The 42,864-nt window shown below is 29.8% G+C and carries 43 protein-coding genes, 1 rRNA gene and 1 other RNA gene; 37 read left to right on the top strand and 8 right to left on the bottom strand.

Features of this window, described 5'->3' with window-relative positions; genetic code table 11:
• Positions 1-128: 128 nt before the first annotated feature.
• Genes ACWOBP_RS07175 through ACWOBP_RS07165 form a run of 3 tightly spaced genes read right to left on the bottom strand, consistent with a single transcriptional unit; the run spans position 129 to position 1,176 of the window.
• Complete coding sequence (locus ACWOBP_RS07175) at positions 129-746, bottom strand: hypothetical protein (RefSeq protein WP_455338104.1); 618 nt, start codon at positions 744-746, stop codon at positions 129-131.
• Between the two features lie 21 nt (positions 747-767).
• Positions 768-971 carry a hypothetical protein gene (locus ACWOBP_RS07170; RefSeq protein ID WP_455338103.1) on the bottom strand — a complete coding sequence of 68 codons (204 nt, stop codon included), beginning with the start codon at positions 969-971 and terminating at the stop codon, positions 768-770.
• 1 nt (position 972) lies between these two features.
• Positions 973-1,176: a hypothetical protein gene (locus tag ACWOBP_RS07165; RefSeq protein WP_455338102.1), complete on the bottom strand. Its 204-nt coding sequence runs from the start codon at positions 1,174-1,176 to the stop codon at positions 973-975.
• Positions 1,177-1,367: 191 nt separating this feature from the next.
• Between ACWOBP_RS07165 and ACWOBP_RS07160 the strand changes: the two genes are divergently transcribed.
• The 4 genes from ACWOBP_RS07160 to mtrB all read left to right on the top strand — a co-directional run bounded on the left by ACWOBP_RS07160 (position 1,368) and on the right by mtrB (position 3,682).
• Positions 1,368-2,378 (top strand): NAD(P)H-dependent glycerol-3-phosphate dehydrogenase, encoded by a 1,011-nt coding sequence (locus ACWOBP_RS07160; RefSeq protein ID WP_455338101.1) that lies wholly within the window; start codon positions 1,368-1,370, stop codon positions 2,376-2,378.
• A 179-nt stretch (positions 2,379-2,557) separates the two neighbouring features.
• Entirely contained in the window at positions 2,558-2,830 is a 273-nt protein-coding gene (locus tag ACWOBP_RS07155) for an HU family DNA-binding protein (protein ID WP_003144688.1), read from the top strand.
• Between the two features lie 69 nt (positions 2,831-2,899).
• Positions 2,900-3,460 carry a GTP cyclohydrolase I FolE gene (gene folE, locus ACWOBP_RS07150; RefSeq protein ID WP_003146888.1) on the top strand — a complete coding sequence of 187 codons (561 nt, stop codon included), beginning with the start codon at positions 2,900-2,902 and terminating at the stop codon, positions 3,458-3,460.
• 18 nt (positions 3,461-3,478) lie between these two features.
• On the top strand, positions 3,479-3,682 hold the full coding sequence (gene mtrB / locus ACWOBP_RS07145) for a trp RNA-binding attenuation protein MtrB (protein WP_003146887.1): 204 nt from the start codon (positions 3,479-3,481) through the stop codon (positions 3,680-3,682).
• A gap of 172 nt (positions 3,683-3,854) precedes the next feature.
• On the opposite strand, the gene ACWOBP_RS07140 is transcribed toward mtrB, so the two are convergent.
• Positions 3,855-5,216 carry an NAD(P)/FAD-dependent oxidoreductase gene (locus ACWOBP_RS07140; RefSeq protein ID WP_455338100.1) on the bottom strand — a complete coding sequence of 454 codons (1,362 nt, stop codon included), beginning with the start codon at positions 5,214-5,216 and terminating at the stop codon, positions 3,855-3,857.
• Between the two features lie 340 nt (positions 5,217-5,556).
• Here ACWOBP_RS07140 and ACWOBP_RS07135 point away from each other — a divergent pair, with 340 nt between their 5' ends.
• From ACWOBP_RS07135 to trxA, 3 genes are all read left to right on the top strand, one after another.
• A complete protein-coding gene (locus ACWOBP_RS07135; protein ID WP_455338099.1) occupies positions 5,557-5,832 on the top strand; it encodes a co-chaperone GroES in 276 nt (91 codons plus the stop codon).
• A 50-nt stretch (positions 5,833-5,882) separates the two neighbouring features.
• Positions 5,883-7,487, top strand: a complete 1,605-nt coding sequence (groL, locus tag ACWOBP_RS07130; protein WP_455338098.1) for a chaperonin GroEL — start codon at positions 5,883-5,885, stop codon at positions 7,485-7,487.
• 83 nt (positions 7,488-7,570) lie between these two features.
• Positions 7,571-7,876, top strand: a complete 306-nt coding sequence (gene trxA / locus ACWOBP_RS07125) for a thioredoxin (protein WP_455338097.1) — start codon at positions 7,571-7,573, stop codon at positions 7,874-7,876.
• Positions 7,877-7,972: 96 nt separating this feature from the next.
• Here the strand turns inward: trxA and glnA are convergent, their stop codons facing one another.
• Together glnA and ACWOBP_RS07115 are read right to left on the bottom strand one after the other, a co-directional pair.
• A complete protein-coding gene (gene glnA / locus ACWOBP_RS07120) occupies positions 7,973-9,310 on the bottom strand; it encodes a type I glutamate--ammonia ligase (protein WP_455338096.1) in 1,338 nt (445 codons plus the stop codon).
• A gap of 45 nt (positions 9,311-9,355) precedes the next feature.
• Complete coding sequence (locus ACWOBP_RS07115; RefSeq protein WP_455338095.1) at positions 9,356-9,739, bottom strand: MerR family transcriptional regulator; 384 nt, start codon at positions 9,737-9,739, stop codon at positions 9,356-9,358.
• Positions 9,740-9,974: 235 nt separating this feature from the next.
• Here ACWOBP_RS07115 and ACWOBP_RS07110 point away from each other — a divergent pair, with 235 nt between their 5' ends.
• The 20 genes from ACWOBP_RS07110 (at position 9,975) to ACWOBP_RS07015 (ending at position 28,944) form a co-directional block, all read left to right on the top strand.
• Positions 9,975-10,157, top strand: a complete 183-nt coding sequence (locus tag ACWOBP_RS07110) for a hypothetical protein (RefSeq protein WP_455338094.1) — start codon at positions 9,975-9,977, stop codon at positions 10,155-10,157.
• Between the two features lie 37 nt (positions 10,158-10,194).
• Positions 10,195-11,826 carry a putative polysaccharide biosynthesis protein gene (locus tag ACWOBP_RS07105; RefSeq protein WP_455338093.1) on the top strand — a complete coding sequence of 544 codons (1,632 nt, stop codon included), beginning with the start codon at positions 10,195-10,197 and terminating at the stop codon, positions 11,824-11,826.
• Positions 11,826-12,533, top strand: a complete 708-nt coding sequence (locus ACWOBP_RS07100) for a pseudouridine synthase (protein WP_455338092.1) — start codon at positions 11,826-11,828, stop codon at positions 12,531-12,533. Before ACWOBP_RS07105 ends, ACWOBP_RS07100 begins: the two co-directional genes overlap by 1 nt.
• A 14-nt stretch (positions 12,534-12,547) precedes the next feature.
• Complete coding sequence (gene pepV, locus ACWOBP_RS07095) at positions 12,548-13,945, top strand: dipeptidase PepV (protein ID WP_455338091.1); 1,398 nt, start codon at positions 12,548-12,550, stop codon at positions 13,943-13,945.
• A 229-nt stretch (positions 13,946-14,174) separates the two neighbouring features.
• Positions 14,175-14,951: a phosphotransferase family protein gene (locus tag ACWOBP_RS07090; protein WP_455338090.1), complete on the top strand. Its 777-nt coding sequence runs from the start codon at positions 14,175-14,177 to the stop codon at positions 14,949-14,951.
• A gap of 138 nt (positions 14,952-15,089) precedes the next feature.
• Complete coding sequence (locus ACWOBP_RS07085; RefSeq protein ID WP_455338089.1) at positions 15,090-15,857, top strand: TIGR01457 family HAD-type hydrolase; 768 nt, start codon at positions 15,090-15,092, stop codon at positions 15,855-15,857.
• An 11-nt stretch (positions 15,858-15,868) separates the two neighbouring features.
• Positions 15,869-16,630, top strand: a complete 762-nt coding sequence (gene map, locus ACWOBP_RS07080) for a type I methionyl aminopeptidase (protein ID WP_455338088.1) — start codon at positions 15,869-15,871, stop codon at positions 16,628-16,630.
• 77 nt (positions 16,631-16,707) lie between these two features.
• The gene (gene topA / locus ACWOBP_RS07075) at positions 16,708-18,759 is read left to right on the top strand and encodes a type I DNA topoisomerase (RefSeq protein WP_455338087.1); all 2,052 of its coding nucleotides are present in this window, start codon (positions 16,708-16,710) and stop codon (positions 18,757-18,759) included.
• Positions 18,760-19,047: 288 nt separating this feature from the next.
• Positions 19,048-20,382, top strand: a complete 1,335-nt coding sequence (gene brnQ, locus ACWOBP_RS07070; RefSeq protein WP_455338086.1) for a branched-chain amino acid transport system II carrier protein — start codon at positions 19,048-19,050, stop codon at positions 20,380-20,382.
• Positions 20,383-20,546: 164 nt separating this feature from the next.
• The gene (locus tag ACWOBP_RS07065) at positions 20,547-21,389 is read left to right on the top strand and encodes an ABC transporter ATP-binding protein (RefSeq protein ID WP_455338085.1); all 843 of its coding nucleotides are present in this window, start codon (positions 20,547-20,549) and stop codon (positions 21,387-21,389) included.
• A complete protein-coding gene (locus tag ACWOBP_RS07060) occupies positions 21,389-22,150 on the top strand; it encodes an iron ABC transporter permease (RefSeq protein WP_455338084.1) in 762 nt (253 codons plus the stop codon). Before ACWOBP_RS07065 ends, ACWOBP_RS07060 begins: the two co-directional genes overlap by 1 nt.
• A gap of 12 nt (positions 22,151-22,162) precedes the next feature.
• On the top strand, positions 22,163-22,927 hold the full coding sequence (locus ACWOBP_RS07055) for a TerC family protein (RefSeq protein WP_455338083.1): 765 nt from the start codon (positions 22,163-22,165) through the stop codon (positions 22,925-22,927).
• A 128-nt stretch (positions 22,928-23,055) separates the two neighbouring features.
• Positions 23,056-24,714: an Rqc2 family fibronectin-binding protein gene (locus tag ACWOBP_RS07050; protein WP_455338082.1), complete on the top strand. Its 1,659-nt coding sequence runs from the start codon at positions 23,056-23,058 to the stop codon at positions 24,712-24,714.
• Positions 24,715-24,744: 30 nt separating this feature from the next.
• On the top strand, positions 24,745-25,452 hold the full coding sequence (locus tag ACWOBP_RS07045; protein WP_455338081.1) for an AzlC family ABC transporter permease: 708 nt from the start codon (positions 24,745-24,747) through the stop codon (positions 25,450-25,452).
• The gene (locus ACWOBP_RS07040) at positions 25,439-25,765 is read left to right on the top strand and encodes an AzlD domain-containing protein (protein ID WP_455338080.1); all 327 of its coding nucleotides are present in this window, start codon (positions 25,439-25,441) and stop codon (positions 25,763-25,765) included. Before ACWOBP_RS07045 ends, ACWOBP_RS07040 begins: the two co-directional genes overlap by 14 nt.
• Positions 25,766-25,920: 155 nt before the next feature.
• Positions 25,921-26,541, top strand: a complete 621-nt coding sequence (gene gmk / locus ACWOBP_RS07035) for a guanylate kinase (RefSeq protein WP_455338079.1) — start codon at positions 25,921-25,923, stop codon at positions 26,539-26,541.
• A gap of 9 nt (positions 26,542-26,550) precedes the next feature.
• Positions 26,551-26,748, top strand: coding sequence for a DNA-directed RNA polymerase subunit omega (rpoZ, locus tag ACWOBP_RS07030; RefSeq protein ID WP_004264469.1), 198 nt, complete (start codon positions 26,551-26,553; stop codon positions 26,746-26,748).
• A 54-nt stretch (positions 26,749-26,802) separates the two neighbouring features.
• Positions 26,803-27,180, top strand: an RNA gene (gene rnpB / locus ACWOBP_RS07025) — RNase P RNA component class B.
• A gap of 56 nt (positions 27,181-27,236) precedes the next feature.
• On the top strand, positions 27,237-28,364 hold the full coding sequence (locus ACWOBP_RS07020) for a THUMP domain-containing class I SAM-dependent RNA methyltransferase (protein WP_455338078.1): 1,128 nt from the start codon (positions 27,237-27,239) through the stop codon (positions 28,362-28,364).
• 76 nt (positions 28,365-28,440) lie between these two features.
• Complete coding sequence (locus ACWOBP_RS07015) at positions 28,441-28,944, top strand: RrF2 family transcriptional regulator (RefSeq protein WP_455338077.1); 504 nt, start codon at positions 28,441-28,443, stop codon at positions 28,942-28,944.
• A 39-nt stretch (positions 28,945-28,983) separates the two neighbouring features.
• On the opposite strand, the gene ACWOBP_RS07010 is transcribed toward ACWOBP_RS07015, so the two are convergent.
• Positions 28,984-29,430, bottom strand: a complete 447-nt coding sequence (locus tag ACWOBP_RS07010) for a flavodoxin (RefSeq protein WP_204644400.1) — start codon at positions 29,428-29,430, stop codon at positions 28,984-28,986.
• A gap of 286 nt (positions 29,431-29,716) precedes the next feature.
• On the opposite strand from ACWOBP_RS07010, the gene ACWOBP_RS07005 reads away from it, so the two are divergent.
• The 9 genes from ACWOBP_RS07005 (at position 29,717) to ACWOBP_RS06965 (ending at position 41,682) form a co-directional block, all read left to right on the top strand.
• Positions 29,717-31,117, top strand: a complete 1,401-nt coding sequence (locus ACWOBP_RS07005; RefSeq protein ID WP_455338076.1) for a cation:dicarboxylate symporter family transporter — start codon at positions 29,717-29,719, stop codon at positions 31,115-31,117.
• A gap of 378 nt (positions 31,118-31,495) precedes the next feature.
• Complete coding sequence (gene mnmG / locus ACWOBP_RS07000) at positions 31,496-33,379, top strand: tRNA uridine-5-carboxymethylaminomethyl(34) synthesis enzyme MnmG (RefSeq protein ID WP_448904909.1); 1,884 nt, start codon at positions 31,496-31,498, stop codon at positions 33,377-33,379.
• Entirely contained in the window at positions 33,372-34,085 is a 714-nt protein-coding gene (gene rsmG, locus ACWOBP_RS06995; protein WP_455338075.1) for a 16S rRNA (guanine(527)-N(7))-methyltransferase RsmG, read from the top strand. The genes mnmG and rsmG overlap by 8 nt, the downstream gene beginning before the upstream one ends.
• Before the next feature lie 173 nt (positions 34,086-34,258).
• The gene (locus tag ACWOBP_RS06990) at positions 34,259-35,305 is read left to right on the top strand and encodes a PTS transporter subunit IIC (protein ID WP_455338074.1); all 1,047 of its coding nucleotides are present in this window, start codon (positions 34,259-34,261) and stop codon (positions 35,303-35,305) included.
• Positions 35,306-35,428: 123 nt separating this feature from the next.
• The gene (locus ACWOBP_RS06985) at positions 35,429-36,361 is read left to right on the top strand and encodes a ketopantoate reductase family protein (protein ID WP_455338073.1); all 933 of its coding nucleotides are present in this window, start codon (positions 35,429-35,431) and stop codon (positions 36,359-36,361) included.
• Between the two features lie 130 nt (positions 36,362-36,491).
• Complete coding sequence (locus ACWOBP_RS06980; RefSeq protein WP_455338072.1) at positions 36,492-36,851, top strand: Asp23/Gls24 family envelope stress response protein; 360 nt, start codon at positions 36,492-36,494, stop codon at positions 36,849-36,851.
• 11 nt (positions 36,852-36,862) lie between these two features.
• Positions 36,863-38,512, top strand: a complete 1,650-nt coding sequence (locus tag ACWOBP_RS06975) for a DAK2 domain-containing protein (protein ID WP_455338071.1) — start codon at positions 36,863-36,865, stop codon at positions 38,510-38,512.
• 133 nt (positions 38,513-38,645) lie between these two features.
• Positions 38,646-39,179, top strand: coding sequence for a CvpA family protein (locus tag ACWOBP_RS06970; protein WP_455338070.1), 534 nt, complete (start codon positions 38,646-38,648; stop codon positions 39,177-39,179).
• 163 nt (positions 39,180-39,342) lie between these two features.
• Positions 39,343-41,682 carry an endonuclease MutS2 gene (locus ACWOBP_RS06965; RefSeq protein WP_455338069.1) on the top strand — a complete coding sequence of 780 codons (2,340 nt, stop codon included), beginning with the start codon at positions 39,343-39,345 and terminating at the stop codon, positions 41,680-41,682.
• Between the two features lie 33 nt (positions 41,683-41,715).
• On the opposite strand, the gene ACWOBP_RS06960 is transcribed toward ACWOBP_RS06965, so the two are convergent.
• Complete coding sequence (locus ACWOBP_RS06960) at positions 41,716-42,225, bottom strand: GNAT family N-acetyltransferase (RefSeq protein ID WP_455338068.1); 510 nt, start codon at positions 42,223-42,225, stop codon at positions 41,716-41,718.
• A 576-nt stretch (positions 42,226-42,801) separates the two neighbouring features.
• Between ACWOBP_RS06960 and ACWOBP_RS06955 the strand changes: the two genes are divergently transcribed.
• Positions 42,802-42,864: ribosomal RNA gene (locus tag ACWOBP_RS06955) — 16S ribosomal RNA — on the top strand; the annotation flags it as partial.

The following is a 42,864-nucleotide window of genomic DNA, read 5'->3' as shown; positions in this document are numbered from 1 at the left end:
GGTAGCGGGCGTCAAAATACAATAGGGCTTGAACGAATGTGAAAGCCAGCGCCTTGAGGTGCGTGTTAGTAACAAAGGGTTATACCCGAAGAGAAAACCACCCCTTTTCAGGGGTGGTCATTATTTTTTTATTGATTTTTAATTTCTAGATTACCGTCTTTTAAAGAGATATTATCTCCTTCTTTAACTTTTTCATATTGTTCTTTTGTGACAGTGATGTGCTTTGTATCTCCTTCTTTAGTTTTAATTTCAAGCATATATACAGGGACTTTTGAATCTTTCACATTATCTACTAGTTCTTTTTGTTTATCACTAGCTTGCACATGGTTGTGAGAAGTTGCAGAGTTAAATAATGTATACCATAAAAGGGCATTAGTTATCGTGCTACCAGAAAAGAATCCATTAGTTCTGTAGTTATCATTTATATAATCTGTATACTGTCTTTTATATCCTTGATTATTGTAACTATTGTAGTTTTTATTATAAGTGCCACCAGAATTTTTTGTGAAGTTTTTTGTAGTACTTGTAGTTGGTTTACTGCTGGCTGTAGAGCTAGTCGGTTTTGAATTAGGTTTACTACTAGATGGTTTAGAAGAACTAGGTTTCGAACTAGATCTAGAGGCACTTGGTCTTGCAGAAGAGCCTTTGGCTTCAATTAAATTGATGCTTGATGCACTTATTGTAGAAAAAATTAATGTAGAAGTTAAAAACAAGCTTGTTAATTTTTTGAATGAAATTTTTTTCATAGCGATATCCTTTCATATAAACTAATTATTTTCAGTGCTATGTTTAGCGATTACAGTTCCTTCAACATTTTCTTGCGAGTTTGCTTCACTTTTCACTGTATTTTCTATGTTAGTTTTATCATCAACTTTGTTATCATTTGTATCATTGTTAAAATAATAATATAGACCAAATCCAATTAATGTAATTGTAAGTAAGGTAAGGAATATCTTTAAAAATCTAGCCATACTAGAATCCTCCTAATACATAACCTTTCATATCTAATGCACGTTTTAGTCTGTCATATTCAGAAGCTGGCACTTCAAGTTCATCACCATTTACTTGTGTAATAGTAGCGTGTTCAGCATTTAGTTCTTTCCAAATATCAACAATATTGTTTAGGTTAATTAAGCCACGATTACCATCAATTAAAGTAATTTCAAACCAATTCATAAAATTACCTCCTTTATTTATTATGCTTAAATTATATCATAGTTTTTAAGAAAATAATAGTATTGTAACTATCCCATGTTATTGTTAAGTTTTTAGTCATTATGTTAGTAAACTTATAAGTAAAATTAATGTATATTTTTAGAAAATTTGATATAATTAAATTAATAATAATTTATAGTGAGGATAAAACAATGAAAATATCTGTGATAGGTTCAGGAAGTTGGGGGACTGCTCTGTCTCAAGCAGTTGTAGATAATGGACATGAATTACTCTTATATTCAAGAAGTGAAAAATCGAGAGATGAAATAAATGAAAATCATACTAACAGTAGGTATTTAAAAAAAGCTGTTTTACCAAAAGAAGTAGTAGCAACAAGTGATTTAAAAGAAACAGTAGAATTTGCAGATGTAATTGTTATAGCGGTTCCTACAAAAGTTATGAGAGAAATCTCGAGAGAGATAAATAAATATTTAGAACGTCCTAAATTTATTATCCATGTATCTAAAGGTTTAGAAATGGAAACTAACAAAAGAATGTCAGAGGTGATATCTGATGAAATTGATAGTGATAAATTAAAAGGAGTAGGGGTACTAAGTGGACCATCCCATGCAGAAGAATTAATATTAAGAAATCCAACTGTTGTTGCAATAGCATCAGAAAATGATGAATTAAATAGAATAGCTCAAAAAATCTTTCACAATAAATATTTTAGAATTTATGTTAATAAAGACATAATAGGTGTTGAAGTTGGAGGGGCACTAAAAAACATAATTGCATTGGGATGTGGAATGATTGATGGAATGGCCTATGGAGATAATGCCAAAGCGGCTTTATTAACACGTGGACTAATCGAGATAACAAGATTAGGAAAAAAACTAGGAGCTGATGAAATGACCTTCTTGGGACTCGGAGGAATTGGTGATTTAGTAGTGACATGTACATCTAAGCATTCAAGAAACTATAATTGTGGTTATTTAATAGGTCAAGGATACACATTGGAAGAAGCTATTAAAAAATTAGATATGGTTGCAGAAGGGGTACGAACTACAAAAGTTTGTTATTTTCTATCAAAAAAATATGGTGTTTATATGCCTATTACAGAAAATATATATAAAGTACTTTATGAAGGACTTAGCATAAAAGAATGTGTTAATAATCTAATGAATAAAATGGCAGCAGAAGAGTTAAACAAATTTGAATAAAATAGGTATAGACATTATTGTATAAATAGAAAAAATTAAATGAATTATTAAAAATATAATAAAAATGCTTAAAAAACGCTAAAAATCGGTAATAAAGCCTTGATTATTAGTATTTTATATGGTAATATTTAATATGTGAAACGGATGAACCGTTACTCAATAATGGAGGTAAAGAATTAATGAATAAATCAGAATTAATTTCAAAAGTTGCTGAGAAATCAGGACTACAAAAAAAACAAGCAACTGCAGCTATCGAAGCATTCGTAGAAACAGTTGAAGAAACTTTAGCTAAAGGTGAAAAAATCCAAATTATCGGATTTGGTAACTTTGAAGTTAGAGAAAGAGCTGCTCGTAAAGGACGCAACCCTCAAACTAACGAAGTTATTGAAATCGCTGCAAGCAAAGTTCCTGCTTTCAAAGCTGGTAAAGCTCTTAAAGACGCAGTTAAATAATAACAATTTAATTCAAAGAGAGGAGTTACTACTTAGTAGCTCTTTTTTTTATAAAAATGGAGGATAGTTTTGAAAAATAAAGAACAATCACAAGAACTTATAAAAACATTATTAGAAAATATTGGGGAAGATACTTCAAGACCTGGTTTACTTGATACACCAAAAAGATGTGTGAAAATGTATGAAGAGTTATTATCTAAAACGAATGTTGATCCAAAGGAAGAAATAAATACATTCTTCGAGTCAGATAATGATGAACCTATTTTAGTAAAGGATATCCAGTTCTACTCTTTATGTGAACACCATATGTTACCTTTTTATGGAGTTTGTCACATAGCTTATGTACCAAATAATAAGAAAATTACAGGGCTTAGTAAATTAGCTCGTCTTGTTGAGAGTGCTAGTCGTAGACTTCAAATTCAAGAAGATATGACACTTATGTTAGTGAATGCAATTGAAGAACAATTACAACCAAAAGGTGTGTATGTAATTATAGAAGCTGAACATATGTGTATGGCCATGCGTGGAATTAAGAAAATTGGTTCTAAAACAGTGACAAGTAAGAAAACTGGTATTTTCTTAGAAGATACAGAATTAGTTAAAGATATTCAATATAAAATCAAGCTATAGAATAAACAGGAGTAGATTATGAAAGAAAGTAGCTATATTATTATTAGAGCTGAAGTCGATAATGTAAAAGTAATCACGAAAAAGACGAATAATGAAGAAGCTCTTGAAATATTAAATAAGGGAGAAGTAATAATTCTAAATATTTTTGATAATATCGTAAACTTCAAAGTACAAGGAAGAGCGAGAATAGTATCAAATTTAGATCAAGTGATTTCGGAGTAATGATAACCTACATAAGCTAATATAAGTGTAATCGATGATAGGGAGATTTATATGAAGGGGCTTGATGCAAGTTATTATTATGAAGGCTATATAGTTTATAATTCTAAAGATTTATATTAAAATTAGAATAAAAAGTTCGCAGAGATTTTTCTGCGAACTTTTTATCATGTTACTAGAATAGTAATTTATCTGCTCCACCAAGTTTGTAGTCTAGAGCAGCCATAGCAAGTACGTTAATAAAGTGCCATGGACGGTCAAATTCTGGTTGGAAGAATATATCAGCAAGTGCTAATTGTTCTAATGTCCAGTCTGATGCGATAGCTATAGATAAAGCTGCGATAGCACTAGAAACGTCATGTTTAGACATGAATTGAGCTCCTAGAACTCTGTGAGTATCTTCATCATAGTAAATCTTCATGTGAACTAAATTATTTTCTTTTCTCATGAAGTCAGGGTAGATTCTTTCTTCTACATATTTAGAAGCCACTTTACCATCATATAGACCTACACCATTTTGAGATAATCCAGTACTTACGAATTTGTAATCAAAGAATGATAATGCTGAAGTACCATTTACTGCAGGCATTTTAGTTTTAGTACCCATAGCGTTTAATGCAGCTACAACACCTTGACGGCGAGCTAGAGTAGCAAGAGCTATTGGTAATTCTCCGCGAGTTGGAGCGTATGGAAGAAGAGTTGAGTCTCCTCCTGCGTATACATCTTTAGCAGATGTTTCTAAGTATTCGTTAGTAACAACAAAACCACGTTCTGTCATTTCTAATTCTTCATTTAACCAAGATGCATCTGGACGAACACCTACAGAAACGATAACAGTATCCGCTTCGTATTCACCTTTATCAGTTACTACAGCAGTAACTTTCCCATTTTCACCTTTGAATGAAAGAACTTTTTCACCACCACGAACTTTAAGGTTGTGTTTAGCGCCTTCTTCAGTAAGAATATCAGTAAGTTCTTGGTCTAAATATGTATTTAAGATTCTTGGTGCGAAGTCAACGATTGTTACATCGATACCGTGTTTTGCATAAGATTCTGCAACTTCAAGACCGATGTATCCCCCACCAACTACAACAGCTTTTTTACTGTTTTGCATACAATCGTATACAGCTTGAGTATCTTCTGGGCCACGGAAAGTGTGGATATTTTCTAATTCAATTCCTTCGAATGGAGGTTTAACTGCAACTCCACCAGGACTTAATAATAATTTATCGTAAGATTGTTTTTCTTCACCAGCTGGTGTTTTAACAACAACATATTTTTCTTTTGAATTTAATCCTACAACATCGCTGTTACAGTGGATGTTAATACCTTGAGAACGGTAAGACTCCTCTGTTGCAAAGTGTAGTTCAGATAACGCTTTAGATGTCCCATCTAAATAAGATTGGCTACCTCAACCCATGAATGAAGCCCCAGCGCCTCTTTCATATAAGTGAATTTCAGCATTAGGCTCGTTTTTTAAAATAGTTTGAACAGCTTCGTAACCGAAGTGAGATGTTCCAACAACTACGTATTTCATATATTTTCCTCCTAATTAATATTTTCTATAATTTGAATTTTTTTCCGTATAATTACTATTAAAATATTATACAAATAGCATTATAACATATATTGCTATAATATAAAAATAATATGAATTGATAAAGTGATGAAAATAGCTTTGTTATCGCTTTACTCTTGTATTATTATATACTAGATTATATTGTTTTACGTCATATATTTAGTATTAGGATTATTATATTTACTTTGATTCATAAGTAAGCAAATATTTTGATTTGACTTTTTTTGACTTTTGTTTTATTATAGATTTCAGTAGATACAAAAATATAAATAAAAAAATTTTATAAGAGGTTATTAATATGATTAAACCATTATTTGATAATGTATTATTAAAAAAAGTAGAAGAAGAGAAAGCAACAACTAGTGGAATAGTTTTAGCTTCAAAAGAAGAAACTTCAAATATTGCGATAGTAGTTGCATTAGGAGAAAGTTGTTTATTATCAAAAGATAATGATGGAGAACTTACTGCAGGAAGTAAAGTAGTATTTTCGGATAATTATAAAAAAGTTAATTTTAAAAATGAAGAATACTATTTAGTAAATGAAGAAGAAATTCTTGCGGTTATTGAAGATTAATTTTATTACTATTTGGAACAAACAAATAATAAAGAGATTTAGGAGGAAACATGGTTAAAGAATTAAAATTTTCAGAAGATGCTCGCCAATCCATGAAAGTTGGCGTGGATAAGTTGGCGAATGCTGTCAAAATTACATTAGGACCAAAAGGAAGAAATGTAGTTTTAGATAGAAAATTTGGCTCTCCATTAATTACTAATGATGGAGTATCGATTGCCAAAGAAATAGAATTAGAAGATCCTTATGAAAATATGGGAGCAAAATTAGTTGCTGAAGTAGCTAATAAAACAAATGAAATTGCAGGTGATGGAACTACGACTGCGACTATTCTTGCTCAGGCTATGATAACTGAAGGGTTAAAAAATGTTACGAGTGGAGCTAATCCTATCGGGATTAGAAAAGGTATGGAAAGAGCGGTAAAAGTTGCTGTTGAACGCCTTCGTGAAATTAGCGTAACGGTAGATTCTAAAGATAAAATAGCGCAAGTAGGTGCTATTTCTGCGGCTGACGAAGAAATTGGAAAATTCATTTCAGAAGCTATGGATAAAGTTGGGAATGATGGTGTTATCACAATCGAAGAATCACAAGCTCTTGATACTACTCTAGAGGTAGTTGAAGGAATGCAGTTCGACAGAGGATATCTATCTCCATATATGGTAAGTGATACAGAAAAAATGATTGCTGATTTAGATAATCCTTATGTTCTTGTTACTGATAAAAAAATCAGTGCTGTTCAAGAAATCTTACCAGTATTAGAAGAAGTAGTTGCAGCAGCTAAGCCTTTATTAATTATTGCGGACGATGTTGAACAAGAAGCTGTTGCGACACTTGTTGTAAATAAACTTCGTGGTACATTTAATGTTGTAGCAGTAAAAGCTCCAGGATTTGGAGAAAGAAGAAAAGCTATTTTAGAAGATATTGCTATATTAACTGGTGGAACTTTAATTACTGATGATTTAGGTTTAGAGTTAAAAGATGCTAATATAACAATGCTTGGGAAAGCTGCTAAAGTAAATGTTACTAAGGACAACACCGTTATTGTTGGTGGTAAAGGTGATAAAGAAAAGATTGAAAGCAGAGCACAACAGATTAAAGCATTATATGTGGAATCAAGTTCTGAATTCGACCGTGAGAAATTACAAGAAAGATTAGCGAAACTATCAGGTGGAGTAGCGGTAATCAAAGTTGGTGCTGCTACAGAGACTGAACTAAAAGAAAGAAAACTTAGAATTGAAGATGCATTAAATTCAACTAGAGCTGCAGTAGAAGAAGGTATTGTTCCTGGTGGAGGGACAGCACTTGTTCAAGTAATTTCTGAAGTTGAAAAATTAGAAGCAACTGGTGATGAACAAACTGGAATTAATATTATTAAAAAAGCTCTAGAAGCTCCAGTTCGACAAATCGCAGAAAATGCGGGATTAGAAAGTAGTGTTATAGTTGCTAAACTTAAAGAAGTAGAAGTAGGGTATGGATTCAATGCTGCTACTGAAGAGTGGGTTGATATGATAAAAGCTGGAATAGTAGATCCAACGAAAGTTACGCGTTCGGCATTACAAAATGCTGCAAGTGTGTCAAGTTTATTCTTATCAACAGAAGCTGTTGTAGCCGATGTTTCAAAGGATGAACCAATACAACCACAAATGCCAATGATGTAAAACTAATAGCTAAAACAAATAATTTGAATAATTGGCTATGATATTATAAAATAAATTCATAAGAATTAAAGGAGACAGAAACAATGAGAGAAATCACAGATAAAGAATTTTTTGAACTATCAAAAACTGATAGCGTAAAAGTATTTGACTTTTGGGCACCATGGTGTGGTCCATGTAAAATGTTAGCACCAGTATTAGAAGAAGTTTCAAACGAATTTACTAATATTGAATTCTATAAAGTCAATGTAGATGAAAACCAAGAAGCTGCTGGTGAATTTGGAATTATGTCAATTCCTACGCTATTAATCATGAAAAATGGTGAAGTACTAGAAGAAAAAACTGGATACCAACCAAAAGAAGCATTAGTAGAATTACTATCTAAATTCTAATAAAAAATTAAGCTACAAAATTGATTTTTCGTAGCTTTTTTAATAGAGATAAACAAGGAATAGCTTGTAATTAAGTCATTCCTTGTTTTTATTTGATTAATAATTTTTTAAATATTGATCGATTTCCCAGTCTGTAACTTGAGTTCTGAATGAATCCCATTCGATTGATTTTGCTTCTATAAAGTTATAGAAGATGTGATCTCCTAATGCTTCTTTCATAATAGGAGACGCTGCTAATTCTTTAAGTGCAGTGTATAGAGTTGATGGTAATTCATCGATACCATTTGCGATTCTTTCTTCGCGAGTCATGACATAAATATTACTTCTAACTTCAGCAGCTGGAACTAGTTTATTTTCAATTCCGTCTAAACCTGCTGCTAAGATTGTTGTCATTGCTAAGTACGGATTTGCAGCTGGGTCTACTGATCTAACTTCTACACGTGTAGACTTACCACGTGCAGCAGGAATACGAACAAGAGGTGAACGGTTTGAAGTTGACCATGCAACATAACAAGGTGCTTCATAACCAGGAACTAGACGTTTATATGAGTTTACGGTTGGATTACAAACGGCTGTGAAACTACGAGCGTGTTTAAGAACTCCTGCGATGAAGTGTGATGCTACTTCACTTAATCCATTTTCGCTGTTTTCATCATAAAAGCTGTTTTCACCGTTACTGAACATAGAAACGTTACAGTGCATTCCAGATCCATTAATACCAAAAATTGGTTTTGGCATGAATGTTGCGTGTAAACCGTGTTTTCTAGCAATAGTTTTTACAATTAATTTAAATGTTTGAATATTATCACAAGCTGAAATTACATCATCATACTTGAAGTCGATTTCGTGTTGACCTGGAGCAACTTCGTGGTGACTTGCTTCAATATCAAATCCTAGGCGTTCAAGTTCAAGAACGATGTCACGGCGTACGTTTTCTCCTAAATCAACAGGAGCAAGATCGAAATAACCACCATTATCATTTAATTCTAAACTTGGTTCACCATTTTCTTTTAGTCTAAATAAGAAAAACTCTGGTTCTGGTCCAAGGTTTAAAGTATCAAAACCTAATTTTTTCATTCTTTCAAGTGTTCTTTTTAAATTACCACGAGGATCACCAGCAAAAGGTTTTCCATCTACAGTATAAACGTCACAGATGAAACGAGCTACTTTACCGTATTCACTATCCCATGAAAAAACTAAGAATGTATTTAAATCAGGGTAAAGATACATGTCACTTTCTTCAATTCGTACAAAACCTTCAATTGATGAACCGTCAAACATCATTTTATTATCTAATACTTTTTCAATTTGACTAACAGGTACTTCTACATTTTTAATTGTTCCAGTAATGTCAGTAAACTGTAATCGAATATACTTAACGTTTTCATCTTCAATTCTTTTAATTATTTCTTCTCTAGTAATAGTTTTAGTCATGTTGTCTCCTTATTTTGTAGAAAATTATTGTAAAAAAATCTAACACTAAAATTTATTCTTTTTATTGTTATAAAATCTAGATAAATCACCACGTCCAATTGAGCGTTCTCTAGGTAAACCATTTGGTCCTGCGAATATATCGTTATGGATAATCTGTCTAATTTGGGTTGTTTCAGCAGGTACTTCTTTTTCATTAATAATCTCATCAATAGCTTTTAGATTAAATCCTTTTGTTAGTAAGTCTTTAATAGTTAACAATTTATCGATATCATTAAAAGAAAAAAGTCTTGTATTACCTTCAGTACGTTTTGGAGTGAAGAGTTTTTTTTCTTCATAGTATCTTATTTGTCTTGCAGTAAGCTGAGTAATTTTTGTTACTACACTTATGGAAAAAACTGGAAGATTTTTTTGTAATTCTTTAAACCCCATAATAGTACCTCTCTAATAAGATTTTGTGAAATAAATATTTTATATCTATATAGTATAATAACAAAAAAAATTAACAAAATAAAGTGTATGTTATAAAATCTTACATAGAAATTTTTATGTAAATATATTCTGAAATAATGCTAGTAATTTTTTTATAATTAAATATGAAAGTGTGTTTAAAATTTCACTAAATCATGATAAAATAAAACTATATAAATAAAGAAAGGATGATAGTATGGCGATAGTTTTATCTGTTATTGTTTTTGTTATTACTTTTATACTATTATTAGCTTCATATATAGTTTTAGTTGCCAATAATAAGATAAAAAGAAGACGTATGAATAAGGTATTGAAATTGATAGCTGCATATAGTTTGGTTTCTGCATTAGTATATTGCTATCAGTATTTATACCTATAGTAAATATATATATTAACAATTAAATATTAGTTTGGATGTGAAAATTTTGAAAAAAGATTCCTTGTTTAAAGGGACAGCAATACTTAGCTTAAGTTTAATTTTGACAAAAGTTCTAGGAGCGGTATATTTGATTCCTTTTTATCAAATTATAGGTGGAGAGGAACAAATGGCTTTGTTTAACTATGGATACAGTTATTATGCAACGCTTTTAGAAATTTCAGCAGCTGGTACTCCACTAGCAATTGCTAAATTAGTAGCAAAATATAATGCTCTAGGAGCATATAGTATCAGTAGAAGAATTTATAGGTTAGGGTCTTGGTTATTGGTTTTAATGGGAATAGTAGGATTCTGTATTCTATTCTTTGGCTCGGGACTTATATCGGAACAAATACTTATAAGTAATCAACAAAAATTTACTCCACAGGAAGGTGCTTTAGTATTAAAAAGTTTAAGCTTTGGGATCCCTTTAGTGCTAGTATCAGCAGGTATTAGAGGATTATTTCAGGGGCATGAGATAATGTTACCTTCCGCATTGAGTCAATTTATTGAACAAGTTGCACGTATTGCATTTATGTTAGGTGCTACTTATTTTATTATGAGAGTATTAGGTTATGGAGTAGTCGAAGGAAATGTTAGTGCTACATTTGCGGCAACAGTAGGTGCTATCTTTTCTTTAATTACACTCTTCTTTTTTTATACTAAGTATAGAAAAAAATTAGATTTTAATATCGAAGAAGATGAGGGAGAATTTAATATTTCAACAGGTAAATTGATAAAAGAATTTTTTTCTGTTTCAATTCCGTTTATTTTTATAGTTGGATTATTTCCAATCTTAAATATAATTGATCAACATAACTTTATCCACGGAATGACGAAAATAGGAAAAGCGAGTGTAGTTGATGGTAGATTTTCAGCATTACAATTGGTTAATAAAGTTGTAATGATTGCTGTAGCTATAGCACCAGCATTTTCTAGTACATTTTTACCTTCGATAACTAGATTGTATGCGAAGGGAAATAGAGCAAGTGTTAGTAGTCAAATTAATAAAGTTATTTTATCTCTTATGTTGATAGTGCTACCTGCTCTTGTTGGAATGTATGTCTTAGCAGATCCTATCTACTCGGCATTCTATAGTAGAAGTATAGAAAATGCTAATCTTTTAAGATTTTATTTACCATTAGCAGTATTATATTCAATATATAGTTTAACTAGTATAATAATGCAAGCAGTAAATAGACAGCTATTAAATTTTGTAACTATTATAGTAGGGCTCGCTATAAAGTATTTAACTATTACTCCTTTTGTAATTAAATTTGAAACGAATGGTGTAATTTTATCTTCTATTTCAACTTTTGTAGCAATGATAATTATTAACTTAATAATAATTAATACAGAGGTAAGACTTAAGATTTTTGAATTTTTTACTAGATTATTAATAATCTTAAGTAGCTGTTTTATAATGTTTATTACGATTTCTGCAATATATGAATCAATATTAACTAATTTTGTTATTGAATCGAAAATTTCTAGCGTAATACTAATTATGATTTGTGCAGCTTTTGGTATTCTTACATATTTCTTAAGTATAACAATGATGAAATTTGATAAATATTTATTTGGAAGAAAAATTAGACTTTCATCATTGAAAAATCTAAGGAGAAGGGTATAGTGAGACTAGATAGATTTATTAGTACAACTACGGTATTAAGTAGGGCAGAAGCGAAAAAAAGAATAAAAAAAGGAATATTAATTAATAATGTTTTAGTAAAAAGTCCTGATTATAAGGTTGATGAATTTAATGATCAGGTGATTATTGATGGAGTTAGGTTGGTTTATCAAAAATTTATTTATATAATGATGAATAAACCTAAAGATACAGTGTCTGCAACAGAAGATGCGATAGAGAAAACAGTTGTAGACATTTTAAATGAAGAAGATCGCATTCAGAAAGTTTTTCCGGTAGGTAGACTTGATAAGGATACTGAGGGACTTATGTTATTGACTAATGATGGTGACTTAGCTCACAGACTAATTTCTCCAAAAAAAAATGTTGAAAAGAAATACTATGTAGAGGTAAATGGAGAACTAAAAAATGAACATCTGGAAGTTGTAAAAAAAGGTGTGATTTTAGAGGATGGATATAGATGTAAACCTGCTCGTTTAGAAATATTAGATAGCAGTGAATCTAGTAGTAAAGCAAATATATATATTACAGAGGGGAAATTTCATCAAGTTAAAAGAATGATGAAATCACTTGGTGTGACAGTAACATATTTAAAGAGATTATCTATAGGTAATTTAAGTTTAGACAAAAATTTAAAATTAGGTGAATATAGATATTTAACAGATGAGGAATTAAATAAATTAAATAATTAACGGAGGGATTTATTATGAATATAGATTTTAAACAAGAGGTTTTAAATCATAAGGAGGATTTACTTAAAGATTTATTTGAGTTGTTAAGTGTACGTTCTATTTTAGGGACTGATATCACTGAAGAAACGCCATTTGGTAGTGGACCAAGAGAAGCACTAGACCTAATACTGTCTTTTGGAGAACGTGATGGTTATAAAACTAAATTAGTAGAAAATAAAGCAGGACATATAGAAGTAGGTCAAGGTGAAGAATTGTTTGGTATTCTTGGTCATGTTGATGTAGTACCAGTAGTAGAAGCTGACTGGACTAGTCATCCATTTAAACCAGAAATAAGAGATGGTAAAATATTTGCTCGTGGATCATTAGATGATAAAGGACCTACAATGGCAGCTTATTACGCTGTTAAACTTTTAGATAAACTAGGTGTAAAATGGAATAAACGAGTAAGGGTGATTGTTGGAAGTGATGAGGAAACTGGATTTAGATGTGTTGAAGCATACTTTAAACACGAAGAACAACCAGCTTCTGGATTTACGCCAGATGCAATGTTCCCATTAGTGTATGCTGAAAAAGCAAGAGCAACTTTTGATCATAAACTGAAGTTTGTTAGTGAAGATGGAGAGTATAATTATAAACTTGTTAAATTTAATGGTGGTCAAGTTTTAAATATGGTTATTGCCAGTGCAAAAGCTGAATTAGAAGGTGAAGTAGCAGATATTAAAGAAAAATTTGAACAATTCTTAGAACAAGAAAAACTTGAAGGTGAAGTTGAGGGAGAAAATACAATTAAGCTTACACTTAAAGGAAAAGCAGCACACGGATCAACACCACAATATGGTATAAATGCTGCAACAAAATTAGCAGAATTTTTAAGTACATTAGGATTAGATAATAATGGTAAAAATTTTGTAGAATATATAGTAGAAAAGCTAGCTAATGATCCATTTGGTAAAAAATTAGGAATTGATTATTCTGATAATGAAATGGGAGAAGCTACGTATAACTATGGTATTCTAGATTATGATTTAGGGAAAAAAGTTGGTGTAGTTTCAACAGATTGTCGTCATCCTAAGAAATTTGATTTAGTAGATAGATTAAAAGGAGTTAAGGAAGATAATATTAATATTGAAGTTACAAGTACTAAAGAAGCTCACTATGTACCAAAAGATGATGAATTAGTAACTACATTAATGGATGTTTATAGAAAACATACAGGGGATACTAAAAATGACGCATTTGTATTAGGTGGAGGAACATATGCACGCTGTCTTAAAAAAGGTGTTGCATTTGGATTACTTTTCCCTGGTAAAGAAGATACAATGCACCAAGCAAATGAATATTTAGAAGTAGAAGATTTATTATTAGCAACTGCAATTTATGCTGAGGGAATTTATAAACTTTGCTGTGAATAATAAATTTTATAAAAATATTTATTAGATATAATGTTTCTTTTATAATAAATAAGGTAATAAGCAATCTCAAAGATATTAATGTTGATTCATATATATATAAATTATAATATCTTTGAGATTTTTAATTTTAGTTTTAAAATAGTATCTTGAAAAAAATGGTTAAAGAATGTAAAATATATAGTGCATTATAATTTTTAAAAAGAGATTGAAGAAAGGAGCAGTATAAAATATGTCTAAAGAATATTATCAGATGGGCTGGACTTTAGATGATACATATAACGAAGATTATTTTTGTTCGAGAGATAATCAACGTTACTTTATTAAAAAAAATACTACTCCGATGATAGCAACTCTTTCTGCAGAAGGTATTGTACCTAGATTAAGATGGACTAAGCGTATTAGTAATGGAGATGTATTAATCGCACAAGATTTTGAAAATGGTAGAACGTTAAATACAGAAGATATGACGGATAAACGTATACCTGAAATTTTGAAAAAAGTTCACGGATCATCAAAATTAAAAAAAATTATGAAGGCTCAAGGCTATGCTGAAGAAACAGCAGCTAGATCACTTTGTAATTTAAAATCTATTATTGCTGATGATCTTAGAAAAAATAGTAATATTGTGGATGCATTAAATTATTTAGAGAAGTGTTTGCCAGATGATGATGTAGAATACACACCTTGTCATACAGATTTACATAAAGATAACTGGTTACTTTCAGATCAAGGTAAACTATTCTTAGTAGATTGGGAGCATTCTATTCTATGTGATCCAGCTATCGATATTTCATTTGTATTATATCGATACATACCGCAAAGTGAATGGAATGAATGGCTAAAAATTTATGGGCAAGAGCCAACAATAAAGTATAGAAATAGACTAAAATGGTATATAACTTTACAATCTGTCATAATGATAGTTTGGTATCACGAGAAGAAACAATTAACGGAAATGAACTCGTGGCTAGTTTTTTTAAATAGTATTTTTAACGATTTTATATAAGCATTAAGTAGGAAAATCCTAATTAATGCTTTTATTTTTTTTATAATCGTTGTAAAATAGAAATAGTTCACAATATATTTTTATAGAAGAAATTGATATTTGAATATATTATAATAAATGAATTAATGGAGAGATGGAATGAGTATAAAACAATATAAATTATATCTAATAGACCTAGATGGTACAATTTACAACGGAGAGAAGAAGATAAAATATGCTAAGGAATTTGTTGATTATTTAAATGAAAATAATATAGACTATTTATTTTTAACTAATAATTCAACAAGGCAACCTAAAGATGTAGCAGAACATTTAAAGAAATTTGATATTGAGACATCAGAAGAACATGTATTTACATCAAGTGATGCTACTAAAATTTATCTTGAAGGTAAAGGATATAAAAATTTATATGTAATCGGTGAAGCGGGGCTTAAGAATACTTTAAATTCATTCGCTCAAAGAGAAAATGAGGAAGATATTGATGCAGTTGTAGTTGGTCTTGATAGACAACTTACTTATGATAAACTTGCAACTGCTGCAAAAGCTGTATTGAATGGGGCGGAACTGATTGGTACCAATCCAGACACATTGTTACCAACAGCAAATGGATTCGTACCAAGTAACGGGGGACAAGTAAAGTATCTAGAGTATGCAACTTCGACACAAGCTACATTTATTGGTAAGCCTAGCAAAATTATTATGGAAAGTGCTATGAATTTATTTAGTTATAGCAAAGATGAAATTGTTATGGTAGGAGACAATTATGATACAGATATTATGTCTGGTATTAATGGTGGTATAGATACCATTCACGTTCAAACTGGTGTTACAAGCTTAGAAGATTTACAAAACAAAGAGCATAAACCAACTTATTCTATTAAAAATTTATTCGAGTTAGTTAAATAAAAGGAGAAATCATGATTATTAAAACAGAAGAACAATTACAAAAAATGAAAGAAATAGGATTCATCTGTGCTACCATTCGAGATGAAATGGTAAAAAAAGCAGTACCGGGTGTTTCTACAAAAGACTTAGATAATATAGCAAAAGAATTATTTGAAAAATATGGTGCAAAATCAGCGCCAATTACAGAGTATGATTTTCCAGGATATACATGTATTTCATTAAATTATCAAGCTGCACACGGAATTCCATCTAGTACTAAGATATTAAAAGATGGTGATTTACTTAATATAGATGTATCTGGATGCAAAGATGGATATTATGCAGATACTGGAATTTCTTTTGTTGTAGGTAAAGTAGATGATCCAATGAAAGAAAAAGTATGTGAAGTAGCTAAAGAAGCGTTTTATGAAGGAATTAAACATGCTTTAGCAGGAAGAAAAATTAACCAAATTGGTAAACATGTTCATAAAAAAATAAAAGAACATAAATTAGAAGTAATCGAAAACTTAACGGGTCACGGGATTGGAACTTCATTACACCAAGAACCACAGCATGTGTTTAATTATTTTGATCCGTGGGATAATTTAATCTTAAAAGATGGTATGTGTTTAGCAGTGGAACCTTTCGTATCTACTAAAGCAAAAACTGTAGGGAATTCAGATAGAGATGAGTGGGAATTAGTTGCAAATGATGGTTCTTATATTGCTCAATATGAACATACAATTGTTGTTAGAGAAAATGCTGAACCATTAATATTGACTAAAATTGATTAATTTTTAATGGAAAAAGTTGACAAGTTAATAAAAATGTTTTAAGATACTACTTATTATAAAATTATGGAGAGAAGAAAATGGCAGAAAATTTAGTAATAGTCGAATCTCCTTCTAAGGCAAAAACTATTGAAAAATATCTAGGGAAAAAATATAGAGTAATATCTTCAAAAGGTCATGTAAGAGACCTTCCTAAAAGTAGAATGGGAGTAGAAGTACTAGATAATGGAAATGTAGATGTTGATTATATTTCTATAAGAGGGAAGGGCGATGTAATTAAGTCTTTAAAAAAAGAAGCCAAAGGGAAAAAAGTATTCCTAGCATCCGATCCCGATAGAGAAGGAGAGGCAATAGCTTGGCATATTGCACATATTTTAGGATTAGATAATAATTCTGATAACAGAATTGTTTTTAATGAAATAACAAAAGATGCGGTAAAAGATGCAATAAAGCATCCACGTAAGATAAATACTGATTTAGTTCAGTCACAACAAGCTAGAAGAATATTAGATCGTTTAGTTGGGTATAATATTTCTCCTGTACTTTGGAAAAAAGTAAAACCAAAGCTATCTGCAGGAAGAGTGCAAAATGCAGCTCTAAAGCTAATTGTTGATAGGGAAGAAGAAATTCAAAAATTTGTTCCTCAAGAATATTGGTCTATGCCAATTGATTTTATAAAAAATAGAAAAGTCTTAACGGCTAATTTCTATTCTTATAAAGGTGAAAAACTTAAACTTGAAAGTAAAAAAGATGTAGATAATATAAGAAAAGCAATAGTAGGTGATACATTTAAAGTTACTAATGTAGCAAAAACTAATAAGAATAGAAATGCACCGAATGTTTATATCACTTCTACAATGCAACAAGATGCTTCAAGAAAGATTAACTTTAAAACACGTAAAACTATGAGTGTTGCTCAAGAATTGTATGAAGGTATTAACCTTAAAAAGTTAGGTGGAGTTACTGGTTTAATTACATACATGAGAACGGACTCTACAAGGGTTTCTGATGAAGCGGTTAAAATGGCTAGTGATTATATACTAAATAATTTTGGTAAAGAATATCTAGCATCAGCAGTTAAAGCTAGAAAATCAAGCAAGAATGTTCAAGATGCTCATGAAGGAATTAGACCTACAAATGTTAATTTTACGCCTGATAGTATTAAAGAATACTTATCAAATGATCAATACAAGTTATATAAACTGATATGGGAAAGATTCTTAGCTAGTCGAATGAGTGCTGCAGTTTATGAAACAAGTACAACAACATTTGAAAATAATAAAGTTGTCTATAGAGGAGCACATTCTAAGTTGCTGTTTAATGGATTCTTAGCTGTATTGAAGGAAAAAGAAAAAGTAAAACTTGCACCAGAATTTGAAGTTGGAGAAGATGCAAAAGTTAAAGAAATTAAAGAAGAACAGCATTTTACTCAACCGCCTGCACGATATTCTGAAGCTAAACTGATAGCTGAACTTGAAGAATTAGGAGTAGGGCGTCCTTCAACTTATGCTACAATTGTTGATACTTTACAAAAGAGATATTATGCAAAATTACAAAATAAAGTATTTACACCAACTGAATTAGGAACATTAGTTAGTAAGATAACAGAACAATATTTCCCTGATATAATAAACACTAAGTTTACAGCTAATCTTGAGAGTCAATTAGATGATATAGCAGAAGGTAAAGTAGGATGGGAAAAAACTATATATAACTTCTATAGTAATTTTAGAAAAGATGTTGAAAAAGCAGAAACGGAAATGGAAAAAGTGGAGATTAAACAAGAATTTACTGGAGAAAGCTGTCCAGAATGTTCTTCACCACTTGTATTTAAGTTAGGTAAATTCGGTAAGTTTATTGCTTGTTCTAATTTCCCTGACTGTAGATATACTAATACTATCCAAAAAAAGGTTGGAGTAACATGTCCAAAATGTAAGAAACATGAGATTTTAGAGAAGAAATCTAAAAAAGGGAAGTTATTCTACGGTTGTGAAGGATTCCCAGAATGTGATTTTGTTTCATGGGATAAACCCATAAATAGAAATTGTCCGAAATGTACAAATATCTTATATGAAGGAAAAAAAGGTGTACAATGTGCGCATTGTGACTATAAAGAAGAAATAAAAAAATAGGAAAAAACAAAAGGATTTGATAACTGTTCTCAATTATCAAATCCTTTTATTTTAAAGTATATATATATTTATTATAGAAAATTAATTGTTTAAAAATGATTGTATTATTGATATGTTAGAATTGTAAACGAAATATTTTCATCTATAACTCTCTTTAATTGTCAGAAAATTTAAAACATTTATCCAACAAAAAAGGTAATATTTTTTAATAATATATTGACAAATATTAATAAATATATTATTGTATATAACATATTTAAAAAAATAAAAAAATTTGGAGGAGATGACATGTTAAAATTTTTAAAGAAAAATCCATACGTTTCAATCGGACTTATGTTATTTGCACTATTTTTTGGAGCCGGTAATTTAATTTTCCCAGCATTCTTAGGACAAAACGCTGGAACAAACTTATCTACAGCGATGATTGGATTTATTATTATGGGAGTGGGATTACCACTATTAGGAGTTATAGTAATGGGGTATTCAGGAGCGGAAGACCTATTAGACTTATCAAGTAGAGCAGGGAAAGTATTCGGTGTCACTTTTACGACTTTACTATACTTAACAATTGGACCTTTCTTTGCGATTCCTAGAACAGGAACTACTACTTACGAATTAGGATTATCAAGTTTTGTTGCGCCAGAACACACTGTAGTTGCACAAGCAGTATTTTTAGCTTTCTTTATGGGATTAACATTATGGTTAGCTATCAGCCCTAATAAATTAGTAGATAGAATTGGGACTGTAATTACACCTGTTTTATTACTATCAATGATTGTTTTAATCATTGCATCACTAGTTAAACCTATGGGTGTAGCACAAGAACCTACAAAAACATACCAAACTACTACATTAGCATTTACAAATGGACTAATGGAAGGTTATAACACAATGGATGCATTAGCTTCATTAGTATTTGGTATTATCGTAATTAATTCTGTTAAGCTTTACGGAGCAAAAACAAAGAAAGAAGTTTTTAACAATTCAGCTAAATCAGCAATAATTGCAGCAGTATTATTAGCATTAGTATATGTATTTATTTCTAATATCGGATCTACTTCAGTATCTGTTTTAGGATTACAAAAAACTGGGGCTGGAGTATTGACTGGTGCTACAACATACTACTTTGGTAATGTTGGTAAATTATTACTATTTGTTATCGTATTTTTAGCTTGTTTAACGACGAGTGTTGGACTAGTAACAGCGTGTGCTTCATACTTTGTAAGACTTTATGACAAAGTAAGTTACAAAACATATGTTATTGCTTTAACAGTATTCTCATTTGCAGTAGGTAACTACGGATTAGCAGCAATCATCCAAGGAGCAGTTCCAGTATTAGTCTTACTTTATCCATTAACAATGGTAATTATCTTACTTGGATTTTTAAATAACTTCTTTGGTGGGAAAAAAGTTGTTTATATTTGTACTGTTTTATTCACTGGATTATTCAGTTTATATGCTACAGTAACTTCAACATTTAAACTTGCTGTTCCAGCTATTGATAATTTATTATCAAAAGTTAAATTCTTGCCAGTACCAGCAGATTTTGCTTGGTTAAACTTTGCACTTGTTGGTTTTGTACTGGGAGTTATATTAACATTTTTTGTTAAAGAAAATAAATAATAATTAAGGTGATGGGAGAAATATCTTCTATCATCTTTTATTTTTTGATTATTGTTTTGACAATAAGTTAAAGCAATGGTATTATAAGATATAATCTAATATTTTAGAAATGGAAAATAAATGTAAAGAACATTAAACTAATGTTATTTTTTATAGGAGAAATAATGGTTTTAGAATTTAAAGAATATAAAAAAAAGTTAAAAAAAGATACTATATTAGAGCTTGATTTCAAAGTTGAGACAGGAGAAATATTAACGATTATCAATAATAATCCTTCTAACTTAGAATTATTAAAAGAGTCTTTTAGACAAAGAACTAAATTTAAAGGTGAAATTTTATTTGATGGTGAAAATATTAATAAACAGAAATTATTATTTTCGAAAGATTTTGGTTTCTATAATGATTTATCACTATTAAAAAATATAAAAAATGCCTTATCTTTATTTAATATTAAAGTTTCAGATGATGAATTAGTTGGAGATATAGAGTTTTTAAACTTAGTTTCTTCTACTAAATACAAAGATTTACTTCCAAATGAAGTAATAAAATTTCATATTTTGTTTTCAATTTTGGTTGATCAAAATATTTTGATTATTGATAACACAGAGGAACATTTAACTGTAATCGATAAAGAAGAAATAAGTGAATTAATTCTTGAAAAATCAAATAATGCTAATGTTATTATTTTAGATACAATGCTTAACAGCTATAACAGTATTGCGGATAAAGTATTAGTCATTACTGATGGGATAAAGTCATATTTTGGAAATTTAGAAGATTTATTAATTTTAAAACAATTGACAGCAATCAATGTTTCTAGTCAAGAAAATCTAGATATTGCACTAGAAGGATATCAATATACGCTTTATCATGATAATGAGATAGTGGTTAGAGAAGAAGTTCTTGAAGAAGTAGTTTATGCTTTATTGAAAAATAATATGGAAGTATTTCAAATTCGTAATTTAGGAGAAAAAATTAAATTATATGAGGGAGAGGCTGATTTGTAATGTTATTAGCGGTAGAATTTGGAAAGTTATTTCGACGAAAATTCAATTATTTATTTTTAATTATTTTAGCATTAATTAATTTAGCATTAGTGTATAAGCTAGATACATTAGCTACATATTACGATATGTCAATCTTAAATATTATATTTAATATAATATTTAAGATTAATCTAGTGTTAGTAGTTTTTGTTATGGGAATAAATTATATATTTTCATATAGAGAAGATTATATTTCAAAAGTTAACGTACTTTTAGAAATAAGAAAAAAGAAAATAGTGCGTGATATATTTTCTATTTTAGCAAATTTAATTTATTTTTTAGTTTATTATGCTATAGTAATGTCATGTTTCATAGGTATTATTTTTTTACGTAAGAAAAATATCTTTGAAGAATTAAAAGCTTTAGCGCAAAATGTTAATACTACAGGTGCTTATGCTGTAATGTTAGTTTTATTACTGTTGTTTGCTAATCTTATATTTTTATTAGCATTAACACTATTTAATAATACGAACTTAGCAATATCTTTTTCGCTTTTATATTTTATTGGTGGAGAAGTGATTGCAAATATGCTAAAAACTAGATTTACTATTCCGGCAGAAAGAGTAGATAACAGTGTATTAACTATCTTTACGAAATCATTTAATCTATTAAATCAAAATATTACATTTAATCTAGGTAGTTTTTTACCACTAGTGTTAAACATGATAGGACTGATGATTGTTATAGTTATTGTTAGATTGATGAAAAAAATAATAGGATAGAAGGAGATAATAATGGATACACAGATATTAATTCAATATGTAATAGTATTATTAAGTTTAGTGCTATTGGAAGGCTTACTATCAGCTGATAATGCTATTGTACTAGCAGTTATGGTTAGACATTTGCCGCCTAAAGAACAAAAACATGCACTGATGTATGGTCTAGCAGGAGCATTGATATTTAGAATCATTGCAATATTTTTAATTACAATCTTGGCACAGTATTGGGAAATTCAAGTTCTAGGAGGATTATACTTATTATATATGGCAGGTGTCCATATTAAAGAGTTTTTTGATAAACGCAAAGAAGGAAATGGAAGTGAAGAAATAGCGGAGCCGAAGAAACAGAGTGGTTTTTGGGCAACAGTGATTAAAGTTGAGTTAACTGATATAGCTTTTGCTATCGATTCAATTTTAGCTGCTGTAGCGATTGCCATAACTCTACCACATATTTCCGAAACGTCAATTGGAGGTATCAACCTTGGTCAGTTTTCAGTAATGGTAATAGGTGGATTTATTGGTGTAATCATTATGCGTTATGCTGCTAATATATTCATCAAAGTTTTAGAAACTAAACCTGGTTTAGAAATTGCAGCTTTTCTAATTGTAGGCTGGGTCGGTATTAAGTTATTTGTTATAGCTGCTGCTCATGAAAAATTAGGGCTTATTCCACATGAATTTCCACATTCGACACTTTGGACTGTTATTTTCTGGGTAGTATTACTTGGATTATTAGTTTGGGGAATATTAGTTTCAAAAAGATTTGAAAATAAATAGTTAATTAGAAGAGATGATATGTATATATCGTCTCTTTTTAGTATTTGTATGTTTCTTATTTTCATATACACAAATTGATATCTATGATATAATTTAAAATTATATATTAAAATACAAGGAGGATAAAAATGGCATTTGATGGTTTCTTTATAAGAAAAATGGTAAAAGAATTAGAAGAGAATATTTTACAAGGACGTATAAATAAAGTAAATAATCTATCTACTGATGAATTTGTCTTTTCAGTTAGAAAAGGAAAAAATTTGAAATTGTTTTTATCTGCAAATCCAAGTGCGTCTAGAATACAGTTAACGAATAATAGTTTTGAAAATCCTTCAACACCTTCAAATTTTTGTTCAGTACTTAGAAAATATTTAACAGGTGGAATAATATTAGAAATTAATCAGATTAATAATGATCGAATAGTGATTTTTAAAATAAAAAACTTTGATGATTTAGGTTATGAAAAGTATTACTATCTAATTTCAGAATTAATGGGAAAACACTCAAATATAATATTAACTAATGAAGACAATATAATCTTAGAGTCTTTGAAGAATAGCTACAGTCTTGAGTATAAGAGATCTACTATATCTAATATGGAATATACTCTTCCTCCAACAGTTGAAAAAATTAATCCCTTTGACTTTAATCGCTATAATGATATTGAGTTTTCTGTTGATGACAAGAAATTCTTAATGAAAAGTTTCTACGGTGTTTCAGCGCTACTGAATAATTACTTTGAAAAAAATTCGGAAGAAGATTTGAAAAATTCTTTTATGAATTTTTGTAAAGAATTTGACAATTATGACAAGCCTTCCTTACTTGAAGAAAATGGTAAGAAAGATTTTTACTTTTTTGATGTAAAGGAATATAGTAAAGAATTCGAATCATTGTCACAATTACTTGATTATTATTATATGGACATTGCGAGAGAGTCTATTAATAAGAACACTGATAGAAAACTTTTTAATTTTATTAATTCTAAAATCAATAGATTAACTAAAAAAATAGATATACTGGAAGATGAACTTGAGCAGGCTAATAGTAGAGATGATTATAAGTTAAAAGGACAGTTATTGATTTCTAATATCTATATGTTTAAAAAAGAAATTCCTGAAACTGTGACGTTACAAAATTTTTATAGTGAAAATTTATCGGATATAGAAATAGAGTTAGATTCGAACCTGACAATTGAGAAAAACTCTGAGAAGTACTTTAATTTATATAAAAAAAATAAACGAACTATTGAGAATTTGATTGAACAAATAGAGATTGCAAAACAGGATTTAGGATATTTTGAAACTATTAAATTCCAAATTGAAAATGCAGATAAAACTGATATAGCAGAAATTAAAGAAGAATTGACTGCTAATGGAATATTAAAAGAAAAGATTAAGGTAAATAAGAAAAAGAATAAGAGTAACTATTTTGTAATTAATCATAATGGTACTGCCATTTATGTTGGAAAAAATAATCTTCAAAATGATGCTATTACTAATAAATTAGCAAGACGAGATTACCTATGGTTTCATGCTAAAGATATTCCTGGCAGTCATGTGGTAATCTTTGATAGTAATCCTAGTGAAGAGACAATAGAAGTTGCATCAATGTTAGCTGCTTATTATTCGAAGCTTAAAAATGAAGAGTATGTTAATGTTGATAGAACGTTAATTAAAAATGTAAAAAAAATACCTGGTGCTAAACCGGGATTAGTAACTTATACCGGACAAAAAACAGTTAGACAAAAAATTGATAAAGATCTTATAGGAGAACTTTTAATAAAATAAAACAATTAAATAGTGAAGGAAGGTGAACATATGAATGATAAATTAGACGTAAAAACAGCTATAAAAGACACCTTACCGACAGTTTTTGGGTACATAGGTATAGGGTTAGCCTTTGGAATTATTGCGAGCTCAGTGGGGATTAATCCTTTCTTTGTTGGGGCAATGTCGTTATTTATATATGCAGGAGGAGCTCAATTTGTAACTGTAAGTATGCTTTCAAGTGGCTTTCCTATACTCTCAATTGTCTTGGCAACTTTTTTAATTAATTCAAGAATGATATTAATGAGTATGGCAACATCTCCGTTTTTTAAACGATATAGTGTATTCAAGAATATTATTATTGGTACTTTTTTAACTGATGAGAGTTTTGCTTTAGGAATGAACAAACAAAACTATACTAATGGAAGGCTAACTTATGAATGGTTTAACGCCGCTAATCTAGTATCGTATATCACATGGGTTGTTTCTTCTGTTGCGGGTGCATTATTAGGTGGAATAGTTAAGGATCCTAAGGCACTAGGCTTAGATTTTGCTCTTGTAGCAATGTTTATAGGATTGTTATATTTACAAGTTATTTCAGATTTTACTATTAAGAAAAAAGTACAATTTCTAGTAATTGTTGTTGTATTCTTCTTAGTATACTTTGGAATGATTGTTATCCCGAGCAATGTATTGATTATAGTAGTTACCTTAATAGGATGTGCGATAGGAGTGGTGTTGAAAAATGTTATCTACTAACTATATTATTTTAACAATATTAGGATGTACAATTGTAACTTGGTTATCTAGGGTACTCCCATTTGTATTATTGAAGAAATTTGACTTACCTAAAGCTATAATAGAGTATCTAAGTTTTGTGCCGATTGTAATAATGTCAGCTTTATGGTTTGATAGCCTATTTATTCAAAAGATTGGGGAGTTTCCTCAGATTAATTATGAAAATCTATTTGCCTCTTTACCAACGGTAATAAGTGCAATTATTTCAAAAAGTCTCTTGGTAATAGTTGTAGTGGGAATATTATCTCTAGCAATTATTAGACTTGTATTCTAAAAATATTAGTTATCTTCTTCGAGCAAAAAATTGAGAATTTTAAGAAAATATTACCAAATTAATTTACAACTTAAATATACATGTTTATAGTTTAAATTTTTTCCGATTTATGGTATTATATAAGGATAATAAAACATAACAGAAGGATACGAAAAATGGAGAAAGGATTATTAATAGTTCTTTCAGGACCTTCAGGAGTAGGTAAAGGTACTGTTAGAAAAAGAATTTTTGAAAGTAATGATGTTGACTTCGAATATTCAATTTCAATGACATCAAGAGGTATTAGGCCCGGTGAAGTGGACGGGGTTGATTATTTCTTTAAAACAAAAGAAGAATTTGAATCTTTAATTCAACAAGGAGAGCTATTAGAGTATGCTCAATATGTCGACAATTATTACGGAACTCCCGTTAAATATGTAAGGGAGACGATGGAAAAAGGAAAAGATATATTTTTAGAGATTGAAGTACAAGGTGCAGGACAAGTAAAAAGTAAAATTCCAGATGCTTTATTTATATTTTTAGCACCACCTAGTATTGGTGACCTTAAAGAAAGACTAAAAGGTCGTGGAACTGAAAGTGATGAAGTAATAGAATCACGTATAGCTAAGGCTAAAAAAGAAATTAATATGATGCACTTATATGATTATGTCGTAGAAAATGATGAAGTAGATAAAGCTGTAGAAAGAATTAAAGCAATCATACTTAGTGAGCATTTAAAACGTGAGCGTATAGAGATGAAATATAGAAGAGCGTTATTAGAATTAGAAGAAATGTAGGAGAAAAAAATGTTATATCCAAAATTAGACGTATTAAAATCAAAAGTAAATTCAAAATATATGCTAGTATCATTAGCAAGTAAAAGAGCAAGAGAATTATTTGCAAATCCTGAAACAAGCAAACTAGACAAATACACTTCTCACAAAGAAGTTGGTAAAGCATTAGAAGAAATTGCTGAAGGTAAAATTTCTGTATTAGAAAAATAGTTTAAATTATTGTTTACAAAATAGTATTTTTAGTGTAAAGTAATATAAGTGTTTTTCTTTGAGTGATCGCGGCAGTAATGCTGAGGAAAGTCCATACTCACACAGGCTGAGATGCTTGTAGTGTTCAACGCTAAACGAAAAAATAAGTTTAGGCACCTTATGGTGACGGCAGAAAATATGACCTAAGTAGTTTTCTATATGGTTATATGTCTTGAAAGTGCCACAGTGACGGAGTTCTTATAGAAATATAAGAAGTGGAACGCGGTAAACCCCTTGAGTGAGCAATTCAAATTTTGGTAGAAGCACTTATTCCGCAGAAATGAATGTAGGAATAGGAAATATGTATATATTTAGACAGATGATCACAGCTATTTTTACGAGAGTAAACTAGTCTCGTTTGAGTAAGATAGATACAGAATATGGCTTATGATAAGAAAAACAACTAGTTCTAGGGGCTCTTAGGAGCCCCTTTTTTTAAGGAGGAAGAAATGAATTTTAATTTAGTAGCAACAACCCCGATGGGAATTGAAGCAATTGTAGCTAAAGAAGTGCAAGAATTAGGTTATGAAACAAAAGTAGAAAACGGGAGAGTATATTATTCAGGAGATAAGAGAGCGATAGTACGTTCTAATCTGTGGTTAAGATGTGCAGATAGGGTTAAAATCGTAGTTGCACAATTTCCTGCGTATACTTTCGAAGAACTTTTTGAAAAAACTAAAGAAATAGAATGGGATAAATATCTTCCAGTAGATGCCAAATTCCCTGTAGATGGACGAAGTCATAAATCTACACTATTTAGTGTTTCTGACTGTCAGTCAATTGTTAAAAAAGCTATTGTTGAAAAAATGAAGAAAAGTTATGGTATAACAGGATGGTTAACTGAGACAGGTGCTAGATATAGATTAGAGATTATTATGTTAAATGATATTGCAACTATTCTATTAGATACTTCTGGCGATGGTCTTCATAAGCGTGGATATCGAGCTAAACAGGGTACAGCACCATTAAAAGAAACATTAGCAGCAGCAATGGTAAAATTGACAAATTGGAAAGGTGAAACACCTCTATACGATTTATTCTGTGGTTCAGGAACATTATTAATAGAAGCAGCAATGGCAGCACAAAATATGGCACCTGGAATCAATAGAAGTTTTGATTTCGAAAAATGGCCTTGGATGCCTAAAAGCCTTGTAGATGAAGAAAGAAATAAGGCTGAGGATTTAATAGACTATGATAAAGAATTGGAGTTATATGGATCAGATATCGATCCGAAAATGATAGCAACAGCGGAGAATAATGCTGAAGAAATAGGATTAGCAGGAGTTATTAAGTTTAAACAGATGTCAGTTTTCGACTTTGTAGCGAAGAAGGAAACAGGGTGTGTTATTGCCAACCCACCGTATGGAGAACGATTAGGTGAGAAAAAAGAAGTAGAGGCTATGTATAAGTTCTTAGGAACGGAATTAAAAAATAAAAAACATTGGTCACTATACTTACTAACTTCTCATAAAATGTTTGAACATTTATATGGAAAAAAGGCTACAAAAAGAAGAAAATTATTTAATGGTTCTATTGAATGTACCTATTATCAATACTGGGGAGAAAAGTTAAGATAATATTTGACAATTATAAAAATATATCATAAAATAAGGATGTAAGTAGAGTTATATATAAAGAAAAGAGGTTGAGTTTATGCATTTAACAAAAAGTACTGAACAAGCAATCTGTATAATGGTGATGTTATATCTTCAAGATAGACATGTTTTCTTAAATTCAAAAGAGATAAGTCAACGTTTAAATATATCTCCAACGTATCTGAAAAAAATTATGAGAAAATTAGTTGTCAATGATTTAGTAAAAGCTAATACTGGAATTGGCGGAGGTTATAAATATAAATCAAATAAAAAAGTTACTTTATATGATATATATGTTGCACTAAATGGTGAAGTTGAAATTTTTGCATTAAAAACAGATTATGTGTCTAGAATTTTTGAAGGTGCTTTAGCTGTAGATAAACGTTATAGTAAATATTTGAAAAAAGTAAATACTGTAAATAAGGCGATTAAATCTTCATTAGAAGAGATTACAATTGAAAATTTAGTTGAAGATATCCTAGAGGAGAATGCTAAGATACGACTAGATTGGAATAATTGGGAAGACGAATTTGAAAGAGTAAATGTCTTTTTCAAAGGATAAGAAAAACGGTTATGAATTTTCATAACCGTTTTTTGTTTTTTATAAAGCGCTAGAAAATGCTTCGATAAATTTATCAATATTTTCAAAATCTTCATCAGTGTCTGCTTCGATTTCAATTTTAAGGTTTTCCGTCGGATTAGTTGCACCAGTTTTAGCGATTTGTTCATCAAATTGATCAACGCAAACACAATATTCATCATAAATAGTGTCTCCAGTACCGATTACACCGTAGATTTTTCCTTCATAATTTTTATCTGCAAGAGCTTCAAAAAATTCTTCCATTTCTTCTGGTAGTTCACCTTCGCCGTATGTATAACTCGCAACGATAAAGGCATCTGCATCGTCAAGGAAATCGAAATCTTCCATATCTTCGATAAATAATTTTTCTATCTCTAAACCTTTTTCTTCTTCGAATTTTTCAATCATTAAATCAGATAACATTTCAGTATTACCTGTTAAACTTGCATAAACTAATTTAATATTCAAAAAAATCCCTCCGTTCTATTAGTGTATAAATGATAACTATTTCTTATTATAACGTATTAGAAAAATTTAGTAAACAAAAAAATTTCAGAATATTTTTTTCAGGCAAAACTATTGAAAAATTCTGAAAATTGTAGTTTAATTAAAATATCATTTACATTTCGGAGGTATAATATGGAAAAAGGTCTTAATCTTTTCCATTCTATCTGTAGTTGGTGTGAAATTTAATATAAAAATTTTACAAAATACAAAGAGAAAATGAGTAGTTAACTCATTTGGAGGATAGACAATGGAAAACAAATTTACATTTTTTGAGAAATTTATTATGATTTCTACAAAGGAAACTTTATTATTTTTAGTAGTGCTTTTTGGATTATTTTACTTTATGTATTATTTAGCTAAAAAGAGAGTTAGTTCTTCAAAAAGAACTTTATTATCTACAGCAATTGGTTTACTTTTAGGTATCGCTATTCAAGCATATTCAGGATTTAGCGATGAACCTATGAAAATCAAATATGTTGCTGAGACTACAACTTGGTATTCATTATTCGGTAATGGTTTTATTGATTTAATTAAAATGTTAATTGTACCATTAGTACTTGTTTCTATTATTAATGTTATCGTTAATATAAATGCAAATACTGATGTAAAAAAACTAACACGTTTAACTTTAATTATTACCTTAGGAATGGTAGCTATAAGTTCAATTGTTGGATTTGTAGTATCTGCTATCTTTAAACTTGGAAGTAGTTCTATTGTATTAGGGAATGGAGATAGCAAAATTAAAGAAGTAAAAAATGTTGTTACTATTATTCGAGAATTAATCCCTTCAAATCCTATAAAAGCAATGGTTGACTTCAATGTTATTGGTGTAGTTATCTTTGCAATGTTTATAGGTTTAGCAGCAAGATATATTCAAAATAAAGATGAAAATAAAGTAAAAACTTTTATAGATTATATAGCCAATTTACATGCTATAGTTTCTCGTATGACAGTTTTAGTAATTAGATTACTACCTTATGCAGTAATTCCATTATTAGCGAATACAATTGCTCAAAGAGGATTGAAATCAATTAAAGATGTATTATTATTTATTGCTCTACTATATGTAGCGGTAGTAATTCAATTCATTATTCAAGGATTATTCTTAGTCTTACATGGTGTCTCACCAGTTACATATTTCAAAAAAGCAAGTAAGCCATTAGTTTTAGCATTTACATCTCGTTCAAGTGCAGGTACCTTACCTTTAACTATTAGTACGCTAACTAAAGAAATGGGAGTAAATCAATCAACTGCTAACTTTGTTGCTTCATTTTCATCTACAGCGGGAATGCAAGGATGTGCGGGAATTTATCCAACGATGTTAGTAGTGTTCTTAGCTAATGCTAATGGAATTGCAATTGATGCAACATTATTCATTATGACTGTAATTGTAGTAACATTAGGTTCTGTAGGTATCGCTGGTGTTCCAGGTACAGCAATTACTGCTGCTTCAGTTTCAGTAAACGGAGTAGGTTTTGGGGCATTATTCAATCAAATTAACCCAATTTTAGCAGTAGATCCAATCTTAGATATGGGGCGTACATGCTTAAATGTTAGTGGTGGTATGACAAATTCTATAATGGTTGATAAACATTTAGGTTTATTTAGTAAAGATAAATTTAATGAGTTTAACAAAGTTACAGAATAGAAATATTAATCGTAGTACGAAAGTACTACGATTTTTTTATAGGTAAAAAAGTATAGAGTCTCATTCAAATTGGGTATGTTATTATTAGGGGCTGATAAAAAGGTCATAAATTAAAAAAGTATATATTATAACTTATAGATACAGTGGTTTATTGATATCTAAATTCGCTTTATAAAAGCTTTTTAGATATCTAGTAAACTTTTCGGGAACGCCCCGGCAAAATCACGTTTTTTGAGTCACTCCCAATTAATATTAAATGTATATTATTAGTTTTTTTTTCCCCAATATGATAATATAGTAAAGGTAAAAATTTAGTAATATATCAAAATTTTGGTCAAAGCATTATTTTGCAATTACGTTAAAATATATGGAGGTACTATGACTGAATTTTTAAAAGAATATGATGTTATTGTAATTGGAGGAGGCCATGCTGGAATTGAGGCTGCGCATGCCGCTAGCAGAAAAGGTGTAAAAACTTTAATGATTACAATTAATTTAGATACTATTGGTTTTATGCCGTGTAATCCAAGCGTAGGAGGACCAGCAAAAGGGATTGTTGTTCGTGAAGTAGATGCACTTGGTGGACTTATGGGACGTGTAGCAGATAAAACTAATATTCAAAGTAAAATGTTAAATACAGCTAAAGGGCCTGCGGTACGTGCGTTAAGAATGCAATCTGATAAAGTTGAGTATCAACTGGAAATGAAGAGGATATTAGAAGATACTCCAAATTTGGATATTGAGCAAGCGATGGTGCGTGAACTTATTATTGAAGATAATAAAGTAGTTGGACTAAGAACTATGCTTGGAACAGCATATAAAGCTAAAACAATTATTATTACTACGGGTACTTATTTACGTGGTGAAATAGTAATTGGAGATATTAAGTATTCTTCAGGACCTAACCATCAGATGCCATCAATTGACCTTGCAAAACAACTGGAAGAATTAGGTTTTGATTTAGTTAGGTTTAAAACTGGAACACCACCAAGAGTTAATGCTGATAGTGTAGATTTTTCAAAAACAGCAATTCAGCCTGGTGATGAGGAGGAGCATGCATTTAGTTATGAAACTACAGAGTTTGTAAAAGATCAAGTTCCTTGTTGGTTAACTTATACTAATACAAATACGCATGAAATTATTGACAAAAACTTAGGTCGTTCTGCAATGTATTCTGGAGTAATAAAGGGAACAGGGCCAAGATACTGCCCAAGTATTGAAGATAAATATGTTCGTTTTAATGATAAAGAAAGACACCAACTATTCTTAGAACCAGAAGGTAGAAATACTAAAGAAATTTATGTGCAAGGTTTATCAACTTCGTTACCTGATGATGTACAAAGAGACATGGTTCGAAGTATTGCAGGATTAGAAAATGCAGTTATTATGCGTAATGGTTATGCTATTGAGTATGATGCTGTAAATCCAACTACACTTTGGCCAACATTAGAGACAAAATTAATCGATGGATTATTTACAGCAGGTCAGATTAATGGTACAAGTGGTTATGAAGAAGCTGCAGGTCAAGGAATCATGGCAGGAATAAATGCTGCATGTAAAGTTCTAGGAGAAGAACCTATGATTCTTGGTCGAGATGAAGCATATATTGGAGTTCTTATTGACGACTTAGTAACAAAAGGAACAAACGAACCTTATAGACTTCTAACTTCAAGAGCGGAGCATAGATTACTTTTACGTCATGATAATGCAGATATGCGTTTAACGGAAAAAGCTTATAATTACGGCTTAGTAACTGAAGAAAGATACAATAAATTCTGTGAAAAACGTAAAATGGTAGCTGATGAAATTGAAAGACTTAAAACTTTCAGAATAACTCCAACAGCTGCGACTTTAGAAAAATTAGCAGAGTTAAATAGTGCGGAAATTCGCGATGGAATCTTAGCGATTGATATGTTAAGACGTCCAGAATTATCTCATGCGAATGTACTTTATTTAGCAAATGACGAAACAGTTTTACCTAAAGACGTAGTAGAACAAGTTGAAATAGAGGTTAAATATGAAGGGTATATTAAAAAATCTATTCAACAAGTTGAAAAACTAAAAAAAATGAATGAGATGAAAATACCTACAGATTTAAATTATGATGATGTACCAAGTTTAGCTTTAGAAGCAAGGGAAAAACTAAAAAAAGTTTTACCATTAACTATTGGACAAGCATCTCGTATATCAGGAGTTAACCCAGCGGATATTTCTATTCTATTAGTATACTTAGAACAAAGAAGAGGTATGAATAATGAATAAAGAGCAATTCTATAATGCTGTGAAAGAAAAAGTAGGTATAGAATTATCAGAACTTCAGAAAAAGCAATATAGTAAATACTATGATTTAGTTGTAGAATGGAATCAAAAAATCAATCTTACAGCTATTACTGAAGAAGATGAGTTTTATACCAAACATTTCTTTGATTCGATTTCTTTAGCATTTTATAAAGATTATTCAAATATTGAAAGTATTTGCGATGTGGGAAGCGGCGCAGGATTTCCGTCTATTCCATTGAAAATATTATACCCGAATTTAAAAGTTACTATTGTTGATTCTTTAAATAAACGTATTAAGTTTTTAAATTTAGTTAAAGATGAACTGGGACTTACTGATTGTAATTTTGTTCATGCAAGAGCAGAAGAGTTTGGGCAAAATAAAGAATACAGAGAAAGTTTTGAGATAGTTACTGCTAGAGCGGTAGCAAGATTAAATGTATTAGCTGAGCTTTGTTTACCATTAGTTAAGAAAGATGGTTACTTCTTAAGTCTAAAAGCTCAAAAAGCTGAAGAAGAAACTAAAGAAGCAATTAATGCAATAAAACTTTTAGGTGGAAAATTAGAGCAAGATCTTGAATTTGATATTGAAGGTGAAGAAAGGCATATATTAGAAATTCGTAAAACCAAAGAAACACCTAATAAATATCCAAGAAAAGTGGGTACACCGAATAAAAAACCGTTACTATAAGATATAAGAAGGAGAATTTTGAAGTATAAACTTCAAAATTCTCTTTTTGTATACACTTTAACATTATAAAAAAAGAAAAAAACAATAAATTTTCAAAAAATTCTTTACTTTTTTTTGATTTTATATTATTATATTTATTATATTAAAAACAAACAAGAAAAAGGAGGATGTATATGTCAAAAAAAGTAAAGGATTTTCTTAATATTATTTTAAACGGTACTGCCCTAGGTGTAGTTGCTGGATTAATTCCAAATGCGGTTTTAAGTACGTTATTTAAGTATTTAGGAACGTTATTTGCACCAAGTTTATTCACTACACTTTCACAAGCGATGTATTTATTACAATTTTCTATCCCAGTTTTAGTTGGAGTTATTGTAGGGCAAAGTTTAAAATTTAAACCCCTAGAATCAGCAGTATTAGGAGCAACTGTCTTAGCAGCAAGTGGTTCGTTGACATTCAATGCACAGACAAAAGCCTGGACAGGGGTTCCAATGGGAGATTTATTTAATGTTATATTAGTGACAATAATAGGTGCATTAGTAATAAATCTTGTAAAAGATAAATTTGGAGCTGTTACAATTATTTTCTTACCAATAGCTGGGGGATTAGTAGCTGCTTTAGGATTGGTTACATTACCATATACAAAGAGTTTAACAAAACTTTTAGCATCAGTAATTTTTGAATTTACAACATTACAACCAGTATTAATGTGTATATTAATAACAATGGCATTCTCATTCTTAATCGTAACACCTGTATCGACTGTTGCGATGGGATTGATTTTATTTACAAATGAGAACTATGTAGGTGCTGGGGCTGCTACATTAGGGCTAGTATCTGCAGCAGCAGTTTTAGCTATCGGTACATACAGAGCAAATAGTAAAGGTGCAAGTGTTGCTATTCTTCTAGGAGCAATTAAACTTATGATGCCTAACTGTGCACGTAAGCCACAATTACTTCTTACTATTTTAACAACAGCAGCAATTACAGGACTTTCAGGTTATTTCTTGAAAATTCTTGGAACACATGAAAGTGCAGGATTTGGTATTATAGGGTTAATTGGACCAACCAAATCATATGCGATGAACGGTGGGAACTTGCTTCCTATACTTTTAGCATTTTTTGTAATACCATTCACAGTTGCATTTTTGGCTGATAGAATTTATTCAGATGTTTTAAAATTATACAGCAAAGAAGCATATAAACCTGAAAACTTATAAGAGTTTAAAGATATTCGGACTATCTTCGAATATCTTTTTTTTATGCTAAAAATTTAGATAACGTTGACAAAGTAAAATTGTAATTATAAAATTAAAGTAGAAAATAAATTAAGGAGAATGATTATGAAAATATTATTTGCAGGAGCTGGGGCGCTAGGTTCAAGATTTGGTTATATGTTGTTTAAAAATAACGAGGATGTTACTTTTGTCGATACTTGGGAAGCTCATATTGAAAATATAAGAAATAAAGGATTAAAGGTCATTATTGATGATGTTGATTTAGGAAACTACTATATTCCTATTTATAAACCCGAGCAGATTTCAGGGAAGTATGATGTTATATTTGTAGCAACTAAATCAATGCAGTTAAGACCAATGTTAGAAAGTGTAAAGCATCTTTTACACGAAGATACTAAAATTATTTGTATTTTAAATGGTCTTGGGCATGTAGAAACATTAAAAGATTATGTAAAAGAAGAAAATATTTTAATAGGTGTTACGGTGTGGACTAGTGGTCTTGGTGGACCAGGAATACTGGAAGCCCATGGTACAGGAAAAATAGAATTAAAACAAGTTAAAGAGGTTAATCTAGAAAAAACATTAGCTTTAGTAGAAAGATTTAATGATGCTGGATTAAATATTAAGTATTCAGCTGATACTGATCAATCAATCTGGCATAAAGCTGGATTAAACTGTGTTCTAAATTCATATTGTACTTTAATTGATTGTAATATTAACCAATATGGAAGTTATGTTAAAAATTTAGAGTTAACGAGAGCGGTTTTGAATGAGGTAACAACTGTAGGAAGAGCAGAAGGTATTGATGTAAAACAAGAAGTTATTGAAAAAAATATAGAAAGTCTATTCTCACTAGAAACGGGAGGAGCACATTATCCTTCTCTTTATCAAGATATGAAAAATGGTCGCCTTACCGAGATTGATTATTTAAATGGAGCGATATCGAAATTAGGGAAAATCCATAATATTCCAACGCCTGTTTGTGACGCTATTACATTAATGATTCATGCTAAAGAATTCATTAATGGTAATAAGTAATAGTATCATAAAAGGGATGCTAAAAGGCTCTGACTGGAGAATTACCAATGTTTCACTTGTATTTTTTTATTAAAAAAGGTATAATAGTTCGTATGTTCAATTTGACTATTTTTAAATAGGAGGAAAAGATATGTCATTAGAAATTAATAATGAATTTGGTCATGTTTCTATAAGTGACGATGTTATCGCATCAGTAGCTGGTGGAGCAGCGGTTAGTTGCTACGGAATTATAGGAATGGCTAGTAAAAATCAAGTTAAAGATGGAATTACAGAAATTTTACGTAAAGAAAATTACGCAAAAGGAATTAAAGTAAAAAAAGATGAAGATAAACTTGTTATTGATTTATATATCATTGTTATGTATGGAACAAAAATTTCAGAAATAGCAAACAATGTACAATCTTCAGTTAAATATCAAATAGAAAAAATACTAGGTGTTAAAGTAGATGAAATTAACATTTACATTCAAGGCATCAAGGTAAATAAATAGGAGGAAAGATAGTGGAGAAAATAAACGGACTTGTTTTAGCTGAAATGATTGACTTAGGATCGAAAAATTTAGCTAAAAATGCAGAAAAAATAAACGCATTAAATGTTTTCCCTGTACCAGATGGTGACACAGGAACAAATATGAATCTTTCGATGTCATCAGGTGCAAAAGAAACAGCTGCAAATGTTGTTGAAAACATCGGTGAATTAGGTAAATCTTTTTCTAAAGGTTTATTAATGGGTGCACGTGGAAACTCTGGTGTTATCCTTTCTCAACTATTTAGAGGGATGTCTCAACACATCGCTGATAAAAAGGAAGTTAATGCAAAAGAATTTGCTGAAGCTATTCAAAATGGAGTAAGTATCGCGTATAAAGCGATAATTAAACCTGTAGAAGGAACAATCCTAACAGTTGCACGTGAAGCAGCAGAAGCTGGACTTAAAGAAGCAGAGAATACTACTTCTGTAGTAGAAGTAATGGAAGCTATATATGCTGAAGCCCAAGCGTCACTAAAAAGAACACCTGAATTATTACCAATCTTAAAAGAAGTTGGTGTAGTAGATTCAGGAGGTCAAGGTCTTGTTTGTGTATATCAAGGATTTGTTGCTGCGTTAAAAGGTGAGAAAATCGAAGGTCTAGAAGCAGTGGAAACTAATGTTGTTGACATGCAATTTGAAGACGATCATGATATGGATTTCATGAGCCCTGAAGATATAGTGTATGGATTCTGTACAGAATTCACTGTACGTCTTGATAAAGAGAAAAAAGAATTTAATGAAGATAAATTCCGTGAAGATATGAGTAAATTTGGTGATTCATTATTAGTTATTTCTGATAGTGAGTATGTAAAAATTCATGTTCATACAGAAACTCCAGGTGACGTGTTTAACTATGGACAACAATATGGAGAACTTATCAAAATTAAATCTGATAATATGAGAGAACAACACCGTGAAGTTCTTAGAAAACAAGAAACTAAACAAGCTACAACTTCAAAAGAACTTAAAGAACAAGCGATGATTTCTATTTCTATGGGAGCTGGATTAAGTAAAGTTCTAACTTCAATGGGAGTTGATTATATCGTAGAAGGTGGACAAACAATGAATCCATCTACTGAAGATATTATGAAAGCTATTAAAGAAGTTAACGCTAAGAATATCTTTATTTTCCCTAATAACAAAAACATCCAACTTGCAGCAAAGCAAGCTGCTGAGTTAGCTGAAGAAAATGTTTTTGTTGTTGAAAGTAAAACAGCACCTCAAGGATTAGCAGCAGTTATGGTATTTAATCCACAAGCATCTGCTGAAGAAAACTTTGCAAATATGCAAGAAGTATTATCTACGGTAAGTACTTTAGAAGTAACTCATGCTGTTCGTGATACTAATATTGAAGGTGTTGAAATTAAAAAAGACGAATTTATGGGGATTAGAGATGGTAAGATTGTAGTTTCTAATTTATCGCTAAATACAGTATTAGAAGAATTACTAGAAAAATCTCTTGATGAAGATTCTGAAATTGTTACTCTTTACCTTGGTGAAGAAAGTACAGAAGACTATACTGATTTCTTAGAACAATTAATCGAAGAAAAATATCCTGATGTAGAAGTAGAACTTATTGAATCAGGACAACCGGTATATCCATACATTATCGGAGTCGAATAATTAAATGTTAAATTAAAAAAGTAGCATTAGTCTAAAATAGATTAATGCTACTTTAAAGTTGATAGAGTAAAATAACAATATACTAATCATAAGACATTAAAGTAAAATAGATTATGATTGGAAAGGAGAAAACATGGTTGATATAATTATTGCATTATTATTAGCAGCAGGTGCGTACTTAGGATACAAACGTGGGTTAATCATGCAAATTTTTTATCTAGGAACAATTGTAATAGGGTATGTAGTATCAATGTTATTCAGTTCAAGATTAGCATATTTATTTACAAGTATGATACCAATTCCAATTGATGTTACAGATGGTTTAGAAGGAATATATAAAGGATTAAATATTCCAACTGCATATTATCGAATAGTTTCATTTATTGTATTATTTATTGTAATCCGATTAATAATACAAATTCTAGCACAAACATTAGGAGTTGTTAGAAAATTACCGTTAATAAAAATAACGGACAGATATTTAGGAGCTATTTTAGGATTTGTAGAAATTTATTTAATAGTTTTTGTAGTGTTATATCTAGTAACAGTATTGCCTACACCAGATTGGAAGATAGCGATATTTAAGGATTCAGTTTTACCAGACTACATAATACAAAACACGCCAGTGTTATCAAAACAGTTTATTAGTTTATTCTTTAATAAATAATTGAAAAATTCGGAGTATGAAAAGTGCTTCGAATTTTTTGTATATTTAAACCAGATTATGATTTTAATCGAAAGAAATTGTTTAATGCTTGTATTTAGTGTATAATAGTTGGTGTTATAAAAAGATAAAGTATGTAGATATAGATAGAAGGAGTGAGATTAGATTGAATAAAATTACTCAAAAGAAACTTAATTTAGACTTAGTTTTAAAAGATGTAGAGAAATATTGTTTTTCAGAGTTATCTTATGAAAAAATAAAAAATTTAGAATATATAACAAATTACGAGAAATTAGTAGAAGTTCATAAAGAAAATGAAGAGGGATATGATTTATTAAGAAAGTATCCAAATGAATTCAAATTGAAAATATTTGATTATAATGCTAGTGTTAAGAAAGCAAAAATTGATAGTGTACTTTCAGAAAAGGAACTCTTCTATATATTAAGAAATATTATAACTTATGATAGATTTTCTAGAAGATTTGAGAATATTAAATTACAAGAACATTTTAATTATCCAAGTTTAACAAAATATGTTGTTAAACTAGATGATTTTAGTGATCTAGAGAGATATCTAGATAGAATTATAGATGAAGATGGATATATAAGACCGGATGCTTCATTAGAACTGAAGAATATTAAGATAAATATTGCTAAGTTAAAAAACAAAGGTGATCAAATTTTAAAAAATATCTTGCGTTCAAATGTTAAAAAATTAACTGAAGCGATTGTTACAAAAAGAAATGATCGCGATGTTATTTTAGTAAAACCAGAATATAAAAATGATTTTGGTGGAATTATCCATGATGAAAGTGCATCAGGTAATACTTTTTATGTTGAACCAAAAGAAAATGTAGAGATTAATAATGAAATTGGCATACTAAGACGTAAAGAGAAAGAAGAAATTCTTAGAATTTTAAAAGAAGCTTCAGAAGTTATTAAAGAAAAAGCAGATGAGCTTATAAATTCACTTTGGAATTTTTCACAAATCGAATTTATTTTTTCAAAAATGAATTTTTGCGCTAGAAATGGTTTTAATAAACAAAACATAGTAAATTCACAAGAACTTAATCTAAAGAAAGCATATAATCCTTTAATTGATAAAGATGTAGTTGTGAAAAATGATGTTATTCTAGACAATAAAGGAAATTCACTAATAATAACTGGTCCTAATACTGGTGGTAAGACTGTAATTTTAAAAACAGTTGGATTATGTGTGTACTTATCACATTTAGGGTTTTATATTCCAGCATTAGAGGAATCAACAGTCGGATTTTTTGAAGATGTGTTTGTTGATGTAGGAGATGAGCAATCTATTGAGAATAACTTATCTACTTTTTCTTCACATATGACTAATATAATTGATATATTAAATAAAACAAATGATAAGAGTATTATTTTATTAGATGAATTATGTTCAGGAACTGATCCAAGTGAAGGGGCTGTGCTGTCAATTGCGTTATTAGAAAAATTCAAAAATCTAAATGCGACTATGTTGTGTACAACGCACTATCCAGAAATTAAAAACTATTGCTTTGAATCAGAGTATTATAAAAACTCATCAATGGAATTTGATTTTGAAAAATTAAAACCGACTTATAGATTCATTATAGGCTTACCAGGGAAATCTAATGCGATAAATATTTCTGCTAAATTAGGTTTGGAGCAATCTATTATAGAAGAAGCGAGTTCATTATTAGAAGTTAATACAAAAGAGAATAATCTTTTCATTGATAAGCTTTCTGAAAGTATTAGAGAATATGATTATAAATTAGAATATATAAATAAATCTTTAGATGAAATTGAGGAAGTTAAAGAAACTCTTGAATCTAATCTACAGAAATATGAAGAGTATAAAGAAAGTCTGTATAATGATTTAAGTATAGAATTAAATAAAGAAATAGAAGAGAAAAAAGAAGAGATGCTCGAAATTTATAGAGGATTTAAAGGTAATACTTCTTTAAGACAACATGAACTTAATGAATTACTTCATTCTATGGATAAGAGTAAGAATAAAGTAAAATTACAAAGAAAATTAGAAAGCGAACCTAAGTTTAATAATAGTGAAATACAGGTTGGTGATGATGTTCTTGTTTTAAGTTATAATCAAAGAGCTACTGTATTAGAAATTTCAGGAAATACCTTACAAATTAAAATGGGAGCTATGAAACTAAATATTAAGAAAAAAGAAGTTAGAAAAATCGATAGCGAACCAGAAGTTGCTAAGAGATATGTAAGCACGAGTAATGTAAGTAGTAAAAAAGTAGGTATTGATATCAACGTAATAGGATTAAATACAGAAGAAGCCATAAGAGAGATTGAAAATTATATGGATAAAGTAATACTGCAAGGTTATGACACATTTACTATTATTCATGGTTTAGGTTCAGGTATACTTCGTAAAAATATCGGTGAATATCTTAAAAATAATAGATATGTAGCTAGCTATAGGACTGGAGGTCAAAACGAAGGTGGAATGGGAGCTACCGTAGTCGAAATGAAATAGAAAGGTTAAGTTGGATTAAATTCCAACTTAACCTTATTTTTTATATATCCAATATCTTAATGTAGTTCTAGATTCTTCTATTACTTCGTTTTCTAAGATACCGCCACATGATTCAATAGTGCATTTTGAGGCAATGTTCTTTTTATCACAAGTAATTAGAATTTTCTCTAGACCAAGTGAGAACAAAAATTCAGAAGTATAGATTAACATTTTCTTACCGTAACCTTTTCTTCGCTCTGATTTTCTAACACTATAACCTATATGACCTCCAAAGTTTAAAAGATAATCATTAAGTTCATGTCTACCATTAATAACACCGACAATCTTATCATTATCCAGTGCAAAGAAAGTATGAGCAGTAACAAAACCAGGAGTTACTGTTTCCTTATACTTAGTATTTTCTGTAAATTGTACCCATTCTTCAATAGAAAGATTAGTCATATTTGCAGCTCCATGAATTGTTTCATTATTTGAAGTAAATTCATTTTTGTAATCTTCTATTAGTTGAAGTGGTACTTCAATAGGTTCTTTAAAAATAATCATAAATAGTCCTCCTTACATTATTTATTTCTATAATATATCAATAGAATTTGAATGTAAATAGTAAATAGAGAGAAAAAATGAAATAAAAATGAAAAAGTATGAAAATAATATTGACAAGGAATAAAGATGATGATAAAATAATAAAAGTCTTCTCAAGAAGAAGACGAACAATCAAACATTTCAAAATATTAAATGTTAAGAAATTATAAAAAAGCTCTTGACAAAATATAAAAGAAATGATAAACTTATAAAAGTCTTGAAGAAAGACGAAGTCGATTGTTTCAACGAAGTAAACGGTTAAAAAGTTTTAAAAAATATAAAAAAACTTCTTGACAAACATTCGAAGAAATGATAAAATAGTAAAAGTCTTCTGAAAGAAGATGAAAAACATTTTTAAAAAAGTTTTAAAAAAGACTTGACAAAGGAATTTAAAAATGTTAAAATATAAAAGTTGTTAATCACAACGATTTGAACATTGAAAACTAAACGAATTAAGTCAACGTTAATTCCAAAAAAAAGGACAGTTTTAAAAAGAAACTATAAAACTTTTTAATGAGCTAATCAAGCTAACAAATTTATTTGGAGAGTTTGATCCTGGCTCAGGACGAACGCTGGCGGCGTGCCTAATACATGCAAGTC

The organism is Gemella parahaemolysans, from assembly GCF_053758945.1.
This window is presented reverse-complemented; position numbering and strand designations above follow the sequence as displayed.

Coding starts and splice junctions, on each gene's coding strand:
- ACWOBP_RS07175 (WP_455338104.1), bottom strand. CDS start 746: ATGAAAAAAATTTCATTCAAAAAATTAACAAGCTTGTTTTTAACTTCT.
- ACWOBP_RS07170 (WP_455338103.1), bottom strand. CDS start 971: ATGGCTAGATTTTTAAAGATATTCCTTACCTTACTTACAATTACATTA.
- ACWOBP_RS07165 (WP_455338102.1), bottom strand. CDS start 1,176: ATGAATTGGTTTGAAATTACTTTAATTGATGGTAATCGTGGCTTAATT.
- ACWOBP_RS07160 (WP_455338101.1), top strand. CDS start 1,368: ATGAAAATATCTGTGATAGGTTCAGGAAGTTGGGGGACTGCTCTGTCT.
- ACWOBP_RS07155 (WP_003144688.1), top strand. CDS start 2,558: ATGAATAAATCAGAATTAATTTCAAAAGTTGCTGAGAAATCAGGACTA.
- mtrB (WP_003146887.1), top strand. CDS start 3,479: ATGAAAGAAAGTAGCTATATTATTATTAGAGCTGAAGTCGATAATGTA.
- ACWOBP_RS07135 (WP_455338099.1), top strand. CDS start 5,557: ATGATTAAACCATTATTTGATAATGTATTATTAAAAAAAGTAGAAGAA.
- groL (WP_455338098.1), top strand. CDS start 5,883: ATGGTTAAAGAATTAAAATTTTCAGAAGATGCTCGCCAATCCATGAAA.
- trxA (WP_455338097.1), top strand. CDS start 7,571: ATGAGAGAAATCACAGATAAAGAATTTTTTGAACTATCAAAAACTGAT.
- glnA (WP_455338096.1), bottom strand. CDS start 9,310: ATGACTAAAACTATTACTAGAGAAGAAATAATTAAAAGAATTGAAGAT.
- ACWOBP_RS07115 (WP_455338095.1), bottom strand. CDS start 9,739: ATGGGGTTTAAAGAATTACAAAAAAATCTTCCAGTTTTTTCCATAAGT.
- ACWOBP_RS07110 (WP_455338094.1), top strand. CDS start 9,975: ATGGCGATAGTTTTATCTGTTATTGTTTTTGTTATTACTTTTATACTA.
- pepV (WP_455338091.1), top strand. CDS start 12,548: ATGAATATAGATTTTAAACAAGAGGTTTTAAATCATAAGGAGGATTTA.
- ACWOBP_RS07090 (WP_455338090.1), top strand. CDS start 14,175: ATGTCTAAAGAATATTATCAGATGGGCTGGACTTTAGATGATACATAT.
- ACWOBP_RS07085 (WP_455338089.1), top strand. CDS start 15,090: ATGAGTATAAAACAATATAAATTATATCTAATAGACCTAGATGGTACA.
- map (WP_455338088.1), top strand. CDS start 15,869: ATGATTATTAAAACAGAAGAACAATTACAAAAAATGAAAGAAATAGGA.
- topA (WP_455338087.1), top strand. CDS start 16,708: ATGGCAGAAAATTTAGTAATAGTCGAATCTCCTTCTAAGGCAAAAACT.
- brnQ (WP_455338086.1), top strand. CDS start 19,048: ATGTTAAAATTTTTAAAGAAAAATCCATACGTTTCAATCGGACTTATG.
- ACWOBP_RS07065 (WP_455338085.1), top strand. CDS start 20,547: ATGGTTTTAGAATTTAAAGAATATAAAAAAAAGTTAAAAAAAGATACT.
- ACWOBP_RS07060 (WP_455338084.1), top strand. CDS start 21,389: ATGTTATTAGCGGTAGAATTTGGAAAGTTATTTCGACGAAAATTCAAT.
- ACWOBP_RS07055 (WP_455338083.1), top strand. CDS start 22,163: ATGGATACACAGATATTAATTCAATATGTAATAGTATTATTAAGTTTA.
- ACWOBP_RS07050 (WP_455338082.1), top strand. CDS start 23,056: ATGGCATTTGATGGTTTCTTTATAAGAAAAATGGTAAAAGAATTAGAA.
- ACWOBP_RS07045 (WP_455338081.1), top strand. CDS start 24,745: ATGAATGATAAATTAGACGTAAAAACAGCTATAAAAGACACCTTACCG.
- ACWOBP_RS07040 (WP_455338080.1), top strand. CDS start 25,439: ATGTTATCTACTAACTATATTATTTTAACAATATTAGGATGTACAATT.
- gmk (WP_455338079.1), top strand. CDS start 25,921: ATGGAGAAAGGATTATTAATAGTTCTTTCAGGACCTTCAGGAGTAGGT.
- rpoZ (WP_004264469.1), top strand. CDS start 26,551: ATGTTATATCCAAAATTAGACGTATTAAAATCAAAAGTAAATTCAAAA.
- ACWOBP_RS07020 (WP_455338078.1), top strand. CDS start 27,237: ATGAATTTTAATTTAGTAGCAACAACCCCGATGGGAATTGAAGCAATT.
- ACWOBP_RS07015 (WP_455338077.1), top strand. CDS start 28,441: ATGCATTTAACAAAAAGTACTGAACAAGCAATCTGTATAATGGTGATG.
- ACWOBP_RS07005 (WP_455338076.1), top strand. CDS start 29,717: ATGGAAAACAAATTTACATTTTTTGAGAAATTTATTATGATTTCTACA.
- mnmG (WP_448904909.1), top strand. CDS start 31,496: ATGACTGAATTTTTAAAAGAATATGATGTTATTGTAATTGGAGGAGGC.
- rsmG (WP_455338075.1), top strand. CDS start 33,372: ATGAATAAAGAGCAATTCTATAATGCTGTGAAAGAAAAAGTAGGTATA.
- ACWOBP_RS06990 (WP_455338074.1), top strand. CDS start 34,259: ATGTCAAAAAAAGTAAAGGATTTTCTTAATATTATTTTAAACGGTACT.
- ACWOBP_RS06985 (WP_455338073.1), top strand. CDS start 35,429: ATGAAAATATTATTTGCAGGAGCTGGGGCGCTAGGTTCAAGATTTGGT.
- ACWOBP_RS06980 (WP_455338072.1), top strand. CDS start 36,492: ATGTCATTAGAAATTAATAATGAATTTGGTCATGTTTCTATAAGTGAC.
- ACWOBP_RS06970 (WP_455338070.1), top strand. CDS start 38,646: ATGGTTGATATAATTATTGCATTATTATTAGCAGCAGGTGCGTACTTA.
- ACWOBP_RS06960 (WP_455338068.1), bottom strand. CDS start 42,225: ATGATTATTTTTAAAGAACCTATTGAAGTACCACTTCAACTAATAGAA.